The organism is Arthrobacter sp. ASL1 (assembly GCF_056680475.1).
On the sequence record NZ_CM155284.1, the window covers coordinates 3,325,618 to 3,383,288 of the forward strand.

The following is a 57,671-nucleotide window of genomic DNA, read 5'->3' on the forward strand; positions in this document are numbered from 1 at the left end:
GCTGTCATCGACTCCACGAATCAGGAGTTTCGTAGAAGCCATGCCCGATTGTGTGTAGCTGAACGACCAATTGGCTGTTCCCGCGGCAGGGGTCCATGTTTTGCCATTATCGACGGAGTACTCCACTGCGGCTACGATGCCACTGGCGTCGGTCGCGGTTCCCTTCACGTTGACGATCGAGCCATTCTTTACCTCATCCGCAGGACCTGACGTGACTGTAATGACAGGCGGAGCCTTGTCCGTGGAAGGGGAAGGCATGGTAAGCCCGCTCATGAGCGTCGTCGGGAGGGCCCCCATATCCGCGAATAGGTTGAGCTGGGCCTGTTGCATTCGAGGGTCAGCTGGAGCGCCGTCTCCGTCGTGGGTTGCGTCGAGTCCCCACGTCCATTGGATGCTCCCCGCGGAAAAGACCAACGCCCCGCTTGAGGCCCGATACATGGTCAGGTGGTGGGTGGTTTGACCGCTGACGATCGTGTTGCCAAAGTCCGTCAGCAATTGAGGCGCTTCGCCCGTGGTCGTAGACAGTAGGAACTGCCCGGCTGGGCGGAACCCGTTGTCGAGTAGTTCATTTGATTCGTATCCGACCGTGTGCGGGGCCAGCTGAGTGCTAGTACCCGATGGCATCGTGGCGAGCGGGGTGTTCCGCCATAGGCGCAGCTTCCCCTCTTGTGCGTTGACTGTCACCGGAAGATCACCGAAATTCACTCTGTATGCAGTGCCTGTTAGTTCGTTTTCAGGTCTACCGCCACCTTGGCTCGGGGGCGAGAAGCGTGGATCGCGCCAGGTCCCCGTCCATTCTGAACTTGGGTCGATCTTGGCATTGCTCCATGTCTCCTTGTAGCTGACGAGCGTCCTGTATCCCGTGTCGGGATCGGTGCTTGACGGTTCGTAGCGCGTCCGCCAATATACTTCGTTGCCCGTGAGGAATTGGAGGTTCACCCCGGCATCGCGGGCGGCTTCGACGTTTGCCCGCTGGGCCCCGGACCAGTACTCGTCGTGGCCGACCGACAGGAACACCTTGTGGTTCTTCAGCAGGTCGCCGTGGCGATCGGTGTCGATGCCGGAAATGTAGCTGACGTCGTAACCGTTGCGCTCCATGAATCGAACCAATGGATATTCGGCGCCGAAATAGAAGTCCCTGGCCTCAACGCCCGCCCGGGTAGCGAATGGGCGGTTGTAGCTGATCTTGTATGCGCGTCCATGTGCTGCGCCCTGATAGAAATCTGCGCCACCGTATGTGTTGTAGGCCTGCCAAGTGGGATCTGAGGTTTGGTACACTACGTCGGATCTGCTGCTGTCGTCCCGGACGATGAAGGTTATGTGACTGCCTAGGCCCGTATCCGTTCGCGTCAGTTTCGCGATGTAGACGCCTGATACGGCCGTGCTCGGCACATTCCAGGAGGCCGATACTGCCCAGGTCCCGCAGTCAGTCAATTCGGTGGCGACATCCGATAGGCACTCCGGCTGATGCTGCGGGAGAATGGCCGATGGGGCAACGCTTGCGATCTTCCGCGCACCGAGCCCTTGATACCAGCCTGTCCGGTAGATATCGATTGTGTACTTGGAAGCATCTGTATCGATTTTGAAGTCGATTTTGTGCCCTACGTTCACGCTGATGTCGGTCGCAAATCCTTGAATTGATTCGTCGCCGGCTCCCCAAATATCCCAGATCTCAGGGTCCGTCCCTGGCTTGCTGTTTTCGCAGACAATCTTATTTGCGCCCGGCGAACAAGCGTCCGCCGCCCAGGTGATTGGCGCGGCTAGCAGGGGGATAAGCAACGCCGCTGCCGATGCCGACGCCAGTACTCGGCGCACGGCTGCTCGGGTCGCTCCAAAGGTGTGGCCACGGGTGCGCATGCGACTACTCATTTTCGATCTCCCAAGTGCTTGAAGCCATGTGCCAGCGTGTATTTGTCGTTTCGCGCGACGACGTCACCCAAGCCCTACGCATCAGACTAAGTTCGGTATTTGGACGTCGCAATGCCCTATCGCCCCGCGCCAATAAGTCGAGTATGTACGGCGCCGGTCCGCCCACAAAGCAAGTAGTTCCTGACGCCAAATCGAGTGTTGTTCAATGGGTGAGAGGCTCTCTGCTGCTGTCGTCTCGCTCCCATGGCGAGTGTGCCGAACTCCGGATGCCTCTCCGGGCGAGTAGGCGAGCCCTTGCCACAAGGCTTGTGTAGATGACGGCGTCAAGGGCACTCCAGGGTCCATTGACGCCGGCGAGAAGCTCTCGGAATGACTGCCTTGCGGAAGGGACATCGATCTGCATCCTCTGACGCTGTTCTGCTGACAGGAAGCCCAGCTCGGACTTACCTCGGTAGTTCCGACGCAGGATGGCCAGCAGGCTCGAAACAGTGCGTGGAGTGATGACCCGCGTTGGAGGCGTGTGCACGATGGCCTTTTCCGTGACGCCAAATATCTGGTCAACGTATAAGTCGTCGGCTGTGACTATCGGGAAACTACCCAAGCGGGCATGCGCGGATTCTGATAAGGCGTATGCTCCGGCACCCCAGAGCGCACGCTGCGTGGACGGCATCCGCTTGCGGGCGCGGTAGAACGAGCGCACTAGCCAGGTCGCAGAGCTGATGTCGTAGCGGTAAGCGGGCCGAGCAGCTAGGACGTCGCCATTGGCGAGCCGCTCGAAGACCATGCGTATGGCCGTCGGACTAATGTCGATGTCAGCATCAAGATAGAGACGTGGCCAGGTGCTGGCGGATGCGTCAGCGGCGTTGAGGGCCGCGACCTTGGAAGCCGCCCGCGTCTCAAGTACCCGCACACCGTCGAAAGCCTTGGCGATGCGAGCGGTATCGTCGCTGCAGCCGTTGCATGCCACGATGACCTCGACCTTTCCGGTTTCCAAAACGGGGGATAGTTTGGCCAGAGTCCGGCCGATGACAGACTCCTCGTTATGTGCGGGGATGATGATCGAACCCGTCGGGAAACTGCCCAGCATGTGATCATTTCGTTCGGTGGCTGTGGGCCCAGGCAGTGCATCCCAGCTGGATTCATCCATGATGATGCGCAGGATCTGGGGCCGCGTGGGCTTGTAGTAGCGCAGCACCTCCGTGAGGGCTACTGCATTGCGGAACCACCAGGCGTATCGGGCATCGTGGTATTTGCGGATATACCGGATGCGGTTCACCGCCAGAAGGGCATTAAGCTGCAGGGATGCGCCAGAGCCACCGCCGTGGTGGATGACACGGGCATCTGGTTCGTACCAAATCGTGACTCCGGCCTCGCGCGCCCGCCGGAAGTAGTCGACTTCTTCTGAATACAGAAAGAACTGCTCATCCCAGTCTCCCAGCATGTCGGCCACGTCGGCACGCACCATCACAGCGGCACCGGAGGCCCAGTCCACGCGGTGAGCATGCTGGTAGCTCTCGGACGCGTAGTCGGTTTCTGCCAACCACGAAGGCCTCGACGGAAATTTCGCGCCGAATAGTGCATCGCCGAAGGCCGTCGCCACGGTTGGCTCTCGTCTCAGCGACTCGTATGTTGATCCGTCACTGTCCAAAAGCTGAGGCACGACGACGCCTGCCGCGGATTCGACGATCCGGTGGTACATGGCGGAAATCGAACCGGGAAGAACTTCCAGATCGGGGTTCAGCACCAAGACGGTGTGCGTCGGACCGGATGCACGCCTGGCAACATTTATTCCGCTGGCGTATCCGAGATTTCCGCCGGTTGATAGCGCGTAGGCATCCGGGTAGGAAGTCAGCGAGCGGAGCGTTTCGTCCGATGAATCGTTGTCGGCCACCACCACGCGTAGCCGCATTGAACGGGCCTCGCGCCTAAGGCTGGACATTAGCGGATCTAAGGAATCCTTGTTGTTGTAGGTCACGATGTAGACCGTGACGTCTGCGGTTTCCTCAGGTCCGACGAAGGTACCGTCACCGGACCCTAACGTCGGCGTTCCAGCCTGGTGGGCCGGTGCAGGGAGCCCTCCAATATCGGATGGGTGGATGACAGCACTGTCCCGTCGAAGGTGGAGCAGACTGGGTGGATCATCGAGCAAATATCGGCGAGCGAGCCGGCGGGGTTCCAAGGCCAGACGCCACGCCCATTCCACCCCACGTCGACTTGCCCAAGTGGGTGCTCGCCGCATGGCGCCAGCGAGAAAGTCAACGACGGCGCCAAAAGCCAGTAGGACATCGGCTCCGGTATCAGCGCCATAGCGTGACATCCAAAGCTCTTGCCGGGGCTTGCCCAGTCCAACGATGAGTACCTGCGCGCCCGATTCATGGATCGTGCGGGCCAAGTCGAGAGAGGCCTCGTGGTCGGCCAACACGGATCGGTCTGGAGACCACATTCCTGCGACCCTCAGTGAGGGTCTCATTCTTGTCAATGTTCGGGATAATAGGCGTTGAATGATATAGGACCCCCCGAGGAAACCGACCGACAACGCCATCTCCTCCGCTGCATCTAAAAGGGGACCGACTAAGTCACTCCCCGCCAAGCGGGGCCATTCCCGGTCGGTGAGACGTGCAGCCTGGGCAGCGAGCGGTGCACCATCCAACAGTGTGAGCCATTCGACCGTTGCGGCGGAAGCAGGCGGACTCGAGGGGTGCCCCGGGGCGGGACCGGATGGGCGGAGGGAATCGCCCAGAGTGTCCTGCCATCGTCCCCCTCGGCCGAACTGCGCAATGTGGTCAAGGTTTGCAGACACCACAGCCAGGGGGGCGACAGAGCTTGGTACAACCGCCCGCAGCTGGCAACGTTCCGTAATTATTCGTATCGCTTCGGCTTCGTCGAGTAGATCGATGACGATTCCGACGAGTTTCACTTTCGGATGATCTGAGAACAAGGGCCTATACCTCCAGTGGCTTCAGGACGAGTCTGAGGTCCAGGGGTCGGGTAGTCGACGATGAATGGGCCCAGGACGACTCCAACCTGGCTGACGTCGACGGACAAGTAGCACGATTCGAGTACTCACTTCGGCGATGCCTAAACACGTTTGAGTACTCCAGCCTTCTCGAGGTAGCGCCTCCCGGTTGCCGGGCATGCCCAGTAGCCATCGTCCTTCTGAAGAGGAACGCCTGCCTCGCCCACCCAGCCCGCATGCCTGGCAGGAACGCCGGCGACAATCGCGTACGCCGGCACGTCCTTGGTCACCACCGCGCCGGCGGCCACTGTGGCCCAAGAACCGACGGACACTGGTGCAATGCAGACCGCTCGGGCGCCTATTGAAGCGCCCTCGCCGACGGTCACGCCCACTGGCTCCCAATCATCGGCGCCCTTGGCGCTGCCGTCAGGATTGATCGCCCGGGGGAAGAGGTCGTTAGTAAGTACGGCTGCGGGGCCGACGAAAACCCCGTTCGCGAGCCTGGCCGGCTCGTAAACCAGCGCATAGTTTTGGACTTTGCAATTTTGGCCCAGCCGTACGCGAGGTCCGATGTAAGCGCCGCGCCCGATGTTGCACCCGGCTCCCAAAACGGCACCTTCTCGTATCTGTGCCAAATGCCAAATATGCGATCCGACGCCAACACTCGCATCCGCCGCGACGTCGGCGCTCGCTTCCACATGGCCCATTGGTCCACCGCCCCCTGTTATCGCCCGACTTGGCGCTAAGACTCCCCGCGCCCAACGGGCGACTGTCAACCACGCTATGAGCAGAGCTGATCGGGTTCAACGGGTGATCTGAGAAGCGAGTGTAAAGCGAGTAGGGAGGTGATGGATGCCGCGAAAACCACGTGGTTTCTCAGGAAGCGCTTACCCTATCGCCGTGGCTGGGGCCAGCCTACATTTGGACGAAGGAACGGCGCAGCCCAAATTCTTCCGGCCAAGGGGGGACGGACATTCATGAAATCCAAACTGTGGATCATCGCAGCTTTTGCAGTTGCCGCAATCCTTGTGGCGGGGGCTTTGGTCCTGGATATAGGCACCAAGAGCTCCGGCGAGCCGACAGCCAATCCGCAAGTAATGGTGACGCCCACCCCGGCTCATTCACCGGCTGCCGCCACCTCTGCCTCGGTCAGTGGAACGACAAAAGGCAAGCAGGGCCCTGTGGGAGGGGACGCGGCCAAGCAAACGAATCCCAGCGCATCAGCAAACGCCAAGGGTCAACAAGGGGCTGCCTCGTCCAGCGATCGGCAGAAGGTCCCAGCTTCGCCGACGCGGGCACTGGAGATGCCAGACAAAAGCACTCCAACCCCGCACAAGCTGCCCAAATCCAAGGAGCGGGTCCCCGCCGTGAGCAGCATGCCCAAATCCGGGGCCAGCCGGGGGAAGTTGGTGAACGGATTCCCGAAAAAGGCGGTCAACCTACCGCCCAAAGCCAGCGTCGTATCCTCGTCCCTCGCGGCCCAGACCAAGCGACTCCTGGTGCAAGTTGATGCCAGAACCACATCATCGGAGAAGTCGGTTCTATCCTTCTACGCTGCCGACTTCGCCAAAAAAGGCTGGATTACTTCAAAGGGGTCGGCGGCCGATGGGTCACGGACGATCCGCGGTGCCCTAGCCCAAGATTCCGCTATCGTGACGGTGCGAGAACTACCGACCGGTCAAACCGGATTCTCAGTCTCCGGTGCATTCACGGTGGATGAGTAGCGTCGATGTATTTGAGTCTTTCGGATTGGACCACACGACGACAGAATTCAGCCGGCAATCGCGCGACCTCCGTGGCCTTCAAGGCTTCACCTACGGTAATTGCACTAGGGATTGTCAGCATGTTGACGGACATTTCATCGGAATCTGTCGCGGCAGTCCTTCCCCTTTACATCACCGGAGCCCTCGGCCTGTCGATGGTCGCCTACGGAGTGCTTGATGGATTGCACCAGGGTCTGAGCGCCGTTGTTCGGATTGCTGCGGGCTACACGGCCGATAAGAGCGCTCGGCCGAAACCTGTGGCCTTGACCGGCTATGGGCTCTCGATGATCGCACGCATTGGCCTTCTGTTTGCCCAGGGGTTCGCCGGCATCACGGCAATAGTGGGGATCGACCGCATTGGTAAGGGCATCCGGACAGCCCCCCGGGACTCGATGATCCAACAGTCATCCCAACCCGAACATCTCGCGCGCTCATTCGGACTGCACAGGATGTTGGATACCGTGGGGGCGACGATCGGGCCGTTACTGGCATTCGTTGTTCTACTACTTGTGCCGGACGGGTATCGAGTGGTCTTTGTGGTTTCGTTGGCGGCGGCCGTCCTAGGTTTCGCGGTTCTTGGTCTGTTGGTGCCAAATCTTCGGCTCCACAGGAACGATATTCCGACAAGGACCGGAGTGACGTCTGACGCTGACTACGTGCCCGGCAATTCGTCGCGGCCTCAGATCAAAGCGATATTCAGGGGGCGTCTTCGCCTGCTGCTCGTCGCCGCTGGTCTACTGGGCCTTGTAACCGTTGGCGATGGTTTTGTTTATCTGGCCCTCATGCAACACGGTGAAATGCAGACCACCTGGTTTCCCCTGCTGTTTGTCGGTTCGAATGCCGTATTCCTTGTCCTGGCAATTCCCCTTGGCCGCATAGCGGACCGGACCTCTCGTGCCGGGGTCTTTGTCCTGGGGCATGTGGCCTTGGCAGCTGCATATCTCTGCGCGGGTTTCGCCGGTAGCGTTCTCTCGGTCGCCATGTGCTTATTGCTGCTGGGAACGTTCTATGCGGCGACAGACGGCGTCTTAGCGGCGCTGGCGGGGCAACTGTCGCCTGAGGGAACAACCTCGACTGGCATTGCAGCAGCCCAAACCGTAGTCGCGGTTACGCGTCTCGTGGCGTCCGTAGCGTTCGGGCTACTGTGGGTAGTAATTGGGGCGACTCCAACCATGATCGGGGCAGCGGTGCTCTTATGCCTACTAATCCCGTGTGCGTGGTTGATCCTCCGCAAAGTGGCGGTGCGCAGCCCGGAGGAAGCAGTTCGATGAATACACCGGCGAGCCAACGAGTGTCTGGACGGACGCGTTGGGCCATCATGGCGACGATTGCCGTACTCGTGCTTGGCGGGGCAACCATCTATGCGATCCAGGCCTACCAACGATTTCATGAGCGAAATACCGGAGCTTCAGCAGCGTCTGTGGTGGAGAACCTGACGGGTGGCCAACGAATACTATTCAGGAATACCGCGTCCGGTAGCGGATACGGAATGGTGAGTTCTGTAACCGCCAGCGACCCTCAAGGGCCCCGCGAAATCGGGGCCACCTCGTGTGACCGGGTTGATGCGGCGGCAGGAATAGTTTCCTGTATGCGGATCGTACGCGGCATCCCCACGACTTTTGAAACCCAGGTGTTGAATTCATCCGAGCACGTCGTTGATTCGTGGCCCCTTCCGGGCGTACCCAGCCGTACACGTGTATCTGCGGACGGACTCATTGCGACGACGGCATTCGTGACGGGCCATTCCTATGCTGGGGACGCGTTTTCCACGGAAACGACGATAAGGTCGGAAGACGGAAGAAATTTTGGAAACTTGGAAGCATTCACGATGCTCGTCGGCCGGCAGGAACTGACCTCGGTTGACAGAAACGTCTGGGGCGTGACCTTCGCTGGTGGCAACCGCTTCTTTGTCACCGTTGCGTCAGGTGAGAAGACCTGGCTGATGGAGGGAAGCCTCGCCCGCCGGACCCTTACAGCCGTCCAGGAGAGTGCGGAGTGCCCCTCTGTATCGCCCGATGGCAAGCGCGTCGCCTACAAAAAGCGCAGGGCCGGGTTGGGGGCAGTCCACTGGGACGTCGCCGTTCTGGATTTGGCAAGCCACAAGGAGTTGGTCATCCCACTCAAGGATGGCTTCGATGACCAACTGGACTGGCTCGACAACGAGACCTTGCTCTTCGGGGCTCCTCGCAGCGGTGCTATCGGCGATAGCGATGTTTATAGCATCCAAGCTGAGGCAGGCTCAAAACCTCGGCTGTTCATAGAGCACGCGTGGTCCCCGTCCGTCGAACGTTGACCGCCATACCTCGGGTGGATTTCGATGTCTCTGGCTCGGTGAGTGGATCCTGTTCTCAGAGTCCGGCTGCCAGACGCTCACCATCTGCGTAACGGCGCTCCTGGGCCCGGGAAGGCGTTCGTTGGCGGTCGCAGTTCAGGTTAGGTGAACGAATGCTGTCCCTACGCGACGACTCCGTGCCGCCAAGGTGATGTGGTCGTTCATGTTCAACGCCGCGTCGGCGGTAGACTGACATCGCCCGGCCATGCGTCGGCACCGAACCACCAACACCGCAGGGAGTTCAACACTTGAGCGTGGAAGCCACCACACCGGCCGCCGTCATCGTCCTCGCAGCAGGGGCCGGGACCAGGATGAAATCGGCGAAGCCGAAGATCCTCCACGAGATCGGTGGCCGTTCCATGGTCGGCCATGCGATCGCCGCCGCAAAGGGGCTGGACCCCGAACGCCTCGTTGCCGTCGTCCGCTTCGAGCGCGACATCGTCGTCAAGCACCTGCTGGACATCGAGCCGGGCATCACCATCGCCGACCAGGACGAGATCCCCGGCACCGGCCGTGCCGTGCAGGTCGGCCTCGAACAGCTTCCGGCCGATCTGGAGGGCACCATCGTCGTCACCTACGGCGACGTTCCCTTGCTGACCACCGAACTGATCGGCGAACTGGTCACGGCCCACGAGTCCGAGGGCAACGCCGTCACCGTCCTCAGCGCCGAACTCGCCGACCCGGCCGGCTACGGGCGCATCGTCCGCGCCGCCGACGGCACCGTCGAGGGCATCGTTGAGCACAAGGACGCCACCGCCGACCAGCGCGCCATCAACGAGGTCAACTCCGGCATCTATGCCTTCGACGCAGAGGTCCTGCGCAATGCCCTGGCCAGCGTCACCACCGACAACGCCCAGGGCGAGATGTACCTGACCGACGTGCTGGGCATCGCCCGGAGTGACGGCGGACGCGTCGCCGCCGTGGTCACCACCGACCGCTGGCAGGTCGAAGGCGCCAACGACCGTGTCCAGCTCTCCGCGCTCGGCAAGGAAATGAACCGCCGTATCCTTGAACAGTGGATGCGCTCCGGCGTCACCATCATCGACCCGGACACCACCTGGATCGACGCCTCCGTCGCGTTGTCCCCGGACGTCACCCTGAAGCCCGGCACCCAGCTGCACGGCTCGACCGCCATCGGAACCGGCGCGGTCATCGGCCCCGACACGACGCTGGTCGACACGCATGTCGGGCAGAATGCCGAAGTCAAGCGCAGCGACGTCACCTCCTCGGAGATCGGCGCCGGCGCCTCGGTCGGCCCCTTCGCCTACCTGCGCCCGAAGACCCGCCTCGGGGAGGCCGGCAAGATCGGCGCGTTCTACGAAACGAAGAACGTCACCGTCGGCCGCGGCTCCAAGCTCTCCCATCTGGGCTACGCCGGTGACGCAGAGATCGGCGAATACACGAACATCGGCTGCGGCAACATCACCGCAAACTACGACGGCGTCAACAAGCACCGCACGACCATCGGTTCGCACGTGCGCACCAGCTCCAACACGGTGTTCATCGCCCCGGTCACCATCGGCGACGGGGCCTACACCGCCGCCGGCGCCATCGTCCGCAAGGACGTGCCGGCCGGTGCCCTCGCCCTGTCCGTGGCCCCGCAGGCCAACAAGGAGGGGTGGACCGCGGCCAAGCGTCCTGGCAGCCCCGCCGCGGAGGCCGCCGCCTCCGCCCTCGAGAAGAGCACCCCCACCGCGGGCTAACCGGCAGTCCACTACCTCACTCCACGAACTGCTCCATCCACCCCGACCAGACCGCACGAACCCCTCACAAGTGAGAAAGTGAACACATGAGCGAACTGAGCCACAACGTCGACAAGAAGCTGGTGTTGGCATCCGGCCGCGCACACCCGGAGCTGGCCGAGGAGATCGCGGCGGCACTCGACACCGAGCTGCTGCCCATGTCCGCCTATGATTTCGCCAACGGCGAGATCTACGTCCGCTCGGGGGAGAGCGTGCGCGGCAAGGATGTCTTCATCATCCAGGCCCACCCGGCGCCACTGAACAACTGGCTGATGGAACAGCTGATCATGATCGACTCCATGAAGCGTGCCTCCGCCCGCCGCATCACCGTCGTCTCGCCGTTCTACCCGTACGCCCGTCAGGACAAGAAGGGCCGTGGACGTGAGCCGATCTCGGCCCGGTTGGTCGCGGACCTCTACAAGACGGCCGGCGCCGACCGCGTCATGAGCGTTGACCTGCACACCGCGCAGATCCAGGGGTTCTTCGACGGCCCCGTCGACCACCTGTTCGCCATCCCGCTGCTGGCCGACTACATCCGCACCCGGGTGGAGGCCGACAACGTCACCGTCGTCTCCCCGGACACCGGACGCGTCCGCGTCGCCGAACAATGGGCGGAACGCCTCGGCGGCGCCCCGCTGGCGTTCGTGCACAAGTCGCGCGACCTCACGGTACCGAACCAGGCCATCTCCAAGACCGTCGTCGGCCAGATTGAGGGACGCACCTGCGTGCTCATCGACGACATGATCGACACGGGTGGCACCATCTCGGGGGCCGTCCGCGTGCTCAAGGACGCCGGCGCGAAGGACGTCATCATCGCCGCCACCCACGCGGTGTTCTCCGACCCGGCGGCACAGCGACTCTCCGAGTCCGGCGCCCGCGAGGTGGTCGTAACCGACACGCTGCCGATCCCGAACTCCAAGCGCTTCAAGCAGCTCACCGTCCTGTCGATTGCCCCCCTGATCGCCCGCGCGATCAAGGAGGTCTTCGAGGACGGTTCCGTCACGAGCCTCTTCGACGGCAACGCCTAGGCCCACCAGCACGACGGCCGGTGCTCAGCCCCCTTCCCCACGCGGGGTTGGGGGCTGTCCCGTCCCCGGTCGGCCGTTGGCTTGCGGCCTGCTAAACTGGGATGCAGTGCCCAGGCGAGGGAACTGCCGGATGAGGATCCGCAGGTTCCGTGATCGACAAGGCCCAACGCCCCACGGCGTCCATCCTGCGGGATCGGCTTCGTACGGTGTCCGGACCACGATCTGTCCGGGCAGACCGCAACAGCCACACCACCCAGGAGATACCCATGACGCACGACAAGGTCACCCTGCCCGCAGAGGTCCGCAGCGACTTCGGCAAGGGCGCTGCCCGCACCGCCCGCCGCGCATTCAAGATCCCCGCAGTCATCTACGGCCACGGTGCCGAGCCGCTGCACATCCTGCTGCCGGCCCAGGAGGCCACCCTGGCGCTCCGCGTGTCCAACGCACTGCTGACCATCGACGTCGACGGCGAAACCCACCTCGCCCTGGTCAAGGACGTCCAGCGCCACGCGCTGCGCCAGACCGTTGACCACATCGACCTGCTGACCGTGAAGAAGGGCGAGAAGGTCACAGTCGACGTGTCCGTGCACATCGAGGGCGAAATCGCCCCCGGCGCCGTCCTGGACGTGGACCACTACACCGTTTCCCTCGAGGCCGACGCCACCAACCTGCCCGAGTGGGTCAGCGTGAACGTCGATGGCCGCGAAGTGGGCAACCACGTGCTGGCCTCCGACTTGGTCCTGCCGAACGGTGCCGCCCTGCTCATCGACGCCGACACCGTCATCGCCACGGTCGACGAGCCGAAGGTCCAGGACCTCGGCTCGACCGAGGACGCGACCGAAACCGCAGCCGCCGAGGGCGAGAAGCCCGCCGCAGCCGCCTCCGCAGAGTAGGGAAACCTCCTGCCCTGATGGCAAGCAACACCTGGCTCGTAGCCGGGCTCGGGAATCCCGGGCCCGGCTACGCCCATAACAGACACAATGTGGGCCACATGGTCCTCGACGAACTCGCCGGTCGCGTCGGCGGGTCGTTCAAGGCGCACAAATCCAACGCGCAGGTCCTTGAGGGGCGTCTGGGCATCGGCGGACCGCGGGTCGTCCTGGCCAAACCGATGACGTACATGAACGTTTCGGGAGGGCCCGTCGCGGGACTGGCGCGCTTCTTCGATATCGACCCGCTGCATATTGTTGCGATTCATGACGAAATCGATATTCCCTTCAACACGATCAAGCTGAAGCTCGGCGGGGGAGAGGGTGGACACAACGGCCTGCGCGACATCTCGAAGGCCCTGTCGACCAAGGACTACTACCGCGTCAGGGTGGGGGTCGGACGCCCGCCGGGCCGGATGGACACCGCGGATTTCGTGTTGCGGGACTTCGGGACCACCGAACGCAAGGAGCTGCCGTTCCTCATCGATGGGGCCGCTGACGCCGCGGAACTGCTGGTCCGCGAAGACCTGCAGGCCGCCCAGCAGAAGTTCCACGGCGCGTAGTCCACAGCCGAAAGAACGAAATTTTTGTTTGACAACAATTTCACATATCATCGCTTCATGCCTTACGGCTCCCTTAAGCGGGGCCGGTAGCGGGCGGCCTCTGAGACTGGGCCACCCCCATCCCGCTACCGGTCCCTTTTTTCATGTCCGCTCACTGCCGCGGTAAGGCGTGACTCACATGAACGGGCCCCACCGTGCGTGCGATCATTAGGTCATGGATTCGTTGCGGAATCCACGGGGCCCGTGCCCCGACGAACATCCCCGATCCAAGGACGCGACGTACGTGGAAACAGTTACCGGACCCCGCGGGGCAGCAGATGCCGAACCGGCCCTGGCCCCGCTGGACAACACGGAAGTGCGCCGCCTGCGCGCCGACTTCACCCTGCTGGAACGGACCGTGAATTCCGTGCCCCTGGTCTATCTCGACTCCGGAGCGACGTCGCAGAAGCCTCAATCGGTCCTGGACACCGAGCAGCACTTCTACGAGAACTTCAACGCGGCCGTCCACCGTGGCGCGCATACCCTCGCCGTCGAGGCCACCGAGATCTACGAGGAAGCCCGCGAGAAGACCGCACGGTTCATCGGGGCCGGGACCGACGAGGTCGTCTGGACCTCGAACGCCACCGAGGCGCTGAACCTGCTCACCTATTCCTTCTCCAATGCCAGCGCCGGCAGGGGAGGGGAAGCCGCCCAACGCTTCGCGCTGGGCCCGGGCGACGAGATCCTGGTGACCGAGCTCGAGCACCACGCCAACCTCATCCCCTGGCAGGAGCTCGCCTTCCGCACCGGAGCGAGCCTGAAGTACATCCCGGTCGACGGTGACGGCGCATTGCGGATGGATCTTGCCGCGGACCTGGTCGGCCCGCGCACCCGCATCCTCGCCTTCACCCACGTCTCCAACGTGCTGGGAACCGTGGTCGACGTTGCAGCCCTCGTGGAGCTGGCCCGCGCCGTCGGTGCCCTGACGGTCCTGGATGGTTGCCAGTCAGTTCCGCACCTGCCCGTGGACGTGAAGGCACTGGATGTGGACTTCATGGCCTTCTCCGGCCACAAGATGCTCGGCCCCACCGGCATCGGCGCCCTGTATGGTCGGCGGGAACTGCTCGACGCCATGCCCCCCTTCCTCACCGGCGGCTCCATGATCACCACCGTGACCATGGAACGCTCCGAATTCCTGCCGGCGCCGACCCGCTTCGAGGCGGGTACCCAGCGGATCTCCCAGGCCGTCGCCCTGGCTGCGGCGATCGACTACCTGGATGAGGTCGGCATGGACCGCATCGCCGCCTGGGAGGAACACCTGGGCCGGCGCCTCGCCGCCGGACTCGCGTCGATCCCCGGTGTGCGCCAACTCGGCCCGGCCGGAGCCGCCCGCATCGGCACCGCCACCATCGACGTCCCCGGCGTCCACCCGCACGATGTCGGCCAGTTCCTGGACAGCCGCGGAGTCGCCGTGCGCGTCGGGCACCATTGTGCCCAACCGCTGCACCGGGCCCTCGGCGTCACCGCCAGCACCCGGGCGAGCACCTATCTCTACAACACGGACGATGACGTCGACGCCTTCCTGGGCGCTGTGGCCGACGTGCGCTGGTTCTTCGGGGTGGGCGCATGAGCGACCTGGAACAGCTGTACCAGCAGATCATCCTGGACCACGCCAAGCGCCGCAACGGGGAGGGGCTCGTCGAGTCGGAAGCCGGCCATGCCTGGGGTGAGACCCACCAGCACAACCCGGTCTGCGGCGACCAGATCCGGTTGCGGGTGGAAACCGAGGGCGAAGCCATCCACCGGATCAGCTGGGAGGGGGACGGCTGCTCGATCTCAATGGCCTCCGCCTCGGTGCTGGTCGACCTCGCGACGGGCGGAAGCCGGGAGACGTTGTTGGAGTTGGCCGAGCAGTTCCGCACCGTCATGCGCTCGCGTGGTGCCATCGAGGCCGACGAGGAGGTCCTCGGCGACGCAGCGTCCTTCTCCGGCGTATCGCGCTTCCCCGCCAGGGTCAAGTGCGCGATGCTCGCCTGGGTGGCCGCCGAACAGGCCCTGGCCGCCGCGGATATGGCGGGCGGCCAAGGCTAGGTCCTAGTCCTGCTGGTAGGCGTCGGGGATCCCGTCGCCGTCGTCGTCCCGGCGCTCTTCCTCCGCCAGCCGGCGGTAGCGCCGGTTGCGCGGGGCCAGCCAGATGGCGCCGAGGATCGCGGCGAGCAGCGACCCGGTGAGGATGGCGACCTTGGCGTGCTCGTAATGCGGTGACTCCAGCCCGAAACTGAGCTCGGAGACCAGCAGCGAGACGGTGAACCCGATGCCGGCGATCAGCGTCACGCCGAACAGATCGCCCCAGCGGATCGAGGGATTCAGGTGGGCGTGCCGGGTACGGGTGAGCAGGTAGGTCGATCCCATGATGCCGATCGGCTTGCCCACTACCAGTCCGATGATGATGCCCCAGACAACCGGATCCTGCAGCGCCTTGCCGATCCCCGCCGCGCCACCGAGCGCGACGCCGGCGGAGAAGAAGGCGAAGACCGGCACGCAGATGCCCGAGGACAGGGGCCGGAAACGGTGCTCCATGCGTTCGGAGAGCCCGGTTCCCTCGGCCTTGTCGCGCCGCAGCACCGGGACCGCGAAGCCGAGCAGCACGCCGGCGATCGTCGCGTGGACCCCGGATTCGTGCAGCAGCGCCCAGGCGATGAGCCCCAGCGGCAGCAGGATCACCCAGGCGGCCCAGCTGCGGGTCGCGAAGAGCTTCTGGAACCGCTGCGCCACGAAGAAGAAGGCCAGCAGCGGAATGAGGAACAAACCGAAGTATTCCAGCTTGAGGTCGTCGGTGTAGACGAAGGCGATGATGACGATCGCGATGAGGTCATCGACCACGGCCAGGGTCAGCAGGAACAGGCGCAGCGGCGAGGGTAGGCTGGATCCGATGACGGCGAGCACGGCGACGGCGAACGCGATGTCGGTCGCCGTGGGGATCGCCCAGCCATGCAGGGTCGACCCGCCCGTGCCGATGTTCAGCGCGACGTAGATCAGCGCCGGCACCAGCACGCCACCGAAGGCGGCGGTGACCGGGACGATGGCGCGGCTGAAGTCCTTCAGGTCCCCGATGACGAATTCCTTCTTCAGCTCCAGACCGGTGAGGAAGAAGAAGACCGCCAGCAGCCCGTCCGAGGCCCAGTGCCCCAGGCTCAGATCCAGGTCCACGCCGGGAAGGGGAACGGCCAGGTGGAAGTCGCGCAGGGCGAAGTAGCCGGCGCCCCAGGGGCTGTTCGCCCAGATGATCGCCAGGGCCGCCGCGACGATGAGGATCAGCCCGCCGATGGTCTCCTTGCGCAGGATCTCGCCGATGCGCAGGGATTCGCGGTAGCTGCCGCGGCCCAGGATGGTGCTGCGGGGAGGGGTGGGATCAGGTGTGGTCATCGGGGTCCTCGACTTCAAGTGGGCACAACGTTGTCATTGCCGACCAGACTTCCCGGCTCACCGCTTTCGACCCTACCGCGCCAGGTGGTGCCGGACACAAATCATGACAACGGCGGCACCCGGGTTCCGTAGCGACGGCGCACCGAGGAGACCACCGCCGGGAAGGTTGCCGCACAGAACAGGACGCCCGCCACCGCCCCCAGCGTGTTGGCCACGACGTCGGCCGGGGAGGCGAAGCGGGCGGCCAGCAGCACCAGCTGTGCCGTCTCGATCGCCGTGCTGGCCAGCAGCGCCGCCAGCACGACCATCCACCATCTGCGGGGGGCCAGGATGACCGCACCGAAGGCACCCCACGGGACGAACATGGCCACGTTGGCCAGCCACTCGACCAGGCCGTAGTCGAACCAGCCAGGGATGCCGTGGCCGTGCAGCCAGGAAAGGGCCCGGTCCAGGCCGCCCTGCACGGGCCGGTCGACCGGTACGGGCCAGAAAACGACGAACAGCACGGCGGCCAGGTAGAGGGCGGCCGGGACCACGATGTAGGCGAGGCGCTGGCGGCTTGGCAACAAGCCGGCCAGCGGCAGGCCGGTCCGCAGGGCCGCGAAGCCTAGGCCGGCTGTTCGAGCCACTTCTTGGCCTCGGCGGCCTGCAGGTTCAGTGCCTTGGCCAGGTACGGCTCGGCCGTCGCCGCGATCTTCCCGCCCAGGAACGGGATGGAGGAGGTGACATCGCCGGTGAGCTCGATCGTGGTGGCCCCGGAGGAGGCCACCAGCTTCTGCACGGCCTTGACCTTGACCGGCGCCCCGGCGACGTCGACCGTGACATCCGCGGTGCGGCTGCCATCGGCCGCGGGGGCGGACCAGGTCTCGTGCTGGGTGACGTTCAGCGTCTGGCCAACGAACTTCTTGACCATCTCGGGGAACCGGTCGGTCGGCACCGTGCGGACCGTCGTGGTGGTGAAGGCGCCGCTGACCGGGCCCGAGACGGTGAAGTCCGTCAGGGTGGCGCCGGCCCGCTGGCTGATGTGCTCGACGAAATCGCGACGGGTGAGCACGTCGACGACGGCCTCGGGAGGGTGGGGCAGCGTGGTGGAGGCGTTCAAGGCCATGGGGTCTCCTCGGCGATCGGGATGGTGGTATCGGAGTCCATGCTACGGGGTGGTGCGCCAAATCGCGGTAGGCTGGGAGCCACCCCGGCCTCCTTGTTGATGCCGGGCTTTTGTGCTGTTTCCCGGAAGGAACCCCATGGCCCTCACTGGCCTCCGCGCGGCCCTGGCTGCCGATCCGTCCTACGCGCGCGTGCGCACCTATGCGTCGAAGGACTTCAGCGCACGGAGCCAGGACCTCGAGGTGGCGGCCCCCGCCGGGCTGCGTGCCGCCCTGGTCACCGAGGTGGTCGACGGCTTGTCCGCCGGCGACGGCATCGTCCTGGCCGTGACCGCCACCGGCCGCGAGGCGGAGGAACTGGCCGGGGCGCTGCGCGCCTACCTGCCCGACGGCGCCGTCGAGGAGTTCCCCAGCTGGGAGACGCTCCCGCACGAGCGGCTCTCCCCGCGCTCGGACACGGTGGGACGTCGGCTGAACGTGCTGCGCCGGCTCGCCCACCCCGGGCAGTCCGGGGGCCCGCTGAAGGTGGTCGTCGCGCCGATCCGTGCCGTGGTGCAGCCACTGGTCAAGGGACTCGGGGAGCTGGCCCCCGTGCGGCTGGCGACGGGCGAGGAGAGGTCGTTCGACGCCGTCGTGCACGAGCTGGCGGACGCCGCCTACGCCCGCGTGGACATGGTCACGCACCGGGGCGAGTTCGCCGTGCGCGGCGGGATCCTCGATGTCTTCCCGCCCACCGAGGACCACCCGATCCGCATCGACTTCTTCGGTGACGAGGTCGAGTCGATGCGCTGGTTCGCCGTCGCCGACCAGCGCTCCTTCTCCAAGGCCGACAAGGCCGAGGGCGGGATCGCGGATCCCACGGTGCTCTACGCGCCACCGTGCCGCGAACTGCTGATCACCCCGTCCGTGATGTCCCGCGCGGCCAAGTTGAAGGCCGGGATGCCGGCCGCGGCCGACATGCTGGAGAAGATCGCCGGAGGCATCGCCGTCGAGGGGATGGAGTCGCTGGCACCGTTGCTGGTCGACGCCATGGTCCCGTTCGTCGGGGTGCTGCCGGCGGATTCCGTGGCCGTGGTGATGGAGCCCGAACGGGTGCGGGCCCGTGCCCACGACCTCGCCGAGACCAACGCCGAATTCCTCGCCGCCGCCTGGTCCACCGCCTCCGACGGCGGTGCGGCACCGGTGGACCTGATGCAGGCCGAGGGCCTCGGTGCCGCCCTGGAGGCCGGGAACTTCTCCACCCTGGCCGACACCCGCGCCACCGCCCTGGCCTCGCAGGTCAGCTGGTGGTCCATCACGTCGTTGACCCGCGACGGCGAGCTGGAACTGGATATCGACTCGCTGAACGTTGCGGCGCGCGAACCACGCGGCTACCAGGGCGAGGTCGCCGAGATGATGGACTTCATCGGCTCCCGCGTGCGCGATGACTGGCGCGTGGTCGTGGCCACCGATGGCCCCGGCCCGGCCCAGCGCCTCGCGGAGCTCTTCCACGATGCCGGCATCCCCTGCCACCGCGTCGACTCCGTGGACGGCGCCCCCACCGAGGGGCTGATCGAGATCACGACGGCGGTGGCCGGGCGGGGGTTCGTCTTCGACTCCCTGAAACTCGGGTTGCTCACCGAGGCCGACCTGCTGGGACGCTCCAGTGCCTACTCCGCCAAATCGACCCGCAAGCTCGCCGCCCGGCGCCGCAACGCGGTGGATCCGCTGCAGCTGAGCGAGGGCGACTTCGTCGTGCACGAACAGCACGGCATCGCCCGGTTCGTCGAGCTGATCCAGCGCAAGGTCGGCGGGACCTCGGGGTCCATGCGCGAATACCTGGTGCTCGAGTACGCACCGTCCAAGCGGGGGGCGCCCGGGGACCGGCTCTTCGTGCCGACCGACCAGCTGGACCAGGTCACCCGCTACGTCGGCGGGGAGACCCCCTCGCTGTCGAAGATGGGCGGCAGCGACTGGTCGAACACCAAGTCCAGGGCACGGCGGGCGGTCAAGGAGATCGCCGCGGACCTCATCCGCCTCTACTCCGCCCGGATGGCCTCCCGGGGGCATGCGTTCGGGAAGGACACGCCCTGGCAGTCCGAACTGGAGGAGGCCTTCCCGTTCGTCGAGACGCCCGACCAGCTGACCACGATCAACGAGGTCAAGGCCGACATGGAGCGGGAGATCCCGATGGACCGGCTCATCTCCGGCGACGTCGGCTTCGGCAAGACCGAGATCGCGGTCCGTGCGGCGTTCAAGGCCGTCCAGGACGGCAAGCAGGTCGCGGTGTTGGTCCCCACGACGCTGCTGGCCCGCCAGCACATCGAGACCTTCGGGGACCGCTTTTCCGGTTTCCCGGTACGGGTCGCCTCGCTGTCGCGCTTCCAGACGCCGAAGGAGGCCAAGGACGCCGTCGAGGGGCTCAAGAACGGTTCCATCGACGTGGTCATCGGCACGCACCGCCTGCTGTCCAAGGAGGTGCAGTTCAAGGACCTGGGCCTGGTGATCGTCGACGAGGAGCAGCGTTTCGGCGTCGAGCACAAGGAGGCGCTGAAGCAGATGCGCACCAATGTCGACGTGTTGGCCATGTCGGCGACCCCGATCCCGCGCACGCTGGAGATGTCTTTGACCGGTATCCGCGAAACCTCCACACTGGCGACCCCGCCGGAGGAACGCCATCCGGTGCTCACCTACGTCGGACCGCATACCGACAAGCAGGTCACGGCGGCGATCCGCCGTGAACTCATGCGCGAGGGCCAGGTCTTCTTCGTCCACAACCGGGTTTCCTCGATCGACTCGGTCGCCGCAAAGCTGCGCGAGCTCGTCCCGGAGGCGCGCGTGGAGGTCGCGCACGGCAAGATGAGCGAGGCCAGGCTGGAGCAGATCATCGTGGACTTCTGGGACAGGAAGTTCGACGTCCTGGTCTCCACCACGATCATCGAGACCGGACTGGACATCTCCAACGCCAATACGCTGATCGTGGACCGGGCGAACAACTACGGGCTGAGCCAGCTGCACCAGCTGCGTGGGCGTGTGGGCCGCGGACGCGACCGCGCCTACGCCTACTTCCTCTGGAACGCCGAAAAGCCGCTGGGTGAGGTCGCCCTGGAGCGGCTGAAGGCCGTGGCGGCGCACAACGAACTCGGCTCCGGCTTCCAGCTGGCGATGAAGGACCTGGAGATCCGCGGGGCCGGCAACCTGCTCGGCGGCGAGCAGTCCGGGCACATCGCCGGCGTCGGGTTCGACCTCTACATCCGGCTGGTCGGCGAGGCGGTGGCCAACTTCAAGGGCGAGACCGAGGAGAAGGTCGCCGACATGAAGATCGAGCTGCCGGTCAACGCCCACCTGCCCCACGACTACGTTCCGGGGGAGCGGCTGCGGCTGGAAGCCTACCGGAAGCTGGCGGCGGCGACGGATCCGGAGGCCATCGACGCGGTCGTCGCCGAACTCGTCGACCGCTACGGCGAGCCGCCGGCGGCGGTGGTCAACCTGCTGGAGGTCGCCCGTTTCCGGGTCAGGGCGCGGGCCGCGGGCCTGACGGATGTGGCGATGCAGGGCAACTTCATCAAGTTCGCGCCGGGGACCCTGCCCGAGTCGAAGCTGCTGCGCATGAACCGGATGTACAAGGGGGCGCAGCACAAGCCGGCGCTGGATGCCGTGCTGATCCCCAAGCCGAAGACGGCGTCGATCGGCGGAAGGGACCTGGCCGACGCCGAGATCCTCGCGTGGGCCTCGGGGGTGCTGGAGGCGCTGTTCGAGGACTGACCGCCCCGCGGCACCATTGCCACCCCGGACGCACGCGACCCGGCCGAACCTTTGGGGATTCGACCGGGTCGCGTCGTGTTCGGGAGCCTACCCCGTCCGCCTACCGGACGGCGCTGGGGCCGGTCGGCGTGGCGCCGCCCTCGTCGGTCCAATCGCTCGTCTCGCCGGCCGACCCGAGGGAAGGGTCGGAGATGTGGTCGTTGGCGTGCGAGGGGGCGCCGGAGCCTGCCTCGGACCCGTTACCGGACTTGGCGCGGTGCAGGGCGTTGGACGCGGTGTCCTTCACCTTCCCGGCCACGGTGCCCGCGGCCGACGCGGCAGCCGCGCCGACATCGGGTGCCTTGTCCTTGATGGCATTCTCGACGTCATTCAGCTTTTCCTGCGTGCGGGGGTCCTGCCACAGGTTCTGGACCTTGCCGCGGAGCTGGTCGTACTGTTCGCGGCCCGCCCGGGTGCCGAGGACGTATCCCACTGCTGCTCCGGCCAGAAATGTGAAGATGCGCATTTCGTTCCTCCTCTGCTCACGCGTGGGAACCGGTCTGGAACCCGGAATCCACACTAACGCGTTCGAGCCCGGGACGCAGTGCAATGCGTCGCGCACCGCACCCGCACGGCCGCGGGGGCGGGAAACGACGACGGGTGCCCTCCGGCTAGGCCGGCGGGCACCCGTGGAGGTGGTGTGGTGCTGCTACTTCCTGACGACCTCTGCGGCCGGGCGGCGCTCGGACTCGTGTGAGTCGGAGTGGCCGAGGATGGTCTGCGGGATGCCGAACGACAGCAGGGCCAGCACGAAGCACGCGATGCCCGGCAGCCAGGCGTTTTCCAAGGTCCAGAAGCTCAGCGCGTAGAGGGCGCCCAGGAACAGGATGAAGAACACCGCGAAGGCCAGGAAGTTGCCCGCGAAGTTGCCCTGGCCGGAATAGGCCTTGCTCTTGCCGTCTGAGTACACTGCGATTCTCCTTGTTGTGATGCGCCGGCTGGCGGTGGTGCGCGCTCGCGCTAGTAGCCGGCGGTGCCCTGCTCACCCTCTACAATAGCAACTCCCGAGCTGGCCCCGAGCCGTGTGGCCCCGGCCTCGATCATCGCCTGTGCGTCGGCGAGGGAACGGACCCCGCCGGAGGCCTTGACGCCCAGCTCCGGGCCGACCGTGCGGCGCATCAACGCGATGTCCTCGACCGTCGCCCCGCCCCCGGCGAAACCGGTGGAGGTCTTCACGAAGTCGGCCCCTGCCTCGACGGCGGCCTGGCAGGCCAGGACCTTGGCGGCCTCGTCCAGCAGCGAGGTCTCGATGATCACCTTGAGGATGGCACCGCCGTCGTGCACGGTGGCCGCGACGCCGCCGATGTCGGCGACCAGCGCGTCACGGTCCCCGCGGCGGGCCGCGGAGATGTCGATGACCATGTCGATCTCGCTGGCCCCATCGGCGATGGCCCCGGCGGCCTCGAAGGACTTCACCGCGGTGGTGGTCGCCCCGAACGGGAAGCCGATCACCGAGCAGGTCAGCACGCCCGAGCCCTGCAGCGCCCCGGCGACGGTCGCGACCCAGAGCGGGTTCACGCACACCGACTTGAACTGGTATTTCGCGGCCTCGGCGGCGACGGCCAGGATGTCCTCGCGGGAGGCATCGGGCTTGAGCAGCGTGTGGTCGATGTAGGAGGCGATGGTGGCGGGCGTGGGCTGGGTCATGGTTCCCTCTCAGGTGTGGGTCGGTTGGATCAGAGGCCGAGTGCCGCGCCGGTGTCGGCGCGGACCCGGGCCAGCCGGTCGCGGGCGCGGGTCCGCGCGGCGGGTAGGTCGTCGTCGGAGGCCACCGGTTCGATGACCTCGAGGTAGCACTTGAGCTTGGGCTCGGTGCCGCTGGGGCGCACGATCACCCGGCTGGCATCGGCGGTGGTGAACGCCAGCGCGTCGGTCGGCGGCAGTGCGGCGCCACCCAGCGCCAGGTCGGTGGCGACGTCGACCGGGGAGCCGGCAAACGACGCCGGTACCCGGGACCGCAGGCGGGCCATCAAGGTGCCGAGTTCATCCAGCGAGGCCACGCGCACCGAGAGCTGGTCGGTGGCGTGCAGTCCGTGCTCCAGCGCCAGGGCGTCGAGCGCATCGAGCAGGGTGCGTCCGGCGGACTTGAGGCGGGCCGCGAATTCGGCCAGCAGCAGGGCCGCTGACATGCCGTCCTTGTCGCGCACCAGGTCCGGCGCCACGCAGTAGCCCAGCGCCTCTTCGTAGCCGAAGGACAGGCCGGGGACGCGCGAAATCCACTTGAAGCCGGTCAGTGTTTCCTCGTGGGCGATCCCGGCGGCGGCGGCAATGCGGGCCAGCAGACGCGAGGAGACGATCGAGTCGGCGAAGACGGGCGGGCCGGACGCGGCGGCACCGGGCGCGCCGGCCGCCAGCCGGCTGGCGATGTGGACGCCCAGCAGGGCGCCGACCTCGTCCCCGGTGAGCATCCGCCAGCCGGACTCCGGGTCGTTGACGGCCGCGGCACAGCGGTCCGCGTCCGGGTCGTTGGCGATGACCAGGTCCGCGTCCGTTGCCAGGGCCAGGTCCAGGGCCAGGTCGATGGCGCCGGGCTCCTCCGGGTTGGGGAAGGCGACGGTGGGGAAATCCGGGTCGGGTTCGGCCTGTTCGGCCACCAAGTGGACATCGGGGAAGCCCGCGGTCGCCAGGGCCCGTGACATCGTGTCCCCGCCGACGCCGTGCATCGGGGTCAGCACGATCCGCAGGTCGGCACGGTGCCCCCGTTCGGGCGCGTCGGCCGGTACCAGGGCGGTGATGGATTCCAGGTATCGGGCCTGCACGTCTCCGGGCTCGCCGGCGGCGGGCAGCACGGTCCAGCCGGTGCTGGCCAGTTCGATGCCGTCCAGTGGGCCCGAGGCGGCGATGCGCTCGGCGATCCCTGCATCCATCGGGGCGACGATCTGGGCCCCCTGCCCGGAGTCGGACACGGCCCGTCCGCCCAGGTAGACCTTGTAGCCGTTGTCCTGTGGCGGGTTGTGGCTGGCGGTCACCATGACCCCGGCCTCGCACCCCAGGGCGCGGACGGCCCAGGCGAGCACCGGTGTGGGCAACAGGCCGGGCATCAGGAACGTCTCGATGCCGGCGGCGGTGAAGATGGCGGCGGTCTCCTCGGCGAAGACGTCCGAGTTGTAGCGGGCATCGAACCCGACCACGGCCCGCGGGGTGTAGGCCCCGGCGGCGGCATCGAACAGGTACCGGGCGACGCCGGCCGCGGTGTGCCGGACCACGACCCGGTTCATCCGGTTCGGCCCGGCACCCAATGCCGCCCGCAATCCCGCGGTCCCGAAGGAGAGCGTGCCGGAGAACCGGTCGGCCAGCTCCGCGGCGGCCGCATCGTCGGTTCGGGACGCCTCGAGCAGGGCCAGCAGCTCGGCGGCGGTCGCCGGGTCGGGGTCCGCGGCGGCCCAGGCCTCGGCGCGGGCGAAGAGGTCCTCGGGCAGCTGGGGGGCGGCATTCATGGTGCTCCTGCGGTGGTGTGTTTCTCGGATGGGCGGGGCAGTCCGGGTCAGATGCGCCCGACGATCTCCGCCAGCAACTTCGAGATGCGCGGACCGGCGGCCTGCCCGGCCTCGATGACCTCCGCATGGCTCAACGGCACCGGGCTGATCCCGGCGGCCAGGTTGGTCACCAGCGAGACGCCGAAGACCTCCATGCCGGCGTGCCGGGCGGCGATGGCCTCCAGGGCGGTGGACATGCCGACGAGGTCGGCACCGATGCGCCGGGCATACCTGACTTCGGCCGGGGTCTCGTAGTGGGGCCCGGTGAATTGGGCGTAGACGCCCTCGTCCAGGCTCGGGTCGACCTCGCGGGCGATCGCCCGCAGGCGCGAAGAGTAGAGGTCGGTGAGGTCCACGAACGTCGCGCCCTCCAGGGGCGAGGCGGCCGTGAGGTTGAGGTGGTCGCTGATCAGCACCGGCGTACCCGGGGTCCAGGCCTCGTTCAGCCCGCCGCACCCGTTGGTCAACACCATCGTGGTGCAGCCTGCGGCGGCCGCGGTGCGAACCCCATGGACGACGGCGCGCACGCCTTTGCCCTCGTAGTAATGGTTCCGGGCGCCGAGCACCAGCACCCGCTTCCCGGCCGGGGTCAGGATGGAACGGATGGTGCCGGTGTGCCCGACGACGGCGGGGGAGTGGAACCCGGGCAGGGTTGCCGCATCCAGGGTATGGGTGGTCTCGCCGATCAATTCGGCGGCCTCGCCCCATCCGGAGCCCAGGACGAGGGCGGTGTCGTGGGATTCGATGCCGGTCTGCTCGGCCAGGGCGGCCGCCGCGTCACGAGCCAGCTGGAAGGGATCTTCGTTGATTTCGTTCACGGCACCAACCTACCGTCGGTTGCCCCGCGCCCGGAACCGGCCCCGGCGTGCAAGTTACGGGCAGGTAGTGGAGAATGGGCTGACGTGAGCGTAGAACAGAGCAAAACGTCCCAGCGGCTGATCATCCTGGGCGGCGGCCCCGGTGGCTATGAGGCGGCAATCGTGGCCGCGCAACTCGGCGCTGACGTGACCATCGTCGAGCGGCAGGGCATGGGCGGCTCGGCGGTGTTGACGGACGTCGTGCCCTCCAAGACCCTGATCGCCACCGCGGACGCCATGCGCCGGGTCAGCGGCGCACAGTCCTTCGGCGTGACCGTTGAGGGCAAGGCCGATGCCAGTGCCGACCTCGGTGTCGTGAACGCCCGCCTGATGGAGCTCGCCCGCGAACAATCGGCCGACATCCGCATCGGCCTCGAACGCGCCGGCGTGCGCGTCGTCCTGGGCGAGGGCCGCCTGCTCGACAACCGCCACATCGCCGTCACCGGCAACGACGGCAGCGAGGAGACCCTCGAAGCCGACGCCATCCTGCTCGCCCTGGGTGCCCATGCCCGCGAGCTGCCCACCGCGATGCCCGACGGCGAACGCATCTTCTCCTGGACCCAGGTCTACAACCTCCAGGAACTCCCCGAACACCTCATCGTCGTCGGTTCCGGCGTCACCGGCGCCGAATTTGCCTCTGCCTACAACATGCTCGGGACCCGCGTGACGCTGGTGTCCTCCCGCGATCGCGTCCTCCCCGGCGAGGACGCCGATGCGGCTGCCGTCTTGGAGGATGCGTTCGAGGCCAACGGGCTGGAGGTTGTGGCCAAGTCGCGTGCCCAGTCAGTGGACCGGACCGCGGACGGCGTGCGCGTCACCCTCTCCGATGGCCGGACCCTGGACGGCAGCCACTGCCTGGTGGCCGTTGGCGGCATCCCGAACACCGCGGGCATCGGCCTGGAGGAAGCCGGCATCGAACTCGCCGAATCCGGCCACATCAAAGTCGACGGCGTCTCGCGCACCACGGCGCCGAACGTCTACGCCGCCGGCGACTGCACCGGCGTCTTCGCGCTCGCCTCCGTGGCCGCCATGCAGGGTCGCATCGCGATTGCCCACCTCATGGGCGACGGGGTCCGCCCCCTGAAGACCCACGAGGTCTCGTCCAACATCTTCACCAGCCCCGAGATCGCCACGGTTGGCGTGACCGAGGCGCAGGTCAAGGAGGGGAAGTACCAGGGCGACATCATCAAGCTCGACCTGGCCACGAATGCCCGGGCGAAGATGATGAACGTCAAGGAGGGCTTCGTGAAGATCATCGCCCGCAGCGGCTCCGGCACGGTCATCGGCGGCGTCGTGGTCGCCCCGCGCGCCTCCGAGCTGATCTACCCCATCGCCCTGGCCGTGCAGAACCGGCTGCACGTGGACGACATGGCCCAGACCTTCACGGTGTACCCCTCGCTCTCGGGCTCGGTGTCCGAGGCGGCCCGCCGCCTGCACAAGCACCTGTAGCCGTTCGCCTCCCGCGGCCCCACGGGAGGCGAACATGACGCGTCTGTGACGCCTAGGTGCGTCCAGTATGTGGACACAATGAGGGACGGGTGGTCAAAAGTTCTAGTATTACTCGAAGTATTGATCACACGCGCACAAGAGGTGTCCTAATAGTGTCCAGTTTGCCCACCACCGCCGTTCCGAAGGCGAACACGCGAGGTCGCGTGATCTTCTCGAGCATGATCGGCACCACCGTGGAGTTCTACGACTTCTACGCCTATGCCACGGCCTCGGTCCTGGTCTTCCCGGCGTTGTTCTTCCCGAACGCCACCAACATCAACGCCATCCTCAGCTCCTTCGCGATCTTCGGCGTCGCCTTCGTCGCCCGCCCGCTGGGCTCGATCATCTTCGGCCACTTCGGCGACAAGATCGGCCGCAAGGGAACGCTCGTGGCGTCCCTGATGACCATGGGCATCGCAACCTTCCTCATCGGCTTCCTGCCGGCTGCCAGCGGCGGGTTCGTCGTCCTGGCACCGCTGCTCCTGGTGCTGCTGCGCTTCGCGCAGGGACTGGCCCTGGGCGGCGAATGGTCCGGTGCGGCGCTGCTGGCCACGGAGAACGCCCCGGCCAACAAGCGCGCCATCTACGGCACGTTCCCGCAGCTCGGAGCGCCGATCGGCTTCATCATCGCCAACCTGGTCTTCGTCGGCCTGCAGCTGGGGCTGAGCCCCGAGCAGTTCCAGCAGTGGGGCTGGCGCGTGCCGTTCATCCTCTCCGCCGTGCTGGTGGCCGTGGGCATCTACGTCCGACTGAAGCTGGTCGAATCCGTCTCCTTCCAGAACGTGATCAAGCAGGAGAAGGTCGTCAAGTCCCCGGTCAAGCAGACCTTCCGCTTCCACTGGCGGCCCGTCCTGGCCGGCACGATCATCATGTTCGCCACCTACGTGCTGTTCTACCTGATGACGTCCTTCACGCTGACCTACGGCACCTCCCCGGCCACCGTAGACCAGGCTCGGGCCGCCGCAGAAGCCAAGGGCAAGGTGTTCGACGCCGCCGCCGAGGCCGCGTTCGTGCCCGGATTGGGTGTGCCGCGCACCGAATTCCTGTGGATGCTGATCCTCGGCGTCGTGTTCTTCGGCATCTTCACCGTCATCTCCGGCCCGCTGGCCGAGAAGTTCGGCCGCCGCAAGTTCCTGCTGGGCGTCTCGTTCCTGATCCTTGTCTTCGGCGCGACCTGGACGCTGATGTTCGGACCCGGGACGGGAGCCGCCATGGTCGGGCTGATCATCGGGCTCTCTTTGATGGGGCTGACCTTCGGACCCATGGCCGCCTACCTGCCGGAGCTGTTCCCGGCCAACGTGCGCTATACCGGCTCCGCGGTCGCGTACAACCTCTCCTCGGTCATCGGCGCCGCACCGGCGTCGTTCGTGGCCATCGCCCTGTGGCAGGCAGGTGGGGGGAACACCATGTGGGTCGGTGTCTACCTGGCAGGCGCCGCCGCGCTGACGATCATCGCGCTGATCATGACCGGTGAAACCCGCGACCGGGACTTCGAGAACAACGTGGGCTGATAGCCCACCGGGCCCAGCCGAAAAGACATTGGCCTGCCACCCCGTCAGGGGAGGCAGGCCAATGCCGTATCGGGCGGGGGTCAGTCCTGGATGCTGGCCAGGACCGCCCCGGCCGAAACGGTGTCGCCGGCAACTGCGGTGAGACCCGTGATGGTTCCGGCACGGTGTGCGGTGAGCGGCTGTTCCATCTTCATGGCCTCCAGCACAACCACGAGGTCGCCCTCGGCGACCGTGTCCCCGTCCGCGACGGCGACCTTGACGATGGTGCCCTGCATGGGGGAGGTCAGGCTGTCGCCGGTGACGGCGGCGCCATTGCTGGAGCGGTTCGAGCGCTTCCGCTTGGCCTTGCCGTTGGACTTGCCGCCGGAGCGTGCGCCCAACCCGGCGGGCAGGACGACCTCGAGGCGCCGGCCGCCGACTTCGACGGTCACTGACTGGCGTTCATCGGTGGCCTCGGGCATGGCCCCGGAGGGGGTCCACGGTTCGATCGTGTTCTCGAATTCCGTCTCGATCCAGCGGGTGTGGACGCTGAAGGGCCCGGACGCCGGTACGAAGGCGGGGTCGGCCATGACGGCGCGGTGGAACGGGATGACCGTGGGCATGCCCTCAACGACCATCTCGCCCAGTGCGCGCCGGGCGCGAGCGGCCGCCTGGTCGCGGGTGGCCCCGGTGACGATCAGCTTGGCGATCATCGAATCGAAGTTGCCGGAGACGGATTCGCCCTGTTCGACCCCTGAATCGACGCGGACTCCGGGGCCGGTGGGCAAGCGGAGGGTGCTGATGGCCCCGGGGGCCGGCATGAAACCGCGTCCGGCGTCCTCGCCATTAATGCGGAACTCGAAGGAGTGCCCGCGCAGTTCGGGGTCTCCGTAGCCCAGTTCCTCGCCCCGAGCGATGCGGAACTGCTCGCGGACCAGATCGATCCCGGAGATCTCCTCGGAGACGGTGTGCTCCACCTGGAGCCGGGTGTTCACCTCGAGGAAGGATATGACGCCGTCGGTGCCCACGAGGAACTCGCAGGTTCCCGCACCGACGTACCCTGCTTCGCGCAGGATGGCCTTGGACGACTCGTACAGGCGGCGGACCTGGTCCTCGGACAGGAACGGAGCCGGCGCCTCCTCGACGAGTTTCTGGTTGCGACGCTGCAGCGAGCAGTCACGGGTCGAGATGATGGATATGTTGCCGTGCGCGTCGGCCAGGCACTGCGTTTCGACGTGGCGGGGGGAGTCCAGGAAGCGTTCGATGAAGCATTCGCCCCGGCCGAAGGCCGCCGTGGCCTCCCGGACGGCCGACTCGTACATCTCGGGGATCTCATCGCGGGAGCGCACGACCTTGATGCCGCGGCCACCGCCGCCGTAGGCGGCCTTGATCGCCAGGGGGAGCCCGTGGTGGTCGGCGAATTCCAGGACCTCCTGCGTGGAACGCACCGGCTCCTTCGTGCCGGGCACCAGCGGCGCGCCGACCTTGGTGGCGATGTGCCGCGCCTGGACCTTGTCGCCGAGCTGGGCAATGGCGCTGGGCGGCGGTCCGATCCAGGTCAGGCCGGCGTCGATTACCCGTTGGGCGAAGTCGGCGTTCTCGGAGAGGAAGCCGTATCCGGGGTGGACGGCGTCGGCCCCCGAGGCGGCAGCCGCCTCGAGGATCTTGTCCATGACCAGGTAGGACTCCGCGGCATTTTGGCCGCCGAGTGCGAAGGCCTCGTCGGCCAGGCGGACATGTAGCGCCTCGCGGTCGGGCTCTGCGTAGACGGCGACGGAGGCGATGCCCTCGTCGCGGGCCGCGCGGATGACGCGGACGGCGATCTCGCCACGGTTGGCGATGAGGACCTTGGTCAGCTGGGGCATGGCAGGTAGAACTCCTTCACTTTGCTGTTTGGAGCCTACCCGCGCTTGTGGATTGTGTACGTAATTCCACGCCAGTCCCCGGGAGTCCGGCAGCGATTTTTGTAGGGGTCCTACAAAACCGGCGGTGGCATGGATTCGTTGGCGATCTCGCGCAAGGCCCCGAGGTGCTGCTCCCAGGTCGTGCGGCCCAGGGGAGTCAGCGCGAACCAGGTGCGTGGGCGCTTGCCCACGAACCCCTTGCGGATCCTGACGATGCCCGCAACCTCGAGCTGGGAGGCCTGCCGGCTGAGGACCGAGTCGCTGATCTGGAGGTGGTCCCGGACGACGGCGAACTCCGACTCGTCGGTGCCGGCGATGGCGGCGACGAGCGAAAAGCGCACGGGATGGGACAGCTGGTCCGAGAGCTTCAGCCGTGGATGGTCGTCGTGGTCTTCCTGCCCGGACGTCCCGCCAGTCATGCCCGGGCCTCGAGCCATGCGCCGGTCGCCGAGTTGACGGTGATGGCCGCCGCGATCAGGACCGCGAACCAGAGCTGGCCCGTGAACACCGTGCTGGCCAACAGGATGCCAATGACCCATAGGGCTGCCCAGATCATCATGAACGTCATCCACCGGCGCCCGAAGCCGCGCTTGGTCGACCGGCCGAAAACGATCATGAAGACCATGAAGATGCCGAGCCAGATGAGCATCGCGATCATGGGCAGCGCCACCAATGACTCGTCGAACCTGCCCACGAACCAGAACGCCAGCATGCTCAGCGAAGTGATCGCGCCCAGCCCGAGCAGCATGGCGATGTGCGGCCAGCCAGCCGCGGCGCGGGCCGCCGACTCGAGGCGGCCGGCTTCGTTCAGCAGGTCGCGGGCGGCCTGGGCGGAGGGGCGTGGCTGTTCCTGTTCCATGATTAGGTTCCACTTTGCGCGACGGGTCGGCGATCCACGGATTTGCTGGCTGCCGCGGATGTCGATGACCAGATGACCCCGAGGAGGACGGCCGTGCTGCTGGCCATCACCGTCAGCTGCGGCTTGCCCATGACGAGGCCGGTGATGAACAGGGCCGCCATGCAGGCGATGCCCAGAACGTAGCCGGTCCACGCGTAACGCTGGCCGTTGGATCGGGTGGAAACCTGGTGCGCGTGCATGCCGGCTCCTGGGGACGGGTGTGGTGCCGGCGGATCCGGCTACCTGGTCACTCCAGTCTAGAAAGTACTTTCCAATACCGCAAGTACTTTCTGGAACGATTTACCAGACTCAGACCCACACGTCCATGATCGACAGCCCGGCCGAGGACAGCAGGGCCCGCAAGGTGCTGACCGATAGGCCGACCACCGCGTGCGGGTCACCCTCCACGCTGGTGATGAACGCCGAACCGCGGCCGTCAATGGTGAAGCCGCCGGCACAGGGCAGCGGTTCGCCGGTGGCGACGTAGGCCTCGATCTCCGCGTCGCTGACGTCCTCGAAGGTGACCGAGGCGGAGGACACCGCGCCCAGCGTGGCCCCGGTGCCGCCGTCGTCCGCATCCGTGCTGCGATTGTCCACCAGCCAGTGCCCGGTGTGCAGGATGCCGGTGCGCCCACGCATGGACTGCCAGCGTTCGATGGCGACCTCGGGAGTGTACGGCTTGCCGTAGGGGACGCCGTCGAGTTCGAACACCGAATCGCAGCCGAGCACCACCGCGCCGTCGGCGGCATCGAGGGCCGCCACCGCCTCCGCCTTGGTGCGGGCCAGCAGCAGGGCCATGGTGGGAGGGTCCAGCTCGCCGCCCAGTCGTTCGGTGGCCTCGGTGACGGCGGCATCCTCGTCGACCTCCGAGACGATGGCCTCGAAGCCGATGCCCGCATCCGCGAGGATCCGTGCCCGCCCCGGTGATTGGGAGGCCAGGACCAGCAGCGGCAGGTCCTCATCGGGGGAGGAACCGATGGCGTGGGCTTCGAGGACTGTGGGCATGGGGTCGTTGACGCTCATGCCACTACCGTAGTGTGTCCTGTCGTTCCTCCGGATCGTGGGCCTCCCCGAACGGGAACCACGCGTTGGTGTCGTCGGTGGCATCGTCTGCCGCGGCGTGCGCAGCCTCGTGGCCACCGCCGCCCTCGCCATCACCGTTCCCGCCACCGTCGCCGCCGTTGCCGTCCGGTCCCCCGGACCCGGGGCCGGGGCCGCTGCCCTGTCCGCCTGCGGATCCGGCGGCTCCGGCGGCTCCGCCGGTGGACAGGGCAGCGATCTTCGAGCCCTCGACGTCGACATCGGGCAGGATCCGGTCCAGCCACTTCGGGATGTACCAGGCGTGGCGGCCCAGCAGGTGCATGATCGCTGGGGTGATGGTCATGCGGACCACGAACGCGTCCAGGATCACGCCGATCGCCAGCGAGAAGCCAATCGCCCGGATCATCGTCAGGTGGGAGAAGATGAAGCCGGCGAACACACTGGTCATGATCAGCGCCGCAGCGGTGACCACGGGCGCCGAATGGGCGAACCCGGAGCGGACCGCGGCACGGGGTTTCTCGCCGTGGGCAAACGATTCGCGCATGCCCGAAACGAGGAACACCTGGTAGTCCATGGCGAGACCGAACAAGATGCCGGTGAGCAGGATGGGCAGGAAGCTCATGATCGGGCCCGGTGTCTCCACGCCGAACACCCCCGAGAGCCAACCCCACTGGTAGACCGCGACCGTGGCGCCGAACGCCGCGACGAGCGAGAGCAGGAAGCCTGCGGTGGCCAGCAGCGGCACGATGACCGAGCGGAAGACCAGCAAGAGCAACACCAGCGATAGTCCGACGACGATGCCCAGGTACAGCGGCACCACCTCCGAGATGCGTTCGGAGACATCGATCTGCGCCGTCACCTGGCCGGTGAGGGCCAGATGCGCGCCGGTCTCGGCCTCGATCTGCGGTGAGGCATTGCGGATGTCGGTGACGACCTGTTCGGTGGCCTGGCTGGCCGGGCCGTCCTGCGGCACGATCTGCAGCACGCCCAGGGTGTGGGCGTCATTGGTGCCCACCGGTACGGCGGCGACGACGCCGTTGATGTCGCGCAGTTGGTCGGCGATGTCCAGGGTCTTGACCTCGGCCTGTTGGGCATCCAGACCGGCCGGCAGGTCCGCCACGGCGATGATCGGGCCGTTGTAGCCGGCACCGAATTTCTCGCTGATCAGGTCATAGGCCTGGTGCGCGCTGGAGTCGACCGGCTCGGCGCTGCCGTCGGGCAGGGCGGTGCGCAGTTGCAGCGCCGGCAGCGCCATGATGCCCAGCAGCAGGACGCCGACCATGCCCATGAGGATCGGGCGCTTGGTGACGAAGGCTCCCCAACCGCGGTTGCCGGCGGCATTGGGATGTGCCGCTGAGTCGGTGCTGGCCGCGGCCGCTGCCGAGAGCGTGCCGGCAGAGGAGCCGTCCGTCTCCGTGGCGGTTGCGGCCTTGCGCCAGGCCCGCTTGCTCACGAGCCGGGTCCCGATGATGCCCAGCAGGGCCGGGGTCAGGGTGATGGCGATCAGGACGGCCATGGCGACCGTGAACGCCGCAGATAGTCCGAGCACCGAGAGGAACGGCAGCCCCGGGACGGCCAGCGCCGAGAGGGCGATAATGACGGTCAGGCCGGCGAAGACCACGGCGTTGCCGCTGGTGCCGGTCGCCCGGCCGAGGGATTCCTCCATGTCCATGCCGTCCAGCAGCTGCCGGCGGTGGCGGTGCACGATGAACAACGAGTAGTCGATGCCCACCGCCAGCCCCAGCATCAGGGCCAGTGCCGGGGTGATGGAGGCCATCTCGATGACGCTGGACAGGGCCAGCGTACCGCCCACACCGGCGCCGACGCCGAGCACGGCCATCACCAGCGGCAGGCCGGAGGCGACAAGCGTTCCGAGCATGACGAAGAGCACGACGGCGGCGATCACCAGGCCGATGATCTCCGCGGAACCGAAGATGGAGGAGATGTCCTGGACGATGTCCTTGGAGTAGTCGACCTTGAGGCCGGTGGACGTGGCGGCACCGGCGATGTCCTGGATCTTCTGCCGGACCTCGGGTGTCAGGGCATCGGCCGAACCGACGAAACTGACGTTGACCGCCGCGGTGGTCCCGTCCTTCGAGACGAAGCGCATGCCCTGCGTCGACTGGGCCTTGCGCTCGCCGAGCGCCAGGTCTTTCTGGCCGTCCTCGAGTTTCTGCTCGGCATCCTTCAGCTTCTGCTCCGCCGCGGGCAGCTTGGCCTGCGCGGCCTTGAGCTCCTTCTCCCCGGCATCGAGCTTGGCCCGGTTCTCATCGATCTGCTGCTGGCCGGCGTCCAGCTTGGCCTCGTTCGCCGCGACGTCGCGCTCTCCGGCCTTGACCTTGGCCTGGCCGGCGGAGAGCTGGGCCGACCCGGAATCGAGCTTCTTCTCGCTGGCGGCGATCTCCGCCCACCCCGCGTCCAGCTTCTTCTGGGAGGCGGCCAGCTTCTTCTCGCCCGCGGCGAGATCCTGTTTCTTGGCAGCCAGGGTCCGCTGGCCCTGTTCTACCTGAGCGGCACTGGAGTCCAGCTGCTTCTTGGAAGCGTTGAGTTTCTTCACCCCAGCGGAGGCCTGGTCGAGCCCGGTCTGCTGTTTCGCCAGGTCTGCCCGGGCCGCGTCGATCTGCTGCTGGGTCATCTGCGCGCCGGGGTCGTTGTCTTCCAGTCGCTGTTGCGCGTTATCCAGGACCGCTGCGCTGTCATCGATCTGCTGCTGTCCGGCGGCAATCGCGCCGGGAACCTTGGACAGCGAGGAGACGCCGAACTGATCGGCGAGCTGGGCCGCCCCGACCTCATACTGCTTCTGGCCGGTGGTGATCTTCTGTTCGTTGGCCTGCAGGTCCTTCTCGGCCGCCGCGAGCTGTGACTTGCCCGAGGCGATTTCGGCGGCGCCGTCGTCGTGCTGCTGTTGTCCCTGGGCGAGCTGGTTCTTGGCCGCCTGGAGTTTCTGCCGGCCATCGGCGAGTTCCGCGCTGGGAGCTGCCAGTTCCTGCCTGCCCTGGGCGAGCTGGGCCTTGCCGTCGGCGAGCTGGGCGCGGCCATCGTCGATCTTGGCCTGGGCCTTCTTCAGCTCGGCGCGCCCGTCCGCGATCTTCTGCTGGTTCGCGGCGATCTCGTCCTTGCCATCGGCCAGCTGCTGCCTGCCGTCCTCGAGCTTCTGGCGTCCGTCGGCGAGCTCCTGGTTGGCCTTCTTGACCTGGACGGCCGCGTCGTCGAGCTGGGCTTGCGTGGTGAAGGGGTTGGACGCCTCGCGGACGTCCTTGAGGCCCTCGAGCTCGTCGAGCGAGGTGCCGATGGCCTTCTTCTGCACGGAGGTGAAGCGCGAGCCGTCGGCGGTCTGGTAGACGATCGAGCCGCTACCGCCGGAGAATTCCGGCATCTCGGCCTTCAGCTTGTCCAGGGCGCGCTGCGTCTCGGTGCCGGGGATGGAGAAGCTGTTGACCAGGGTGCCCATGAAGGCGCCAGCGGAGGCGCCGATGGCCAGCAGGGCGACGAGCCATGCGGAGACAAAGACCCAGCGGCGGCGGTAGGCCAGGCGGCCGAGCTTGTAGAGGAAGGTGGCCACGGATCAGGCCTCTCGGGTCGTGGCCGGTGCGGCCGAAACGGTCAGGGTGGGGAAACCGTCGCGCAGCTGCGCCAACGCTGAGGTCAAGTGGTCCTGCAGGACGGCCAGGGAGGCGTCGCTCAGGTCGCCTTGGGAGGTCTGGAACCAGTGGTCGACGGCGGCCCGGCCGGCGCCGATGATCGAGTTGGCGAACACCGAGGCGGTCAGCGCGTCGGTGCCGGGCAGCCGGGAAACGATGGCCTCGACGAGCCGCCCGGCGCAGTCGTTCCAGGATTCGAGCTGCAGCCGGTCCAGCTGGGGGCTGGTGTGCGAGGCGGCCACCAGTTCGGCAACCGGGGCGAGCAGGCTGCGGTCGGCCAGGCCGTTGAGCGCATTGACGGCCGCCGACATGATGGGCAACTCACGTGGCTGGACCTCGAAGATCTGCAGGACGTGCTCGACGAACGCCTCGATCGGTCCGTTCAGGGCCGATTCGAGGGTGGGGAAGTAGTTGAAGAAGGTCCGGCGCGAAACGCCTGCTGCCTCGGCGACCCGGTCGGCGGTGACGGCTTCGAGCCCCTCGGCGCGCAACAGGTCGAAGGCGGCGTCGACGATGGCCGTGCGCGTGGCGGTCTTGTTGATCTCGCGGCGCGACGGGGCGATGGAAGGCGTCTCAGGGGAGGGGCTCACCCTTATTACACTACGTGCAACTTTGCACGCTGTGCAAATTGACGCATTGCGGAACGTGGTAGAGGAACCAAAACGTCTAGGCTATATAGCATAAACGTTGTACGATGGAGGCATGTGGGACATCGACGCCGAACTTGTCGAAGACTGGTTGTTCAACTTGGACCAGTCGTCTTACGAGCAGGTCGTCGCGGGGCTGGAACTGATTGCCGAGCGAGGTCCGAATCTGGGGAGGCCCTTGGTGGACTCGATAGTCGGTTCTCGACATAAGAACATGAAAGAACTGCGTCCCGGTTCGAGTGGTCGGACTGAATTGAGGGTCTTGTTCGCTTTCGATTCCGCGCGGAAGGCGATTCTTCTGGTGGCAGGAGACAAGTCGGGTGATTGGAAGAAATGGTACTCAAAAAACATCCCGGTGGCCGACGAGCGTTTTGACGCGCATCAAGTGAAAATGAAGAGGAGATGACGGCAGTGGATCTGCGGGAAATCTTGGAAAATCGGCCGGTCGACCGGGACAGCGTAGATGCGCACAAGCATCGGATGCTTGAAGAGGTTCGTGCCTACCGATTGCGCGAACTGCGTGAGCTGTCGGAGCTGACCCAGGTTGAATTGGCTCAACGGCTAAAGCTGAGCCAGAATCGGGTCTCCCGGATAGAGCACGGCGACATCGAACGCGCGCAAGTCGATACGTTGCGGCGGTATGTCGAAGCCATTGGCGGGGAACTCAGAGTGGAGGTCGAGTTTGGGGATGAGCGTATCCAGATCGCCTAACCGTTCAGAAATGTGGCAGTCTTCGTGCAGCCTGCAAGTACGTCGCGGATGAGGGTGGATCGGACGACGAGGAAACGTGAACGGTCCCATGCTGCATCACAGCATGGGACCGTTCACGCCTGACTATGCGGGAGTTAGCTCCCGACGGGCTCCCCGATCGCCGTTTCACGTTCGGTGGCCGCGGCCTCGTCCTGGGCCGCGGCGAACTCGTCGGCGAACGGGTTGCCGTTGCGCGGTGCGTTGTAGAGCTCGTGGTTCAGGATGCCCTCGCGCTTCGCAACGATCACCGGAACCAGCGCCTGGCCGGCGACGTTGACCGCCGTGCGGCCCATGTCGATGATCGGGTCGACGGCCAGCAACAGGCCCACGCCGGCCAGCGGCAAGCCCAGCGTGGACAGCGTCAAGGTCAGCATCACGACGGCACCGGTGGTCCCGGCCGTCGCGGCCGAACCCAGCACGGAGACGATCGCGATCAGGATGTACTGGGTGACATCGAGCTGGATGCCGAAGAACTGGGCGACGAAGATCGCGGCCACCGCCGGGTAGATCGCGGCGCAGCCGTCCATCTTGGTGGTCGCGCCCAGGGGCACGGCGAACGAGGCGTAGCCGCGCGGCACCCCGAGGTTGCGCTCGGTGACCCGCTGGGTCAGCGGCAGCGTGCCGATGGAGGAGCGGGAGACGAAGCCCAGCTGCACGGCCGGCCAGACGCCGGAGTAGTAGGAGCGGACGTTCAGCCCGTGGGAGCGGATGAGGATCGGGTAGACCACGAAGAGCACCAGCGCGAGGCCGACGTAGATCGCGACGACGAACTTGCCCAGTGCGCCGATGGTGTCCCAGCCGTAGGAGGCGGTCGCGTTGCCGATCAGGCCCACGGTGCCCAGCGGGGCCAGGCGGATGATCCACCAGAGGATCTTCTGGATGATGGAGAGCAGTGAGGCGCTGAGGTCCAGGAACGGCTTGGCGGCGGAGCCGATCTTCAAGGCGGCGACGCCGACGGCGACGGCGATGACCAGGATCTGCAGTACGTTGAAGCTCACGCTCGTGTCAGCAACACCGTCGGTGATCTTCGTGCTGGCCCCCAAGCCCAGGAAGTTCTGCGGGATGAGCCCGGTGAGGAAGGCCCACCAGTCGCCGGTCTTGCCGGTGTAGTCATCCGGGGTGCCCTGGCCGGTGTTGGCCCCGGGCTGGAAGATGGTGCCCAGTCCCATGCCGATCAGCACGGCGATCAGGGCGGTGATGCCGAACCAGAGGATGGTCCGCCACGCCAGCCGGGCGGCGTTGGTGACCTGCGCCAGGTTCGCGATCGATGCGACGACGGCGAAGAAGATCAGCGGGATGACCGCCGCGCGCAGCAGCGAGACGTAGCTGGACCCGATCGTGTCCAGCGTAGCGCCGAGCGCGTTCGGGGCGTCCTCGGTGCTGCCGGTGTACTTGGCGACCAGGCCCAGGACGACACCGAGGATGAGGCCGGCGACGATCTGCGGCCCGAAGGCGGTGGCCCAGCGGGGCAGTTTACGGTGGGGTGCGGTTGATGTGCTCACCGGACGACGGTAGGGCGGAAACATACACCGGGGGGAGTCGTTGTTGCGCTTTATGACGCGCCGGTGTCGCGGCCACCCTGGAGGGTCTGCCCTGCATCCCTTGGGAGACAAGGCATGCGCGGATCCATTCCCTGTCACACTGTGGCCCATCTCTCGTCCCCGGGTCGTCGCCGAACCCGGCGATACGGATGCCGGGCCCAACCATGGACGGTCCCCGTGCACGGGTGCATAGTTGACTTGAGGAGGCTGCACCATGCGATGCCATCGGGGTTCCCGCATCCGTCTGCCTTCGCCCACGCTCCGGGTGCGCTGCCGGAGGAGCGGTCCGGGGAAGGCGGTGTCCGATGATCCTCGTGTATGCCGGAGTCCAGGCTGACTTGCCGGGCCGGAGCGAACGCCGGCTTCCTCCCGAGGGGGAGGACCGACTGAGCCTCCGAATCCGGCGCCTGCTGCTCAACCGTCCGCCGCGTTTGGTCATGGGTGCGCTGGCATCGGGCGGCGACATCATCATCGCCGAAGCCGCCCTAGCCGAGGCGGTGCCGGTGCGGGTCGTGTTGCCTTTCGACGTACCCACTTTCGAAACCTACAGCCTCCTCGCCCATGGGGCTGAGTGGGTTGCGCGGTTCCACACGGTGCTCGCAGCCACCGGTCCACCGACGACCGGCCGTATGGATCCGGAAGACCCCGGGGTGTTCTTAAACCACAACCTCACCTTGGTGCGGCGTGCCTTGGCGTCGGCTGCCGCGTTGGAATCCGTGGAGGCGCTGGTGATCCGGCCGAAGGGCCTCGGCTCAGGCGGAGTCACCGATGACTTCGTCGACCACTGCCGGGCCCTGTCCATTCCCGTGCATGGCATCGATCCCGGGATATCCGGGCCAGACCGGTCTGCTTATTCGGAGTCGATCACGTCCAGTTCTGCGGACAGGAAGCCGGAAACGAGCCGGAACAACACCGGGAGGAAATCATGTCTACGGTAGGGGAACAGGGACAGCGAGGCGGAGACGCTCCGCCCTCAGGTCTGCCGGAACCACAGGATCCTCGCGACGCGCAAGACGTGTTGTGGCAGATCTTCAGCACCCACTTCAGCTGGTATGACCGCGCGGCATCCCGGGCCCGCTGGTCATATCAGGGGATCAAGGTCCTTTCCATCGCCAGTGGTGCATCAGTCACGGTGCTGGCCGCGCTGGCGGCGCCTCCTGCCTTCACCGCCCTCGTCGGGGCATTGATCATCTTCTTTGAGGGGTTGCAACAAGTCGGGCAATTCCACGCCAAGTGGTTGAACTACCGTTCGACCTCCGAACGCATGCGCAAGGAGGGTATCCTGTTTGCGGCCGGTGCCGGCCGCTACACCGAGCCGAAGCGACGCCGGGAAGTGCTGGCGGGCTTTCTCGAAGAGGCGTTGAGCACCGAAAATACGGCATGGTCGGAATCGGCCGGCCAAGGCGCCGAGCAACCCAAGGGCTGATTCCCATGCCCGAGTCGATTTTCATCAGCTACCGGCGGGCAACCTCGGGCGGAAGCGCAGGTCGGCTCTACGACACCCTCGCGGCCCACTTCGGCGACGAACACGTCTTTCTGGACGTCGATTCCATCGAACCCGGCGAGGAATTCGCGGCGGTGCTGTCCGAGACCCTGTCCCTGTGCCGGGCGGTCCTCGTCGTCATCGACCCCGCGTGGCTGGACGTCGCGACCAGCTCGGGTAACAGGAGGCTGGACGACCCCTCGGACTTCGTCAGGATAGAAATCGAACAGTCGCTCGCTGCGGGGGTCATGGTGTTCCCCGTGCTCGTGGGCGGGGCTCCCATGCCCGAGGCCGGGTCCCTACCGGCCTCGATGCGCGCGCTGGCCGGCAAACAAGCCGTGGAGATCAGTCCGTCTCGCTATTCCTATGACGCCGGGAGATTGATCACCGCACTCGAAGAGACCATCGGCCGGACGAGCCGCCGGCGCTGGAGCACCTTCCGGGCAAGGTGGAAACGGCAGCGGTGGACCAGGTGGCGGCCCCTCGCCGCTGTCGGCGCGGCCCTGGTCCTGGGCATCGTCGCCGTCATCATGTTCTCCCCGCGGGCCGGGCCCTCCGCCTGGGAACCGCTGCCCGATGCCCCGGTCGCCTTGGAAGGTGCGGGGGTGGCCGCGCACCAGGGGCAGCTGTGGGTCGTCGGAGGAGTATCCGGCCTCAGCGATCGGGCCCTGTTGGGGGCAGTGCACGTTTACGATCCGGAGACGGCAACCTGGAGCCCCGGCCCCACATTGCCGGCACCAGTGGCCTTCGCTTCGTTGGTCTCGACGGGTGAGACGCTGTTCCTCGTCGGAGGCCAGGCCAGCCAGGGGGCCATCCGCTCGACCCTGCGCCTTGACGATGGAGCTGCGGAATGGACGGTGGACGCGCCACTCCCGGCTGGCCGCGAAGCGGGCGCGGCGGCTTGGGATGGCAGCAGGATCATCTACGCCGGTGGTGTCGGCACCGACCATGCCGCGACGGATACGGTTTTCGCCTTGGAGAACGGTCGATGGACGGAGATCGGACCGCTCTCAACGCCCCGCGAAAAGGCAGCTGCCGTCAGTGACGCGTTCGGTACCGTATGGATTATCGGGGGCAGGGACCGACACGCAGCTGTTGCGGCCTTTGGAGACGTGGACATCGTCCAGGTGGACCGAACGGTACGGGGTCAAGCCATAGAGCCCGTCCACAGTGCCGCAGGCGCCTGGGTTCCGGGTTCCGGCCCGTGTGCCATCGCCGGTGACACTGGATCCGGCGTCACCGCGGGGGTGCAATGCCTGGACGGCCCCTCGGCACTCCCGACACTGCCTCAACCACGCGCCGGGTTGGGGGCTGCGGTATTGGGGCGGGATGTCTACGTGATGGGAGGCTACGGCGATGGTCAGCACGGGAGCGCTGGGTTGCACGTCTTCCATACCGGCGACTGAGGGCCGAACCAGCGGCCAGGGCCGGGGGCCCCAGGCAGGCGGCCAGGCTCAGCAACGTCCAGGCGAGAGCAGCGGGGGAGGCCGGACCGCCATTGGTGCGCCCGACACTACCGAAAACCGCAGCCAGAACTAGGCCTGAGGACAGCAACGAAGCCCACATCAGGTGTGGAAAGAAGGTCAGGAGCGAGTCATTGCTGCGCAGGTTGCCCTTGCCTGTGACAACGTAGTGGGTCGAGCGGCGAAACAGTGCCGACAGGGCAGCGGCAGCATAGACGGGAGCCGTAACGAGCGTCGTCAGCCACGGCACCACGATGGAGACCCGGCGTTCGCCCGGATGCAGGTACCAGCGCTTCATCCAATGGAAGACCAATAGCCAGCTGGACACCACCAGGCACCAGAGGGCCAAGAGCAGGGTCCCGCCGCCATCGACTCCAGGCGTGCCTCCGATTCCCAGCAGGTAGGCGAGCGATGCGCAGGATCCCAGGATCCAGACGATCCCTACACTCGGGTAGAACGATTGGAGGAACGCATAGGCCAGTCGTTGCCGACGATCCAGCCGACGGCGAAGGGGCCGGCCGGCACCCAGGAGGATGTGCCAGATTCCCACGGCCCAACGAGCCTGCTGCCTGAAGAAGTCGGTCCAGGTCGACGGCCCCTCTCCGACGGCGAGGATGTCCGGGGTGTAGACCCCGACCCAGCGGCGGCCGGTGCGAGAATTCGTAGCGGCCTGGACGGCCATTCCGGTCAAATGGTCCTCGATAATGGAATCCTGGTAGCCCCCGATCTGGTTCCATGCTTTCACCCGGTACACGTGGTTGGTTCCGATCAGCAGCGGCGCACCCAAGCCGTTCCCTCCCCGCTGGATGACGCCCGTGAAGAGGTAGCCTTGGGACGCCGCAGCCCGGGCGACACGGCTGGAACCGGTATTGCCGTAAACCTGTGGGGCCACGACGAAAGCCACATCGGGATCGCGGAAGTAGCCCACGGTGCGCTGCAGGAACTGCTGGACCGGAACATGGTCCGGGTCCAACTGCGCGACGACGTCGTAGGCCCCTCCATGCACATTGCGCCAGGCGTTGTGGTTTCCCGCCTTGGTGCCCGCCCGGAACATCCCCGACGCGGTGTTGTATTCCGGCAGTCCATGCCTGCTGAAGTGCCTGACGCCGAGGGACGCAGCGACGGCACGCACCGCGGGATCGTCTTCCTCGTCAAGGATCCAGACGTCCACCGAACCGTCGTACTCGATGGCCCGCATGGCACGCAGGGTGTCGGCCACGAGCTCCACGGGCTCCCGGGAGGGGACGATCGTGGTCACGACCGCCACCCGCAATCCGGCGACCGGGGCCAGGGGGACCGGATCCGTGGCGTTTGCCGCGAAGATGACGACCCCGAGGACCTGCATCGACCGAACCATCTCGGAGAAAACGACCAGGGCCCATGCCCCCCAGCCCACCAGCCCGCCGTCGGCACGCAGGGTCAGGGCCGTCGCCAGGGCGATGAACGCCGTCACCGCGACCAGCTGGAAACCGAACATGGATCCGAGCGCGGCGCGGTCCCGGCGGTTGGCGAGGGCGCGGAAGGCGATCCGCTGCAGGTGCGTGGTCGCGGGCCCGGCGAGCGAGGCGAAACCGGTGTAGTCCCGTGCTGCCGCGCCCGTCATGCCGATACCGCCCCGAAGTGATCTGCCCGGTTCCCGGGACCCGGAGTTTCGGCCCCTGTGCCTTCACCGTGCCCCGAGCGGCATTACCGCAGCATTACTGGTCTTAGCCGGCGGGCAGCAGCGCCCGGCGCAGTGTGTCCAGTCCCACCGAGCCCATGTTCAACGCCTGGGTGTGGAAGGCGCGCAGGTCGAACCCGTCGCCCTCGGCCTCGCGGCGGGCGTCGCGGATCTGCTCCCACAGGCGCTGCCCCACCTTGTAGGACGGTGCCTGGCCCGGCCAGCCGAGGTAGCGGGTGAACTCGAACTTCCGCTGGCCCTCGGAGATGTCCAGGTGCTTGGAGAGGAAGTCGTACCCCTTCTCCGGGGTCCACGGACCCGAGCCCCAGCGTTCGGGCATGTCCAGTTCCAGGTGCACGCCGATGTCGAACACGACGCGGGCCGCGCGCATGCGCTGCATGTCCAGCATGCCCATATGGTCGCCCGGATCGGCGAGGTAGCCCAGGTCCAGCATCAGGCGTTCGGCGTAGAGCGCCCAGCCCTCGCCGTGGCCGGAGACCCAGCAGGCGTTGCGGCGCCAGTTGTTCAGCGTGTCCTTGCGGTAGGTGGCGGTGCCGACCTGCAGGTGGTGGCCCGGGACGCCCTCGTGGTAGACCGTCGTGGTCTCCGCCCAGGTGGTGAACTCGTCCTCGCCGGCCGGTACGGACCACCACATGCGTCCGGGGCGGGTGAAGTCGTCCGAGGGGCCGGTGTAGTAGATGCCGCCCTCCTGGGTGGGGGCGATCATGCACTCGAGCCGGCGCATGGTGTCGGGGATGTCGAAGTGCACCCCGGCCAGTTCGGCGACGGCGCGGTCGGCCTTCTCCTGCATCCAGGCCTTCAGCGCCTCGGTGCCCTTGAGCTGGCGGTCCGTGTCGGCGTTGAGGATCTCCTTGGCCGCGGCAATTGAGGCACCGGCCTTGACCTGGTCGGCAACCTGTTCCTGTTCGGCGATCAGCCGGTCCAATTCGGCCACACCCCACGCGTAGGTTTCGTCCAGGTCGACCGCGGCACCGATGAAGCGGCGCGAGCACAGGGAATAGTACTCCCGGCCCACGGCGTCCTTCTCCGGGGCCGCGGGCAGCAGCTCGGCTTCCAGGAAGTCGGCCAGCCGGGTGTACGCGGCGGCCGCGTCGGCGGCGTTCGCCGTCAATTCCTGGCGCAGCGCGTCGTCGAGGTCGCCCTCGGTGGGGCTGGCGTTGGCTGCCAGGGACGTGAAGAAACCACCCTCCTTGGCGTAGTCGCGGGCCTGTTCGACGACGATGCGCACCTGGCGCTGCGCGGCGACGTGGCCCTCGTCCCGGCTCTTGCGCAGCGAGGCGACATAGCCGTCGAGGGCCGCACCGACGTTGGCCAGGCGGCCGGCGATGTGTCCCCACTGCTCAGCGGTGTCGGTGGGCATCAGGTCGAAGATCGCCCGGATCTCCTGCGCGGAGCAGGCGATGTTGTTCAGCTCGGTGATGCCGGTGGCGTGCAGCTCCAGATCCAGGCCGAGACGCTCGCGCATGGCGTCCAGGGTGATCGCGTCGACGTCGTCTACCGGCTCCAGGCCCTCCAACGCGTCGAGAGTTTCGCGCGCCGCGGCGCCGTAGGCGTCCTGGCCTGCGGGGGAGTAGTCCGAGTACTCGGTCTCGTGGCCGGGGATGCCGAGTGAGGTGGCGAAATCCGGGGCGAGCTCGAGCAGGCGGTCGAAGAAGCGGTCGGCGACGGCGTCGATGGCGCTCGGGGTCCGGGGGGCAGCAGATGCGGCGTTGGTCATAGTGACCAGACTAGCCGCTTGTGAAGCCCTTGCTGAAGGGTTTGCGGTGGGGAATTTTCGCGGCTTAGAAACGGCCGCTGCGCCAGGCCCCGGGATGGCCGGAGAGCCGGCGGCGGTGCCTGGCTTGGCTGCGCAGCGAATCGCGGCGGGAGCCGGTGGTCTCGGCCGCCGCGTCGTCGCCGCTGGAGCTCCCCTCGCCCGACAGCACGGCCAGGACGGCGGCCAGTGCCGCCACCTCCTCGGCGTCGGGGTTGCCGCGCATGACGCGGAACAGCTCCGGCGAGTTGCCCGCGGAGTGGGCATCGCCGTCGTGCAGGGTCTTGTCGGTGCCCCGGATCGCCTGGTCGCCGGTCACAGCGGGATGTTCCCGTGCTTCTTGGCCGGCAGCGAGGCGTGCTTGTCGCGCAGGGCGCGCAGGCCGCGGACGATCTGGGTGCGGGTGTCGGCGGGGGCGATGACCGCGTCGATGTAGCCCAGCTCGGCGGCCTGGTAGGGGTTGAGCAGCTCGGCCTCGTAGCCCTCGATGATCTCGTTGCGGCGGGCCTCGACGTCCCCGCCTTCGGCGGCGATGGATGCCAGGTCGCGGCGGTAGAGGATGTTGACCGCGCCCTGGGCGCCCATGACGCCGATCTGCGCGGTGGGCCAGGCCAGGTTCAGGTCGGCGCCGAGCTTCTTGGAGCCCATGACGATGTAGGCGCCGCCGTAGGCCTTGCGGGTGATGACGGTCAGCTTCGGCACGGTGGCCTCGGCGTAGGCGAAGAGCAGCTTAGCGCCGCGGCGGATGATGCCCTGGAACTCCTGGTCCTTGCCGGGCAGGAACCCCGGGACATCGACGAGGGTCAGGATCGGGATGCCGAAGGCATCGCAATGGCGCACGAAGCGGGCTGCCTTCTCCGAGGCGGCGATGTCCAGGGTGCCGGCGAACTGCAGCGGCTGGTTGGCCACGATGCCGACGCTGCGGCCCTCGACGCGGGCGTAGCCGATCATCACGTTGGGCGCGTAGAGCGACTGCATCTCCAGGAAGGCGCCGTCGTCGACGATGTTCCCGATGACCGTGCGCATGTCATAGGGCTGGTTGGCCGAGTCGGGGATCAGCGCGTCGAGCTCGAGGTCCGCTGAGGTGACCTCCAGCTCCTCCTCGAACTCCGTGGCCGGGGCCTCGGTGAGGTTGTTCGAGGGCAGGTAGTCCAGCAGTTCCTTGACGAAGTCGATCGCGTCGGATTCGTCGGAGGCCAGGTAGGTGGCCGTGCCGGTGTTGGCGTTGTGCTGCCGGGCGCCGCCGAGGGTTTCCATGTCGACTTCCTCGCCGGTGACCGTCTTGATGACGTCGGGGCCGGTGATGAACATGTGGCTGGTCTTGTCCACCATGACGATGAAGTCGGTCAGGGCGGGGGAGTAGGCCGCGCCGCCGGCACAGGGGCCGAGGATGACGGAGATCTGCGGGACGACGCCGGAGGCGTGGACGTTGTTGCGGAAGATGTCGGCGAACATCGCCAGCGAGGCGACGCCTTCCTGGATGCGGGCGCCGCCGCCGTCGTTGATGCCGACGACCGGGCAGCCGTTGCGCAGCGCAAACTCCTGGACCTTGACGATCTTCTCGCCGTTGACCTTGCTCAGCGAGCCGCCGTAGACGGTGAAGTCCTGCGAGTAGACGGCCACGAGCCGGCCGTCGACCGTGCCGTGGCCGGAGACGACGCCGTCACCGAGGGGGTGCTTGGCGTCCATGCCGAAGGCGGTGGTGCGGTGCACGGCCAGGGCGTCGAATTCGATGAACGAGCCCGGATCCAGCAGCAGCTCGATGCGCTCGCGCGCAGTGTTCTTGCCGCGGGCGTGCTGCTTTTCGATGGCGGCCGGGCCGGAGGGGGCCTGCGACAGCGACTGCCGGCGCCGGAAGTCGGCGATCTTACCCGCGGTGGTGGACACGTCGATCTGCTCGTCCGGGTCCTGGAGGCCGGTCTCGCTCATGCGGGAGACTCCCGTCTGCTTGAAAATAGTAGGAATGGCACAACCAACGTGCCCGCATGGCCAGTCTAATGACGCGCGGTGCCGGGTTGGCTGTAGGAACCCTACAAAGTCGCCCGGTCCAGATCAGCGGGATACAGGCACGAAAACCTTGTTACTGACGGGTAACATTTGGTGGAATCTTCCCGTAGGCTGGTTCCATGACCGAGTCTCCAGCACCCCAGAACCCTTCCGGCGACGCCGCCGGGTCCCGTCCCTTCGCCGGGCGCACCGTCCTGATGAGCGGTGGGAGCCGCGGCATCGGGCTGGCCATCGCGTTGCAGTTGGCCGCCGGGGGCGCGAACATCGCGCTGATGGCGAAGACGGCTACGGCGCATCCCTCGCTGGAGGGGACGGTCTACACGGCGGCCGAGCAGATCCGTTCCTACGGCGTCGGCGCGCTGCCGATCGTGGGGGATGTGCGCAACGACGCGGACGTCCAGGGCGCCGTCGAGGCGACCGTGGCCGAATTCGGCGGCATCGACATCGTGGTCAACAACGCCTCGGCCATCGACCTGTCCACCACGGATGCCGTGTCGATGAAGCGCTACGACCTGATGCAGGACATCAACGTCCGCGGCACCTTCCTGCTCTCCAAGCTGAGCCTGGATGCCCTACGTGCCTCCGACAACGCCCACATCCTCACCCTGTCCCCGCCACTGAACCTGGATCCGAAGTGGGCCGGCGCCAACCTGGCCTACACGATGGCCAAGTACGGGATGTCCCTGACCACGCTGGGCCTGGCCGAGGAACTGCGCGGTGACGGCATCGCCGTGAACTCGCTGTGGCCGGCAACGATCATCAACACCGCGGCCATCCGCAACCTGCCCGGCGGCGAGAAGATCGTCGGTGGGGCGCGCAAGGACTCGATCGTCTCCGACGCGGCCGCCGTCATCCTGGCCCGCCCGGCAGCCGAATGCACCGGCAACTTCTTCATCGACGAGGACGTCCTGCGCGGCGAGGGGGTCACCGATTTCAGCGGCTACAGCATGGGGGCTCCGGAGGGCCAGCTGGTTCCCGACATGTTCCTCTGAGGCCGAATGCGCGTCTCTCACGTTGGATACCGTGGGCCGGCTGCGCCGCTGCAGGCGGGGACGTCGAGCCGTCGACGGGGCCGGGCACCACTGAACACGGTGCGGCCGACCCGGACCGCTGCCGTGACCGGCCGACGGTCGCCATGCAGGGTATGAGAGTCCGGCTAGGCTTGAATCCATGACCGACCCCGCAGCACTGCGCGCCCCGCTGGATGCCACCGCCTTGCGCCGCGACCTCGTCGAACCGGGGACCATCCGCCGGCTGGACGTCGTCGAATCCACCGGGTCCACCAATACCGACCTGGCCGCGGCATTCACCGCCGGTCCAGGGGATTGGCCGGAGATCAGCGTGCTGGCCACCGACTTCCAATCGGCAGGGCGTGGACGCCTTGAAAGGTCCTGGCAGGCACCGCCGCGCAGTTCACTGGCGGTCAGCATTCTCTTGCGTCCGACCCCCGGCGGGGCTCCGGCACCTGAGGACGCCTACGGCTGGCTGTCCATGTTGTGTGCGACCGCCCTGGCCACGGCCCTGCGCGAGACCGCCGGGGTGCCGGCCGAACTGAAGTGGCCCAACGATGTGATCGTCGCGGGCCGCAAGGTCGCCGGGGTGCTGGCGCAGCTGGTCCCGGCAGCCGACGGGCCTCCGGCCGTCGTCGTCGGATGCGGGGTCAACGTCACGCTCGCGCGCGACGAACTGCCAGTGCCCACTGCCACCTCGCTGCTGCTCGAGGAAGCCGCCACGGTGGACACCACGGTGCTGCTGAGCGCCTACCTGCGCGAGGTGGCCCGCCTCTACTCCGGTTTCCTGCGGGCCGGGGGCCGGGCCCACGAACCGATCGACGGCGGTGCGGGCCTGCGTGAACGGGTCGCCGCGACCATGGCCACCCTCGGTGCGCCGGTCCGGGCGGAACTACCGGGAGGGAGCACCCTGGAGGGCACCGCCGTCGGGCTGGAATCCGACGGGGCATTGAGCGTGCGGACCGCCGACGGCACGACCACGGCCGTCCGCGCCGGCGACGTGGTGCACCTGCGCCGCACGGACGGCCGCTACGCCTGAGGCCCGGGGCAGCGGCCCCACGGTCACGCCTAGAATCGATGAGGACCAAGTGAAAGGACACGATGAGGCTGCGGCTGGCGGATGACGAGTGGGTGATCATCAAGACCCGTGCGCACCGCCGTGTCCTGAACCGTCCCGCCGTCGTCTTCATCGTCGTCGCGGCCCTGACCGCATTCGCCATGGGAACGCTCACCCGCCAGGACCTGCCGCAGGCGGTGTTGGACACCGTGCCGCTGTTGCGGGTTGTGGTCCCGATCGTTGCCGCGGTCCTGGTGCTGGCATGGTGCGTGATCCCGCTGCTCCGCTGGCGCCGGACCGTCGTTTTCCTGACCAACCAGCGCATCGTCGTGCGGCGCGGCGTCACGGCGAAGAACCAATGGGAGCTGCCGCTGGTGTTCGTACGGACCCTGCGCACCAGCCAGAAACTGCTCGAACGCGGCAGCGGCTCCGGCGCACTCGTGCTCGATACCTCCCATGGGCCGGTGAGACTGCCCCATCTGCCGCGGGTGGACCGCGTCCGGGCGCTGGTCGTGGGGGCCATTGAGCATTTACCCAGATCCATCGGGTTCGATGGTGTAGATATTGGTACAGAGGAACGCGTGGATGGGATCGGACATGGATGATGGGCAAGCAGCCGGTGAGCAGGGAGCGGAGAACCCCGCAACCCCCGGCCAGGAGCCCACACCACGGACCGCAGCGCTGCCGATCGTGAACCCCGCGTCGTCCACCGGGACCGCGGAATCCGATGCTGCCGACCGGAACCTGCTCGCCGCCCCGGAGCCGCCGCGTACCAGCACCGGGTCGCTGCCCGAACTCAGCCCCGACGCCGGCCCGGAAACCCGTGCCCTGCCGCTGGCCCAGGCGCTTGAGCGCGAGAAGGTCAAGGAATCGGCGCAGGACCTGGAGATGCTGCTGCTGGGGGCCAAGCGCACCATGCGCCGCCGCGACGTGGCCGCCGCCGCCGGCATCTCCCTGCTCAGCGCCCGCAAACTCTGGCGGGCCCTCGGATTCCCGAACCTGGGCGACGACGACGTCGCCTTCACCGAGAACGACCTCGAAGCACTGCAAACCATCCTCGGCAACGTCCGCTCCTCCAACCTGACCGAAGAGGCCGCCGTCTCGATCACGCGCTCCATCGGCCAGATGACCGACCGCATGGTCGTCTGGCAGATCGAGGCACTCGTCGAGGACATGGTCCAGAACCAGGGCATCAGCGACCCCGAAGCCCGCCGTCGGCTGGTCGACCGCCTCCCGGACCTGATCGACCCACTGGAGAAGCTGCTCGTCTACTCGTGGCGCCGGCAGCTCAACTCCGCCGTCCACCGTCTCGGCGTCCGTGCCGAATCCGGGCTGGCCTCCAGCGAACCCGGCCGCGACGGCAGTGAGGACGACGCCCCGCTGCCCCTGGCCCGCGCCGTCGGATTCGCCGACCTGGTCTCCTACACCTCCCTCTCGCGACGCATGAACGAGCGCACGCTGGCGCAGATGGTGCAGCGCTTCGAGAACAAGTGCGCCGAGATCATCTCCATCGGCGGCGGACGACTGGTCAAGACCATTGGCGACGAGGTCCTGTTCATCGCGGAGACGCCGCAGGCCGGCGCCCAGATCTCGCTCGCCCTGGCCACCGAGTTCGCCAACGACGACTTCCTGCCCAAAGCCCGCGTCTCCGTCGTCTGGGGGCGCATCCTCTCCCGCCTGGGCGATGTGTACGGTCCCACCGTCAACCTCGCCTCCCGCCTGACGGCGCTCGCCGACCCCGGCACCGTCTGGACCGACTCGGTCACCGCCGGCACCCTCGAGGGCGACAAGCGCTTCGTGCTGTCCCCGCAGCCGACAACGCAGGTGCGCGGATTCGGTGACATCAACCCCGTCGTCCTCTCCATGGGTGAGGGCGAGGGGCTCATCCTCGACTAGCCCGGGGGACGTCCTCTCCCTCCCGGGCATTTCATCCATCCCATAGACTGGGTTTCGGCCGGTTCTGCGTCCCGTTGGGGGGCACGGAAGAACGCGACGTTGATGAGGAACCCAGAACATGTCCCGATGGGGAGCGAACCCGGGCAAGAGCACGGGCTTCAAGGCCGCTGCCGTATCGGCCGTCTCGGCATTGGCCGTCACCGGTGCCATCATCTACCCGGGATTCAAGACCGCCGACGTGGACCTTAATGACGGTGGCGTCTGGGTGGTCAACAAGACGCTGAACAAGGTCGGGCATCTCAACTACCAGTCCAGGGTGCTCGACGGTGGCATCCTGACCCCATTGCCGAACTACGACCTCGAGCAGAATGCCGACAAGGTCTTCGTCCGCAATCTCGAACAGGGCGCGTTGACAACGATCGACCCGGCCATGGTCCAGTTCGCAGACGACAACGCATTGCCCGCCAACTCCTCCTTCTCGTATGGGACCGATGTGGTCTCTGTGGCCGATGCCGAGCACGGCATCGTCTACGCCACCGGCACCCAGGAGCTGGGCAGTTTTGCTTCCCAGGACACCCCGCCGCTGATCGATGCCCAGGGCAAGGTCCTCACCGCCGTCGGCGATGACGACCGGGTATGGGCCGTGGACATCGATGCGCAGAAGTTCATCAGGTGGAGCAGGCAGCCCGACGGTACGTTCTCCCAGGAGTCGGAGAACCACGTCGACGCCATCCCCAGCGGTGCCAAGCTCCAGCTCACCGTCGTCGGCGACACCGCGGTCCTCTTCGATGGAGGGGCAGGCACGGTGACCACGTCGGACGGCACGACGTCCGCCGTCGTCGATCCCACGGGTGGAAAGCTGCAGGCCGCCGGCCCGGATGCAGACCACGTGGCGATCGCGCTGGGCAACAAGTTGGCAAATGTGCCCTTGGACGGCGGCGAGGTCCATTATGTTGCGTTGAAGACCGGGGGCACCCCGATCCAGCCAGTCCGCGTCGGTCAGTGCACCTATGCAGCGTGGCAGGGCAGTGCCGAGTACTTGCGGGATTGCGACGACGATGGACAGGACGTCGCCGAGAAGGTCCCGGAGATGCCGAGCACCGCCGAGCTGAAGTTCCGGGTCAACCGTGACGTTGTCGTCCTCAACGACGTCACCTCCGGCCAGGTGTGGCTGGTCAACGAGGGCATGCAGATCGTCAGCAACTGGAGCGACCTGGAACCGCCGAAGGGCAAGGGCGAGGCGAAGAAGGAGGACTCCAAGGAGATCACCGACGCCATCGAATTGCCCAACCGGACCAAGGACAACAAGAAGCCCATCACCAAGCCCGATGACTTCGGCGTCCGCGCCGGACGCACCACCGCGTTACCGGTCTTGTTCAACGACGTCGATCCCGACGGTGACCTCTTGACCGCGTCGCTGGAGGGCAAGCAGCCCTCGGTGGGTACCTTGCAGCAGATCCATGACGGCACGGGCTTCCAGCTCGTCGTGCCCGAGGATGCCTCGGGGCGGACCTCCTTCACCTATGAGGCGAACGACGGTCGTGGGGGCCGAGTGACCGGCACCGCCAACGTCCGCGTGGTACCGGAGGGCGAAAACCACAAACCCACCCAGGAACGCGTGACCACGCTGCGGGTCCAACAAGGTGAATCCGTCACCCAGGACATCCTCAGTGACTGGAAGGATCCGGACGGCGATGACCTGCAACTGCTCGGTGGTTCCAGCGAGGACAAGGACATCGTCCGCGTCCGCCCAGACGGTGCCCTGACGTTCCAGGACAATGGCAAGAAGGTCGGCCGCAAGGAGATCACCGTGCAGGTCTCCGACGGTCTGGAGGGCGCCCAGGGCCGCATTGTGGTGGAGGTGTTGGCCAAGTCGGCGACCCCGCCGGTCACGGCGACCGACCATGTCACCGCGAATGTCGGGCAGGAAGTAACCTTTTCTCCGCTGGAGAACGACAACGATCCGACCGGCACGGAACTGCGGCTGGCCAATGTCGAATCGGTGAACGGCTTGGAGCTGCAGAGCAATTCCGATACCGGGACCGTTACGATCCGCGGCCAGCGGACCGGGACGTTCTACGCGAAGTACGTGGCCACCAATGGGCCGGCCAGCGCCCCCGGCCTGATCCGCATCGACGTCAAGGACCCGGAGCAGAACTCCGGCAATCCGGTCGCCGTTCGCGACGTCGCCCTGCTGCCTGCAGGCCAGGACGTGCTCGTCAACGTGCTGGGCAACGACTCGGATCCAGCGGGAGGTGTCCTGGTCCTGACCGGTGCCGAAGTGCCCGAGGACGCCCCGTTCACGGTCTCCGTGGAGCGCAACAGCTTCGTTCGGGTCACCGACGTGCGCGGGCTGACCGAACCCACCAAGGTCAAGTACACGGTCTCGAACGGCAACGGCGCGTCCACCGGTGAGATCAACGTGATCCCGGTTCCGGCACCACCGAAGCTGGATCCGCCCCGTCCGAACCCGGATGACGTCGTGGTGCGGGCCGGGGATGTGGCCACCGTTGATGTGCTGGAGAACGACGTCCACCCCAACGGGGCTGAGTTGACCCTGCGACCCGGACTGAAGGAAGCGGACAAGCTGGGCGACGGATCACTGATCAGCGTCGCTGACGACACCGTACGCTTCAGGGCCGGGGAATTCGATGGCAAGCCGCATACCGTCTCCGCCGTCTACACCGTGGCGGGTCCCGATGGGCAGGAGGCCAACGCCCGGGTCAACTTCCACGTCAAGCCAGTGGATCTGGACTCGAACTCGCCACCAACCCCGGAGCAGATCACCGGTCGTGTCTTTGCCGGTGGCACGACGGCCATCCAGGTTCCGTTGGGTGGCATCGACCCGGACGGGGACTCCGTCACACTCGTGCAGCTGGGCAGTGCCCCGAAGCTTGGCTCGGCCAAGGTCAAGGGTTCATCGATCGAATACACCGCCAGCAAGACCGCCTCCGGTACCGACGTCTTCTCGTACGTCGTCGAGGACAGGCTGGGCGCCCGGGCAACCGGAACGGTCATGGTGGGCGTCGCACCGCTGTCCTCGGAGAACAACCCGCCGGTGGCCGTCAACGATTCCATAACCGTTCGCCCGGATCGGCCGGTCTCCGTGGACGTCATGTCCAACGACACCGACCCCGATGGCGACCGCACCACGCTCGTCGATGATCTCCGTGCCTCCGATGGGGTCGACACGAAGGTCGTCAACGGCCGCGTCCAGGTGACCTCGCCGAAGGAAAAAGGCTCCCTGTCGATCCGCTATAACATCGGCGACGGTCGTGGTGGAACCGCCAGCGCGACGCTGACGGTCCAGGCCGACCCAGAGGCCAAGCTGCTGGCTCCCATCGCCCGCGATGACCGGGCTTCCCTGCAGGAAACCGTGGGCAAGGACGAGGTCACCATCCCCCTTCTGGAGAACGACGAGGACCCCGACGGGCGCGTCGATGACCTACGCATTTCGCTGCCGGACGAACCCAGAACGGCCACCGTCACCGGCGACAACCAGCTCAAGGTCAAGGTGGGCGACAAGTCCCAGGTCATCGCCTACACCATCACCGACCAGGACGACTTGAAGTCCACTGCCTTCGCACTGGTCCCCGGGGTCGGCGGGGCCCGCCCGGTCCTGCGTAGCGACAAGGCCCAGGAGATCATGGCGGGGGAGACCCTGAACCTCGAGCTCGGCGAACTGGTCCAAGTCCGGGACGGGCACAAGCCACGTTTGACCGACGAGAACAAGGTGTCCTCGGTCCCGGATAACGACGGCGCACTGGTCAAGTCGGCGACGGAACTGTCCTTCAAGGCCGACAAGGAATACTCCGGGCCGGCCTCGGTGACCGTCGAGGTCACCGACGGCTCCGGTCCCGATGACCGGGACGGGCTGACCAGCGTGCTCTCGATCCCGATCAAGGTGCTCCCGCGTCCGGAGGACAACAAGCCCCCGACGATCCAGTCGAACTCGTTGGATGTTGCACAGGGCGAGGATCCCGCGCGCCTGGATCTGAACCAGATTGCCAGCGATCCGGATCCCGGTGACGCCGGAAAGCTCAAGTTCTCCATTGGCGGGCAGAACATCGACGGCGTGGGCGTCAAGCTGGTCGATGGCCACATCCTCACCGCCACCGCCGACGCGAACACTCCCAAGGGAACCAAGGGCACGGTCAAGGTGTCCGTCACGGACGGGGAAAACGACCCCGTCTCGGCGAACATCGCGATCAATGTGCTCGCTTCTACGCGCGAAAAGCCCGTCGCCAACGACGACACCGTCGATGACGCCCGTCAGGGCCGTCCCGAGGTCGTCGATGTCCTCGCCAATGACCACAACCCGTATCCGGATCAAGGACCACTGAAGATCATCGGCGTTACCGGGCAGCAGGGGGACGGCGGCGCCGAGATCCGCGGCGACCAGTTGGCGATCACCCCGGCGAAGGATTTCGTTGGGAGCATGACCGTCCAGTACACGATCGGGGACGTGACCGAGGACCCGGCTCGGCAGGCGACTGGCAACGTCACCCTCAACGTCAAGGGCAAGCCCGACGCTCCCGGACTGCCCCTAGTGGAGTCCACTGGTGATGGAAAGGCAGTGATCAGCTGGGATGCGCCGTCGAACAACGGCTCACCCATCGAGTCCTACACCGTCTCCGGCGACGGGGTGAAGCAGCCCTGCCAGACGACCACCTGCACGATCAACGGCCTGAAGAACGACCACGTCTACAGCTTCACGGTCACCGCTACGAACACCGTCGGTGAATCCGATCCATCCGCTGCGTCGGCCGATGTCCGACCGGACGTCGAACCGGAACAGCCGGGAGCGCCCACCGCGAAATCAGGAGATGAACAGGCCACCGTAACGTGGAATACTCCCGTCAGCCGCGGTTCCGCGGTGACCGGGTACACGCTGGAAATCTCGCCGGCACCGGCGACCGGGGTCAGCCAGGTCACGGGCATCTCCGGGACCAGCCATACGTGGAAGGGCCTGAAGAACGGGGTCGCCTACCAATTCAGGGTCCAAGCCGTGAACAAGGCAGACAAGCCGTCGCAGTGGAGCACCTACTCAGCCTCGGTGGTCCCTGCCGGTAAGCCTTTCAAGCCGACGGCACCCGTCGCCGTGCGCTCCCAGTCCAACGTCAACGGCGGCGTCGTCAATGTGGACTGGAATGAACCAAACAACAATGGTGCGCCAATCCAGGGATACACGTTGAAGGTGCATCAAGGCGGGTCAGTGGTGCGGACCCTGTCCTCCGGTGAGACGCAACAGACGGTGACCGGGCTGAAAACGACAGGTTCGTACAGCTTCTCCGTGTTGGCGAAGAACAAGGTGGGCTCCTCACCCGAGAGCGGTCCTTCGACCGCGGTCACGCCGTATGGGCGGCCCCAGGCGATCGGCAAGCCGACGGCGACGGCGACGGGGGCCAACAACAAGGTCAAGCTCTCGTTCAAGAAGCCCGGTGCCAATGGTTCGGCGATCACCGGGTACCAGTATTCGACAGACGGCGGGTCCTGGACATCGATCGACGGGCCCGGATCGGTGATCACCACCAACAAAAACGGTGCTTCCCATTCCTGGCGGGTTCGTGCGCTGAATGCCGCCGGGGCTGGTGACCCGAGCCGCGCGTCCAGTTCGACCAGCTCGTATGGTCCTTTGCGCGATGGTGGCCGCCGGTCGGCCTCACCCGGTGACCAGTCGATCAGTTTCGCGTGGAATGCCGATGCGGGTGACTACGCCAACGGCCGCAAGGTCACCCTCAAGGCCTCCATCAGCGGAAACTCAACGCCCAACGATGGAAGTGAAAAGGTTTCGGTCGAGTGGGAAACCAAACGGACGTTGACGATCACGGCCACGGACTCCGAGGGCCAGAGGCTGTCGCGATCGATCAGTGAGACGTCGAATCCGAAGCCGCCGCCACCACCCAACCCGCGGGCCAAGATCCTCGCCGGCGATCCGAAACCCGGGTGCGGCAACCAATGCACGCGCGTGATGGTCGAGTTGAAGGGGTTCACCAGGAAGTACGAGGGAACGTGGACCGCCACCTGCTACGGCGATGGCGGACGAAAACGAATCAGTGATTTCTCCACCCCGGTCACCGTTGATGAGGATGGGGCGGAGAGCAAGCAACTG

Annotated in this window: 44 protein-coding genes and 2 pseudogenes (2 of these 46 only partly in view); 22 read left to right on the top strand and 24 right to left on the bottom strand. The window is 66.6% G+C overall.

What is annotated here, in order from left to right:
* The 4 genes and pseudogenes from AC1MEQ_RS15765 to AC1MEQ_RS15780 form a co-directional block, all read right to left on the bottom strand.
* A protein-coding gene (locus tag AC1MEQ_RS15765; RefSeq protein WP_479792027.1) for a DUF4082 domain-containing protein crosses the window boundary here: on the bottom strand, positions 1-1,857 show its 5' portion. 2,772 nt of this gene lie to the left of the window's left edge; 1,857 of the gene's 4,629 nt are visible here — the first part of the coding sequence; the start codon lies at positions 1,855-1,857; the stop codon falls past the left edge of the window.
* Between the two features lie 214 nt (positions 1,858-2,071).
* Positions 2,072-3,844 carry a glycosyltransferase family 2 protein gene (locus tag AC1MEQ_RS15770; RefSeq protein ID WP_479796156.1) on the bottom strand — a complete coding sequence of 591 codons (1,773 nt, stop codon included), beginning with the start codon at positions 3,842-3,844 and terminating at the stop codon, positions 2,072-2,074.
* A gap of 225 nt (positions 3,845-4,069) precedes the next feature.
* A pseudogene (locus AC1MEQ_RS15775) lies at positions 4,070-4,786 on the bottom strand (WecB/TagA/CpsF family glycosyltransferase); the annotation flags it as partial.
* 161 nt (positions 4,787-4,947) lie between these two features.
* Entirely contained in the window at positions 4,948-5,532 is a 585-nt protein-coding gene (locus AC1MEQ_RS15780; RefSeq protein WP_479792028.1) for an acyltransferase, read from the bottom strand.
* Between the two features lie 270 nt (positions 5,533-5,802).
* Here AC1MEQ_RS15780 and AC1MEQ_RS15785 point away from each other — a divergent pair, with 270 nt between their 5' ends.
* The 9 genes from AC1MEQ_RS15785 to sufU all read left to right on the top strand — a co-directional run bounded on the left by AC1MEQ_RS15785 (position 5,803) and on the right by sufU (position 15,252).
* Entirely contained in the window at positions 5,803-6,549 is a 747-nt protein-coding gene (locus tag AC1MEQ_RS15785) for a hypothetical protein (protein WP_479792029.1), read from the top strand.
* A gap of 119 nt (positions 6,550-6,668) precedes the next feature.
* Positions 6,669-7,859, top strand: a complete 1,191-nt coding sequence (locus tag AC1MEQ_RS15790) for an MFS transporter (protein ID WP_479792032.1) — start codon at positions 6,669-6,671, stop codon at positions 7,857-7,859.
* Between the two features lie 542 nt (positions 7,860-8,401).
* Positions 8,402-8,881 (top strand): TolB-like translocation protein, encoded by a 480-nt coding sequence (locus AC1MEQ_RS15795; RefSeq protein WP_479792033.1) that lies wholly within the window; start codon positions 8,402-8,404, stop codon positions 8,879-8,881.
* A gap of 287 nt (positions 8,882-9,168) precedes the next feature.
* The gene (glmU, locus tag AC1MEQ_RS15800) at positions 9,169-10,623 is read left to right on the top strand and encodes a bifunctional UDP-N-acetylglucosamine diphosphorylase/glucosamine-1-phosphate N-acetyltransferase GlmU (protein WP_479792035.1); all 1,455 of its coding nucleotides are present in this window, start codon (positions 9,169-9,171) and stop codon (positions 10,621-10,623) included.
* A gap of 86 nt (positions 10,624-10,709) precedes the next feature.
* Positions 10,710-11,690, top strand: a complete 981-nt coding sequence (locus AC1MEQ_RS15805) for a ribose-phosphate diphosphokinase (RefSeq protein WP_479792036.1) — start codon at positions 10,710-10,712, stop codon at positions 11,688-11,690.
* Between the two features lie 266 nt (positions 11,691-11,956).
* Positions 11,957-12,583 (top strand): 50S ribosomal protein L25/general stress protein Ctc, encoded by a 627-nt coding sequence (locus AC1MEQ_RS15810; protein ID WP_479792037.1) that lies wholly within the window; start codon positions 11,957-11,959, stop codon positions 12,581-12,583.
* A gap of 17 nt (positions 12,584-12,600) precedes the next feature.
* Positions 12,601-13,182, top strand: coding sequence for an aminoacyl-tRNA hydrolase (gene pth, locus AC1MEQ_RS15815; protein WP_479792038.1), 582 nt, complete (start codon positions 12,601-12,603; stop codon positions 13,180-13,182).
* Between the two features lie 283 nt (positions 13,183-13,465).
* A complete protein-coding gene (locus AC1MEQ_RS15820) occupies positions 13,466-14,791 on the top strand; it encodes an aminotransferase class V-fold PLP-dependent enzyme (protein WP_479792040.1) in 1,326 nt (441 codons plus the stop codon).
* Positions 14,788-15,252, top strand: a complete 465-nt coding sequence (sufU, locus tag AC1MEQ_RS15825; RefSeq protein ID WP_479792042.1) for a Fe-S cluster assembly sulfur transfer protein SufU — start codon at positions 14,788-14,790, stop codon at positions 15,250-15,252. Before AC1MEQ_RS15820 ends, sufU begins: the two co-directional genes overlap by 4 nt.
* A gap of 3 nt (positions 15,253-15,255) precedes the next feature.
* Here the strand turns inward: sufU and nhaA are convergent, their stop codons facing one another.
* The 3 genes from nhaA to AC1MEQ_RS15840 form a co-directional block, all read right to left on the bottom strand.
* Positions 15,256-16,587: a Na+/H+ antiporter NhaA gene (nhaA, locus tag AC1MEQ_RS15830; RefSeq protein WP_479792044.1), complete on the bottom strand. Its 1,332-nt coding sequence runs from the start codon at positions 16,585-16,587 to the stop codon at positions 15,256-15,258.
* 101 nt (positions 16,588-16,688) lie between these two features.
* Positions 16,689-17,216, bottom strand: a complete 528-nt coding sequence (locus AC1MEQ_RS15835; protein WP_479792046.1) for a VanZ family protein — start codon at positions 17,214-17,216, stop codon at positions 16,689-16,691.
* Complete coding sequence (locus AC1MEQ_RS15840) at positions 17,195-17,695, bottom strand: DUF2505 domain-containing protein (protein ID WP_479792048.1); 501 nt, start codon at positions 17,693-17,695, stop codon at positions 17,195-17,197. The genes AC1MEQ_RS15835 and AC1MEQ_RS15840 overlap by 22 nt, the downstream gene beginning before the upstream one ends.
* 136 nt (positions 17,696-17,831) lie before the next feature.
* On the opposite strand from AC1MEQ_RS15840, the gene mfd reads away from it, so the two are divergent.
* Positions 17,832-21,437: a transcription-repair coupling factor gene (mfd, locus tag AC1MEQ_RS15845; RefSeq protein WP_479792050.1), complete on the top strand. Its 3,606-nt coding sequence runs from the start codon at positions 17,832-17,834 to the stop codon at positions 21,435-21,437.
* A 100-nt stretch (positions 21,438-21,537) separates the two neighbouring features.
* Here the strand turns inward: mfd and AC1MEQ_RS15850 are convergent, their stop codons facing one another.
* From AC1MEQ_RS15850 to AC1MEQ_RS15870, 5 genes are all read right to left on the bottom strand, one after another.
* On the bottom strand, positions 21,538-21,942 hold the full coding sequence (locus tag AC1MEQ_RS15850) for a YtxH domain-containing protein (RefSeq protein ID WP_479792052.1): 405 nt from the start codon (positions 21,940-21,942) through the stop codon (positions 21,538-21,540).
* Positions 21,943-22,125: 183 nt separating this feature from the next.
* Positions 22,126-22,386 (bottom strand): hypothetical protein, encoded by a 261-nt coding sequence (locus AC1MEQ_RS15855; protein WP_479792053.1) that lies wholly within the window; start codon positions 22,384-22,386, stop codon positions 22,126-22,128.
* Positions 22,387-22,436: 50 nt separating this feature from the next.
* Complete coding sequence (deoC, locus tag AC1MEQ_RS15860; RefSeq protein WP_479792055.1) at positions 22,437-23,123, bottom strand: deoxyribose-phosphate aldolase; 687 nt, start codon at positions 23,121-23,123, stop codon at positions 22,437-22,439.
* A gap of 29 nt (positions 23,124-23,152) precedes the next feature.
* A complete protein-coding gene (locus AC1MEQ_RS15865; protein WP_479792057.1) occupies positions 23,153-24,913 on the bottom strand; it encodes a phospho-sugar mutase in 1,761 nt (586 codons plus the stop codon).
* Between the two features lie 47 nt (positions 24,914-24,960).
* On the bottom strand, positions 24,961-25,761 hold the full coding sequence (locus tag AC1MEQ_RS15870) for a purine-nucleoside phosphorylase (RefSeq protein ID WP_479796157.1): 801 nt from the start codon (positions 25,759-25,761) through the stop codon (positions 24,961-24,963).
* Between the two features lie 93 nt (positions 25,762-25,854).
* Here AC1MEQ_RS15870 and AC1MEQ_RS15875 point away from each other — a divergent pair, with 93 nt between their 5' ends.
* Positions 25,855-27,258, top strand: coding sequence for an NAD(P)H-quinone dehydrogenase (locus tag AC1MEQ_RS15875; RefSeq protein WP_479792058.1), 1,404 nt, complete (start codon positions 25,855-25,857; stop codon positions 27,256-27,258).
* Between the two features lie 218 nt (positions 27,259-27,476).
* Complete coding sequence (locus AC1MEQ_RS15880) at positions 27,477-28,808, top strand: MFS transporter (protein WP_479792060.1); 1,332 nt, start codon at positions 27,477-27,479, stop codon at positions 28,806-28,808.
* Positions 28,809-28,888: 80 nt separating this feature from the next.
* On the opposite strand, the gene AC1MEQ_RS15885 is transcribed toward AC1MEQ_RS15880, so the two are convergent.
* The 7 genes from AC1MEQ_RS15885 to AC1MEQ_RS15915 all read right to left on the bottom strand — a co-directional run bounded on the left by AC1MEQ_RS15885 (position 28,889) and on the right by AC1MEQ_RS15915 (position 36,861).
* On the bottom strand, positions 28,889-30,652 hold the full coding sequence (locus AC1MEQ_RS15885; protein ID WP_479792062.1) for an acetyl/propionyl/methylcrotonyl-CoA carboxylase subunit alpha: 1,764 nt from the start codon (positions 30,650-30,652) through the stop codon (positions 28,889-28,891).
* 110 nt (positions 30,653-30,762) lie between these two features.
* Positions 30,763-31,110 (bottom strand): winged helix-turn-helix domain-containing protein, encoded by a 348-nt coding sequence (locus AC1MEQ_RS15890; protein WP_479792065.1) that lies wholly within the window; start codon positions 31,108-31,110, stop codon positions 30,763-30,765.
* Entirely contained in the window at positions 31,107-31,550 is a 444-nt protein-coding gene (locus AC1MEQ_RS15895; protein WP_479792067.1) for a hypothetical protein, read from the bottom strand. The genes AC1MEQ_RS15890 and AC1MEQ_RS15895 overlap by 4 nt, the downstream gene beginning before the upstream one ends.
* 2 nt (positions 31,551-31,552) lie before the next feature.
* Positions 31,553-31,789: a hypothetical protein gene (locus AC1MEQ_RS15900; protein WP_479792069.1), complete on the bottom strand. Its 237-nt coding sequence runs from the start codon at positions 31,787-31,789 to the stop codon at positions 31,553-31,555.
* Between the two features lie 109 nt (positions 31,790-31,898).
* Entirely contained in the window at positions 31,899-32,543 is a 645-nt protein-coding gene (locus AC1MEQ_RS15905) for a Maf family protein (protein WP_479796158.1), read from the bottom strand.
* Positions 32,544-32,616: 73 nt separating this feature from the next.
* On the bottom strand, positions 32,617-36,192 hold the full coding sequence (locus AC1MEQ_RS15910) for an MMPL family transporter (RefSeq protein WP_479792071.1): 3,576 nt from the start codon (positions 36,190-36,192) through the stop codon (positions 32,617-32,619).
* A 3-nt stretch (positions 36,193-36,195) separates the two neighbouring features.
* The gene (locus AC1MEQ_RS15915; RefSeq protein ID WP_479792073.1) at positions 36,196-36,861 is read right to left on the bottom strand and encodes a TetR family transcriptional regulator; all 666 of its coding nucleotides are present in this window, start codon (positions 36,859-36,861) and stop codon (positions 36,196-36,198) included.
* A gap of 112 nt (positions 36,862-36,973) precedes the next feature.
* Between AC1MEQ_RS15915 and AC1MEQ_RS15920 the strand changes: the two genes are divergently transcribed.
* Together AC1MEQ_RS15920 and AC1MEQ_RS15925 are read left to right on the top strand one after the other, a co-directional pair.
* Complete coding sequence (locus AC1MEQ_RS15920) at positions 36,974-37,324, top strand: type II toxin-antitoxin system RelE/ParE family toxin (protein ID WP_479792074.1); 351 nt, start codon at positions 36,974-36,976, stop codon at positions 37,322-37,324.
* Complete coding sequence (locus AC1MEQ_RS15925; protein WP_479792077.1) at positions 37,321-37,629, top strand: helix-turn-helix domain-containing protein; 309 nt, start codon at positions 37,321-37,323, stop codon at positions 37,627-37,629. The genes AC1MEQ_RS15920 and AC1MEQ_RS15925 overlap by 4 nt, the downstream gene beginning before the upstream one ends.
* A gap of 134 nt (positions 37,630-37,763) precedes the next feature.
* Here the strand turns inward: AC1MEQ_RS15925 and AC1MEQ_RS15930 are convergent, their stop codons facing one another.
* Positions 37,764-39,170, bottom strand: a complete 1,407-nt coding sequence (locus AC1MEQ_RS15930) for a dicarboxylate/amino acid:cation symporter (RefSeq protein WP_479792079.1) — start codon at positions 39,168-39,170, stop codon at positions 37,764-37,766.
* A gap of 344 nt (positions 39,171-39,514) precedes the next feature.
* On the opposite strand from AC1MEQ_RS15930, the gene AC1MEQ_RS15935 reads away from it, so the two are divergent.
* From AC1MEQ_RS15935 to AC1MEQ_RS15945, 3 genes are all read left to right on the top strand, one after another.
* A complete protein-coding gene (locus AC1MEQ_RS15935; protein ID WP_479792081.1) occupies positions 39,515-40,147 on the top strand; it encodes a hypothetical protein in 633 nt (210 codons plus the stop codon).
* A gap of 77 nt (positions 40,148-40,224) precedes the next feature.
* The gene (locus AC1MEQ_RS15940) at positions 40,225-40,635 is read left to right on the top strand and encodes a DUF4231 domain-containing protein (protein ID WP_479792083.1); all 411 of its coding nucleotides are present in this window, start codon (positions 40,225-40,227) and stop codon (positions 40,633-40,635) included.
* A gap of 5 nt (positions 40,636-40,640) precedes the next feature.
* Positions 40,641-42,098 (top strand): TIR domain-containing protein, encoded by a 1,458-nt coding sequence (locus AC1MEQ_RS15945; RefSeq protein ID WP_479792085.1) that lies wholly within the window; start codon positions 40,641-40,643, stop codon positions 42,096-42,098.
* Positions 42,099-42,567: 469 nt separating this feature from the next.
* Here AC1MEQ_RS15945 and AC1MEQ_RS15950 read toward each other — a convergent pair.
* The 4 genes and pseudogenes from AC1MEQ_RS15950 to AC1MEQ_RS15965 form a co-directional block, all read right to left on the bottom strand.
* Positions 42,568-43,758, bottom strand: a pseudogene (locus AC1MEQ_RS15950) (glycosyltransferase family 2 protein); the annotation flags it as partial.
* Positions 43,759-43,861: 103 nt separating this feature from the next.
* Positions 43,862-45,553 carry a DUF885 domain-containing protein gene (locus AC1MEQ_RS15955; RefSeq protein WP_479792087.1) on the bottom strand — a complete coding sequence of 564 codons (1,692 nt, stop codon included), beginning with the start codon at positions 45,551-45,553 and terminating at the stop codon, positions 43,862-43,864.
* 64 nt (positions 45,554-45,617) lie between these two features.
* The gene (locus AC1MEQ_RS15960; protein ID WP_479792088.1) at positions 45,618-45,908 is read right to left on the bottom strand and encodes an acyl-CoA carboxylase epsilon subunit; all 291 of its coding nucleotides are present in this window, start codon (positions 45,906-45,908) and stop codon (positions 45,618-45,620) included.
* On the bottom strand, positions 45,905-47,518 hold the full coding sequence (locus AC1MEQ_RS15965; protein ID WP_479792090.1) for an acyl-CoA carboxylase subunit beta: 1,614 nt from the start codon (positions 47,516-47,518) through the stop codon (positions 45,905-45,907). The genes AC1MEQ_RS15960 and AC1MEQ_RS15965 overlap by 4 nt, the downstream gene beginning before the upstream one ends.
* Before the next feature lie 197 nt (positions 47,519-47,715).
* Here AC1MEQ_RS15965 and AC1MEQ_RS15970 point away from each other — a divergent pair, with 197 nt between their 5' ends.
* The 5 genes from AC1MEQ_RS15970 to AC1MEQ_RS15990 form a co-directional block, all read left to right on the top strand.
* Entirely contained in the window at positions 47,716-48,588 is an 873-nt protein-coding gene (locus AC1MEQ_RS15970; RefSeq protein ID WP_479792092.1) for an SDR family oxidoreductase, read from the top strand.
* Between the two features lie 178 nt (positions 48,589-48,766).
* Positions 48,767-49,645, top strand: a complete 879-nt coding sequence (locus tag AC1MEQ_RS15975) for a biotin--[acetyl-CoA-carboxylase] ligase (protein WP_479792093.1) — start codon at positions 48,767-48,769, stop codon at positions 49,643-49,645.
* A 62-nt stretch (positions 49,646-49,707) separates the two neighbouring features.
* The gene (locus AC1MEQ_RS15980; RefSeq protein ID WP_479792094.1) at positions 49,708-50,268 is read left to right on the top strand and encodes a PH domain-containing protein; all 561 of its coding nucleotides are present in this window, start codon (positions 49,708-49,710) and stop codon (positions 50,266-50,268) included.
* Positions 50,261-51,559: an adenylate/guanylate cyclase domain-containing protein gene (locus AC1MEQ_RS15985; protein WP_479792095.1), complete on the top strand. Its 1,299-nt coding sequence runs from the start codon at positions 50,261-50,263 to the stop codon at positions 51,557-51,559. The genes AC1MEQ_RS15980 and AC1MEQ_RS15985 overlap by 8 nt, the downstream gene beginning before the upstream one ends.
* A gap of 118 nt (positions 51,560-51,677) precedes the next feature.
* Positions 51,678-57,671: the 5' portion of an Ig-like domain-containing protein gene (locus tag AC1MEQ_RS15990; RefSeq protein WP_479792097.1), read on the top strand. The gene runs 108 nt beyond the window's last position; 5,994 of the gene's 6,102 nt are visible here — the first part of the coding sequence; the start codon lies at positions 51,678-51,680; the stop codon falls past the right edge of the window.

Excerpts from the sequence above, each read along its gene's own strand:
- AC1MEQ_RS15780 (WP_479792028.1), bottom strand. The coding sequence starts at position 5,532 with ATGGGCCATGTGGAAGCGAGCGCCGACGTCGCGGCGGATGCGAGTGTT.
- AC1MEQ_RS15785 (WP_479792029.1), top strand. The coding sequence starts at position 5,803 with ATGAAATCCAAACTGTGGATCATCGCAGCTTTTGCAGTTGCCGCAATC.
- AC1MEQ_RS15790 (WP_479792032.1), top strand. The coding sequence starts at position 6,669 with ATGTTGACGGACATTTCATCGGAATCTGTCGCGGCAGTCCTTCCCCTT.
- AC1MEQ_RS15805 (WP_479792036.1), top strand. The coding sequence starts at position 10,710 with ATGAGCGAACTGAGCCACAACGTCGACAAGAAGCTGGTGTTGGCATCC.
- AC1MEQ_RS15810 (WP_479792037.1), top strand. The coding sequence starts at position 11,957 with ATGACGCACGACAAGGTCACCCTGCCCGCAGAGGTCCGCAGCGACTTC.
- pth (WP_479792038.1), top strand. The coding sequence starts at position 12,601 with ATGGCAAGCAACACCTGGCTCGTAGCCGGGCTCGGGAATCCCGGGCCC.
- sufU (WP_479792042.1), top strand. The coding sequence starts at position 14,788 with ATGAGCGACCTGGAACAGCTGTACCAGCAGATCATCCTGGACCACGCC.
- nhaA (WP_479792044.1), bottom strand. The coding sequence starts at position 16,587 with ATGACCACACCTGATCCCACCCCTCCCCGCAGCACCATCCTGGGCCGC.
- AC1MEQ_RS15840 (WP_479792048.1), bottom strand. The coding sequence starts at position 17,695 with ATGGCCTTGAACGCCTCCACCACGCTGCCCCACCCTCCCGAGGCCGTC.
- mfd (WP_479792050.1), top strand. The coding sequence starts at position 17,832 with ATGGCCCTCACTGGCCTCCGCGCGGCCCTGGCTGCCGATCCGTCCTAC.
- AC1MEQ_RS15850 (WP_479792052.1), bottom strand. The coding sequence starts at position 21,942 with ATGCGCATCTTCACATTTCTGGCCGGAGCAGCAGTGGGATACGTCCTC.
- deoC (WP_479792055.1), bottom strand. The coding sequence starts at position 23,123 with ATGACCCAGCCCACGCCCGCCACCATCGCCTCCTACATCGACCACACG.
- AC1MEQ_RS15865 (WP_479792057.1), bottom strand. The coding sequence starts at position 24,913 with ATGAATGCCGCCCCCCAGCTGCCCGAGGACCTCTTCGCCCGCGCCGAG.
- AC1MEQ_RS15880 (WP_479792060.1), top strand. The coding sequence starts at position 27,477 with ATGATCGGCACCACCGTGGAGTTCTACGACTTCTACGCCTATGCCACG.
- AC1MEQ_RS15885 (WP_479792062.1), bottom strand. The coding sequence starts at position 30,652 with ATGCCCCAGCTGACCAAGGTCCTCATCGCCAACCGTGGCGAGATCGCC.
- AC1MEQ_RS15890 (WP_479792065.1), bottom strand. The coding sequence starts at position 31,110 with ATGACTGGCGGGACGTCCGGGCAGGAAGACCACGACGACCATCCACGG.
- AC1MEQ_RS15895 (WP_479792067.1), bottom strand. The coding sequence starts at position 31,550 with ATGGAACAGGAACAGCCACGCCCCTCCGCCCAGGCCGCCCGCGACCTG.
- AC1MEQ_RS15900 (WP_479792069.1), bottom strand. The coding sequence starts at position 31,789 with ATGCACGCGCACCAGGTTTCCACCCGATCCAACGGCCAGCGTTACGCG.
- AC1MEQ_RS15920 (WP_479792074.1), top strand. The coding sequence starts at position 36,974 with ATGTGGGACATCGACGCCGAACTTGTCGAAGACTGGTTGTTCAACTTG.
- AC1MEQ_RS15925 (WP_479792077.1), top strand. The coding sequence starts at position 37,321 with ATGACGGCAGTGGATCTGCGGGAAATCTTGGAAAATCGGCCGGTCGAC.
- AC1MEQ_RS15935 (WP_479792081.1), top strand. The coding sequence starts at position 39,515 with ATGATCCTCGTGTATGCCGGAGTCCAGGCTGACTTGCCGGGCCGGAGC.
- AC1MEQ_RS15945 (WP_479792085.1), top strand. The coding sequence starts at position 40,641 with ATGCCCGAGTCGATTTTCATCAGCTACCGGCGGGCAACCTCGGGCGGA.
- AC1MEQ_RS15955 (WP_479792087.1), bottom strand. The coding sequence starts at position 45,553 with ATGACCAACGCCGCATCTGCTGCCCCCCGGACCCCGAGCGCCATCGAC.
- AC1MEQ_RS15965 (WP_479792090.1), bottom strand. The coding sequence starts at position 47,518 with ATGAGCGAGACCGGCCTCCAGGACCCGGACGAGCAGATCGACGTGTCC.
- AC1MEQ_RS15970 (WP_479792092.1), top strand. The coding sequence starts at position 47,716 with ATGACCGAGTCTCCAGCACCCCAGAACCCTTCCGGCGACGCCGCCGGG.
- AC1MEQ_RS15975 (WP_479792093.1), top strand. The coding sequence starts at position 48,767 with ATGACCGACCCCGCAGCACTGCGCGCCCCGCTGGATGCCACCGCCTTG.
- AC1MEQ_RS15980 (WP_479792094.1), top strand. The coding sequence starts at position 49,708 with ATGAGGCTGCGGCTGGCGGATGACGAGTGGGTGATCATCAAGACCCGT.
- AC1MEQ_RS15985 (WP_479792095.1), top strand. The coding sequence starts at position 50,261 with ATGGATGATGGGCAAGCAGCCGGTGAGCAGGGAGCGGAGAACCCCGCA.